Source organism: Salibacterium aidingense DSM 18341 (assembly GCF_000429685.1).
GTDB classification, from domain to species: Bacteria; Bacillota; Bacilli; order Bacillales; family Marinococcaceae; genus Salibacterium; species Salibacterium aidingense.
Window position 1 is genome coordinate 230,685 of record NZ_AUCI01000001.1, and the last position, 57,671, is coordinate 288,355.

Here is a 57,671-nt window from a genome sequence, read left to right on the forward strand (position 1 = left end):
CGTAAAATAACTTTCTTCTGTGAGATCATCAAAAGGAGCTTCCGCCGAAGGATCCACCTCAAGATCAAAAGCATTAGCAAGCATCGCCGCTGTCTGGCCACGGTTCATATTTTCTCCAGGGCGGTATGTATCATCCTTATACCCGTTTACTATGTTCTGTTCTGAAAGACGCTGGATAGAATCCGAAGCCCAGTACTCTTCGGAAACATCACGAAAATCTTCTGCCGCTGCTGCCGGCGGGACATTTAATTGGCTGACAACTCCAAAGGATGATAACAATAAAGTTCCTATGAATAGATGCAAAGAAACCTTTGTTTTCGTGCGCACGACAACCCCTCCTTCTTTTTGAAAATATATAAGTCTATCGCCCCCTTTAACAGCTGAACCTTTCCATTTTATCGTATGGCATGACGGTTCCATTATCAACACATAAAGGGAAAAAAGCCCAGGGGCAGGCGCCCTGAGCTTTTCTACGAATTCATGCCACTGCAATGCCTGTTCCAATACTTTATCTCCATTCATCGTACCATAAGCCATCGTATCGATAACATCCACCGCGGTGCCGTAGCGGCGGGGCAGTGATATAGAAACGCTCCGCCTGCTTAACGTTACAATTTCAGTTTTTCTTATGGAATGTAAAGGTAACTGCGGCTCTTACGATTGCTTTTTTCATTCCAGAATAACAAAGTAACGGTAAGCCCTGCTTTAACAATCACTTTCCATCCATATACCGTTCCTTTTCATAGTTCAACCGGGGCTAACCGAGTGCTTTTTGAGGATCAGGGCTGTTCTGCAGCTTGCAGGTCTGCCCTTTTCCGCCGGACAGCCAGGCTTCCAATGATGTAGCCGGCAAACGATAACAGGACCGGGAGCGTAACAGTGTGCATCCCAAACGGTTCCGGCCAAAGGTTATGAATAAGACTGTAGGCCCCCACTCCAATAATAATCGAAGCCATTGCCCCATATTTGTTTCCTTTCGTCCAGTATAACCCGAGCACCACCGGCCAGATAAAGGCGGACTCGAGACCGCCAAAAGCGAACAAATTCAGCCATATCAATAAATCCGGCGGAGTCAGCGACATCGCAAATACTGTAATACCGAGCAGGGCTGTCACGCCAAAGCTGATCCGTTTTACTTGTTTACGCGTGGCTTCGGGATTCATATAATTCAAATACACATCTTTGACGACAGTGGAACTAACGAGCAGCAGCAGGGAATCCACCGTTGACATGATAGCAGCCATTGGGGCCGCAAGCACAAGTCCGGCGAGCCAGGCAGGCAGTACTTCCATGGCAATCTGCGGCATCACAGAATCAGCCGTTTCGATGCCGGGCAGAATAGGGCGGGCCATCACTCCGACAAGGTGCATGCCAAACATCATAAACGCCACGACGATAGTGCCGATGATTAATGCCCGGTGCATCCCTTTTGCACTTTTATAGGACATGGCACGCACCGCAACCTGCGGCAGACCGATCACTCCGACTCCGACAAGAATCCAGAAGGAGGACACATAGCGCGGCGTTAAGCTTCCATCGTGCCCGAACGGAGTCACCAGATTCGGGTTTTCAGAAGCAAGGTCCGTCATTATATTCCCTATGCCGCCTCCAGCGATGATGGTTCCAACCAGAATAATCAGTGTACCGAAAAACATAACAATCCCCTGCAGGGTATCGGTGACGACGACAGCACGGAAACCGCCAATGATAACGTAGAAAATCACGGAAACCGCAAAAATGAATAATGCCGACGTATACGACAGTCCCGTCAGTGATTCAATCAGACGGGCGCCGCCAACCCATTGCGCTGCCATTGCAGAAAATAAAAAGATGATAATACTGATAGCACTAAGTAGTACGACAGCTTTACTCTGGTAGCGGCCCTTCAAATAATCAACCAGGGTCACAGCCTTATATTGACGTGCCTTAATCGCAAATTTTTTCCCTAAAATCATCAGGACAAAATATCCGGTCGCGACCTGGGACATGGCAAGCAGGACCCAGCCGAGACCTTCACTGTAGGCAGCCCCGGGCCCGCCGACAAAGCTGCTCGCGCTTCCATAAGTCGCAATCATCGTCATGGCAAGGATCAGCCCGCCGAGTTCACGGCTGCCGAGGAAGTATTCCTGCAGGAAGTCGCGCTTTGCTGCCATATGGCGGGCCGCCCAGAACCCAACTCCAAAAATAACAACCAGAAACAAAAACAGCGGAATCGTTACCCCCCAATTCATGAGGATCCCTCTTCCTCGTCTTCCAGCGGCACTTCTTTAAAAAAGGCTTTTACAATAAAAGCGACCAGCGCCATCATGACAATGGAACCTAAAGCACAGCTGTAAAAAAACCACGCCGGCATTCCGAGTATATAGTGGTATTCCCCCGGCGGCTTCGACCCCAGACCGTAGGCGAACCCAAACCACCAGAGAAAATTAAAAAGGACAAGTCCCACCCCGATCCAGGCTTCTTTATGAGCGGTTCTAAAACGGGAATCGAAGTTCTGCATATTTATCCTCCTCATCAAATCTCTAATAAAGATTTTACTATGTCTTTTCGCTTTTTCACACAAAAGAGTTCCATGTTTCTACATGTTTGTTCAGGGTATAATAAACAAAAGAAAGATCTACCTTTTATTGATGGAGGACCAGTTCATGCTCGCAGCAATCATTTTCCTACTATGTGTTTCTCTCTTTTTGTCAGGAAGTGAAACCGCCCTTACAGCTGTGAATAAAATGAAAGTACAATCAAGAGCTGAAAATGGAGAAGCATCGTCAAAAAAACTGTTACATATGATTTCACATCCGGATGAATTGATTACGGCCATTCTGATCGGGAATAACATTTCAAACATTATGCTGCCAACCCTTGTTACGATCGCTGCGTTAGATTATGGAGTGAACGTCGGCCTGGCTACAGCCGTGTTGACAGTTGTAATCATTGTATTTTCCGAGGTGCTCCCAAAATCGATAGCTGCAACGTTCGCTGACAAAATTGCCTACTTGGTGGCACCGGTCATACGGTTTATCATGACGATATTCAAGCCGTTAACTGCTCTGCTTTCCCTCTTTACAGGAGCCGTCATCCGAGTCATATCAAAAGGGCAGAAAGAACAGATTTCCTTTTCCAAAGAAGAATTAAAAACAATGGTCGATATCGGATCCTCTGAAGGCACATTTGAAACGGAAGAAACCCAGCGTATTAAAGGGGTCATTGATTTTTATAATAAAGACGTTAAGGATGCATTAAAAACACCACGAATGGATATTGTCGGTATTCCCGCCGAAAGCAGTTACAAAGAAGCAGAAGCCATTATTTTGAAGCACAATCACACACGCTATCCGGTGTATGACGGGAATATGGATCACATTATCGGAGTCTTTCATTCCAAGCTTTTGCTGCAGTGGGCAAACGCTCCGGGAAAAAGCCTGTCTGATTTCACCGATAATTACCCCTTATACATTGTGGAAACAACAAATATAGAAAAAGTGTTTAAAATGATGCTGAAAGAAAAAAAACACCTCGCCATTGTTCTGGATGAATACGGGGGAACGACAGGGATTATCAGCCATGAAGATATCATTGAAGCGATGATCGGCCAGGAGATAGCTGACGAAACGGATGAAGAAGAGGATGTCTTGATTAAGGAACTGTCAGAGGACCACATCGTCTGTCACGGCAAATTAGGCATACGCCGCCTCAATGACTTGTTTCGTTCCCGTATACCAGAAGAAGAGGATATCATCGCCGGATTTCTTTATAAAGAGATGGAGCATATTCCGGGAGAAGGGGAAACATTAGAATATCATTCACTATTCTTTGAGATCATAAAAATGGACAAAAACCGCATTGAACAAGTGAAAATCAAGAAGCTTCCCGAGTAGAACGACTAAGTTCATCGCGAACTGTTCATTGTCTAAAAACGAAGATTCAGATTGGTGTTGTTTCCGTCATACCTTGAGAAGAATTGTTTCTGTGTTTTATAAGCGGGAAAAGGTGCTCCCTATCCAGAATAAATGGCACGAGGTTCTATCCTTGAACCCGTGCCATTTATTCTATGTATGTGTTTTATTTATTCCTATGCTAAACATCCGTAAAAACTCCCGTTTCCGGACCTGTACGACCCAGATCCGAAAGATGATAAAAATCTTCCACCGATGGAAGTTTCCCTTTATCTGCCCATCCATCCCCCATCTACTGCCAGCAGATGGCCGTGTACATAATTGGATTCCGGAGAGGCTAAAAATACAGCCGGGCCTTTGAAGTCGTCTGCTTCGCCCCAGCGTCCGGCCGGAATCCTTTCGAGAATCTGCCGGCTCCGCGTAGAATCATGAATCAGGGCTGTATTCATTTCCGTTGCAATATATCCTGGAACTAAGGCGTTTACATTAACGCCTTTTGGAGCCCACTCATTAGCAAGAGCTTTCGTAAGCTGAGCTACGGCTCCTTTGGCGGAGGCGTAAGCCGGGACATTTATCCCCCCTTGAAAGGATAAAAGAGAAGCAACGTTTACAATCTTTCCGTCTCCTTTCGATACCATGAGCTTTCCTGCCTCCTGACACAGGATCCAGACAGCCTTTAAGTTGATATCCATCACCTGGTCCCAGTCCTCTTCTGGAAATTCTGCAGCGGGATGCCGTTTCTGAATGCCGGCATTGTTGACGAGAATATCAATGGATCCCATGGTGCGATTTATTTCCGGAATAACCGCCTTAATCTCCTCTACATTATTCAAATCACATGGAAAAATAGTGCAATTTACACCTAACGCTTCAATTTCCCGTTTTGTTTCATCGTTAGAAGAGCGCTGAATTAAAGCAAGGTCAGCCCCGGCCTCTGCCATTGCCACAGCAATGGACTTTCCAATCCCTCTTGTCGTTCCGGTTACTACCGCTGTCTTCCCCTGCAGTGTATCATTCGTAAACAAAACCATATCACTCCGTTTCCTTCTTATGGATAAACACACTGTTATTTACCGTGGCTCTGGTATCTTCGAAGTGGGCTTGAAGGCTCGCTTCCATTTCTTCTTCCTTCCCGCTTGCGATGGCGTTCACAATATCCAGATGAGTTTGTATTAATACTTCTTCATATATTCCTTCTGCCTCTGTAGACACCCTTCGTTCTGTCGCCGTCAATAATGCCGTCATAATTAATTTTTCTATGTTTTTCCACACATGATAAATCCGGGTATGTTCACTGCCTTTAATAATAGCTTCGTGAAAGGAAATATCCTGCACAGCTAATTCAACATAATCTTGTTTAGCCATAGCAATTCTCATTTTTTCTACCGTGAAGTGCAAAAACGCTGTAGGTTCTTCATTGTTTTGCCTAGCACATTCTTTCATGGCAAAACTTTCAATGAGGTAACGAATGTCATTTAACTCTTCTACATCTTTTTGAGAGATTCCTATAATTTCAGCCCCCATCCGTTTTAACTGGACCAGTCCCTCATGCTGAAGGATACGCAGGGCTTCTCTGGAGGGAGATCTGCTCGATTTGTATTGATCAGCAATCGAGTTTTCTGAGACCACTTCCCCTGGTTTCAGCTCTCCTGTCATAATTTCATAGCGCATATAACCAGCAATTTCTTCCCCTTTGGAAGAAGGATTCAACTTTTCAACAGGAAACGGCACCACATCCTCCCTTCCTTTCTCTCTTTTTTTGTATACCTTGTATACAACTTAATTTTACAGAAAAAACATTGCTTTGTAAACGGTTTAATAACATTATTTTCCTATTAGCGCTTCCAGCACGCAGCAGCCACGGACATTTATTCCGCTATCCGGCTCTTGGACCGCTTCTTTCACGCAGAAAAGAGGAAATAGCGGCACAAATGTCCGCTTGCTCCTTCAAAATAGGAAAAATGGAAGAAATAACGGAATATATGTCCACCCCTTCAGCACTACTTTATGAAACGGTTACTTTATTCTCTGCGAAAAAGGCTTCCACCGAAAAAGCGGCTGAGCCTAAAGCACAGGATTCAATACCGAATTGAGAGAACGTGATAGAAAGGTCTTGATAATAATAAGGCAGCAGGCGTTGTTCCAGAACATGGTGAATAGGATTAATCAACCAATTTTGAAGTTTGGAAAGGCGGTTCCCAATGATAATCTGTTCCGGATTAAACGTATTGATGACATTGGTCAATCCGATCCCGGCATATTCTCCAATTCGATGAAACAAAGGGATCACCTCTGTATTCCCGTTTTCGGCTTCCTGTATCAGCATATCCAGTGAAATCTCTCTCTCCTGTAAGGAAGGCAGCGATTTAGCTTGTTCTAATAACGCGCTTTCCGAGCTGTATAATTCCCAGCATCCTTTATTTCCGCATCTGCATTTTTTGCCGTTGGCATCGATCGTAAAATGCCCCATTTCTCCGGCAATGCCATTTGCTCCTTTATACAACTGATTGTTGATGATAATACCAGTGCCAATCCCAATCCCCATGCTGATATATACAAAGTTTCTGCTTGATTTTCCTGCGCCGTGAATATTTTCTCCGTGCGCCCCGGCTTTGGCTTCGTTTTCTATAACCACGGGGAGTTGAAAGTTCTCTTCCAGTTCCTGTTTTAAATTAACCTGTTCCCAGTTTAAATTCGGTGCGAACAATATTCTCCCGTTCTTATCGGTAATCCCCGGCACGCCTATTCCTATACCAACAACGCCATAGGCGCTGAAAGGTTTTCTGTCCATCAGGGATTGGACCACATTTTTCAACATTGGCAGTACCACATCAAGAGAGGTATTCTCTAAGGGTTCTTCGATTTTTTCTATTACCTCCCCCTGCAGGTCCGTCAACACGGCTAAGATGTAGTTCACCCCCAAGTCAATCCCAATGGCATACCCGGCTTTTTTGTTAAAGTAGAGCATCACAGGCTTCCGTCCTCCGCTTGAAAGACCTGTTCCAATCTCCTGTACAAATTGTTCCTCCATTAATTCATTGACCAACCCTGATACGGTCGCTTTATTTAATCCAGAGTCCTTCGAAATCTGTGCTCTCGAAATGGGACTGGATGCTTGAATTGTTTGGAGTACAATAGACTTATTTATTTTTTTCACCAGTTCCTGATCGCCCGTTTGCATGTCATTCCTCCACTGTTTGTTTATTTATTAAACATAATAGCATATAAGAAAATATTTCATAAGGGTTATTTTATTTTATTTCATCCTTTAAACCTTTTACATCAGTAAATTATTACTACAAAATTATAATCATGATTGACACCGCTTTCAATTAGGTATTATACTTTGTTTATCGGAAAAACAAATTGAAAATTTTGAGGAGGACTTATTATGAAGGGGACAAAAGTATCACTTTTCGCTGTACTTGTACTTATTTTGATCCTTAGTGCATGCGGTCAGGATGTGGACAATGACGCAGACGGGGAATCCGGGGAAGACGATGGTAATTTAACAATTGGATTGTCCGTTGCTGACTTGACGCTGGAGCGGTGGCAGCATGATCGCGATATCTTCGTAGAAAAGGCGGAAGAACTTGGAGCGGATGAAGTAATTGTACAATCGGCTGATGGGGATGATGCTGAACAAAACAGTCAGGTAGAAACGATGCTCACGCAGGATGTAGATGTCATGGTTATTATACCGGATAACTCCGATAGTATAGGCGCTGCTGCCTCTCAAGCCCAGGAACAGGGTATTCCAGTGATTGCTTACGATCGGATGATTAATGACACCGACATTGAAGCCTATGTATCTTTTGACAATGAACGTGTAGGAGAAATGCAGGCCGAATATTTAGTGGAGGAAGTTCCGGAAGGAAAATACTTTCTATTAGGTGGAGCGCCGACGGACAGCAATGCCCAGGTCTTCAGAGACGGGCAGATGAATGTGCTGCAGCCGGAGATCGACGAAGGAAACATTGAAGTGGTAGGAGATCAATGGGCCGATGAATGGTCTGCAACAGAAGCTCTGGACATTATGGAAAATGCCCTCACTTCCAATAACAACGATATTGATGCTGTTGTAGCCTCCAACGACAATACGGCCGGCGGTGCGATTCAGGCTTTGAATGCCCAGGATTTAGACGGGGAAGTGGCCATCTCCGGACAAGATGCTGACCTGGCTGCCGCCCAGCGTATAGTCGAAGGCACTCAGTCCATGACGGTATATAAACCTATTACGGAAATAGCTTCCCGGGCGGCGGAACTAGCTGTCACCATAGGAAACGGGGAAGAATTTGAAGCCGACACAGAAGTAGAGAACGGGGAATACAACATCCCATCCGTACTACTCGACCCGATCTCCGTAAATGAGGACAATATGGTAGACACAATTATTGAAGACGGCTTTCATGACTTTGAAGACGTATATGAAGGAGTGCCGGAAGAAGAACGACCTGATTACGAAGAGTAATTTGTCTGGGAGCAGGGTGATAAAAGTTGACTATTCTTAATATGAAAAATATTTCAAAATCATTTCCTGGAGTAAAGGCACTTGATCAAGTGAATCTTCAGGTACAACAAGGCGAGATACATGCTCTCTGCGGGGAAAATGGAGCCGGAAAATCAACGCTTATGAAAATTCTCAGCGGCGTGCACCCCGCTGTATCCTATGAGGGAGACATTTACATTCATGGAAAACGTCAAAACTTTGATTCTATCAAAGATTCAGAAGAGGCGGGCATCACCATCATATACCAGGAACTGGCCCTGGTTCAGGAATTATCTGTCGCTGAAAATATCTTCTTGGGAAATGAGCCTAAGACGAATGGACTTATCGATTGGAGCATGCTTCACTCCAAAACCCAACAGTTACTCGACTACATTGGTTTAACGATCCCGACCAATGAAAAAATTAAAAACCTGGGGGTTGGCCTGCAGCAATTAGTGGAAATTGCTAAAGCCCTGGAGAAAGAAAGCGACATCATTATTCTGGATGAACCTACAGCTGCGCTGGCTGAAGAAGAAGTAGATATTCTTATTTCCATTTTAAAAGATCTTAAAGCCAAAGGAATCACTTGTATTTATATTTCCCACAAATTAAAAGAAGTATTGAGAATTGCTGATTCTATTACCATTCTTAGAGATGGGCAGACCATAGAAACCATCGATCAATCGGAGGCCACAGAAAATCGAATTATTTCATCAATGGTAGGGAGAGAGCTCACGGAGCTTTTTCCCTATCAAAACAATAAAACAGAAGTGCCTGTTTTTTCCGCCGAGAACTTTTCTTTTACAAAAAAAGGCGGGCACACTCCCCTGGTTTACGATATCAATATCGAAGTAAACAAGGGAGAGGTCCTCGGCATCGGCGGTTTAATGGGCGCAGGACGTACAGAACTTGCCATGAGTCTGTTCGGAGCATATGAAGGGACTCCCTCTGGTTCTATTTACTTGAATGAAAGGCCGGTCCTGTTTCGATCCCCAAAAGATGCCATACAGCAGGGTGTAGGCTATGTATCTGAAGACAGAAAACGTTTCGGTTTGGTGACCGGAATGGATGTGGCAAAAAACACGACCTTATCATCCCTTCCTCAGATTACTTCTTTTGGGGTCATGGACAAAGAACAAGAAATCTATCAAACGCAGCAGGTCGTAAATAAAATGAGGGTGAAATCCCCTTCTCTGCAGACGATTGTCAATACATTGAGCGGCGGGAACCAGCAGAAAGTTGTACTAAGCAAATGGCTGTTAACAGCTCCGAAAGTATTAATACTGGATGAACCGACCAGAGGTATTGATGTTGGAGCCAAACAAGAAATATATCATTTAATGAATGAGCTTACTGCAGAAGGAGTAGCCATTATCATGATTTCGTCCGAGCTTTCCGAGCTGATAGGGATGTCAGACCGGATAGCGGTAATGGCAGAAGGCACCATCACCGGAGAAATCCCAAGAAATGAAGCCGATCAGGAAAGTATTATGAAAATGGCCACAGGAGGACCCAGTCATGTTAAATAAGTTATCCTTTAAAATGAACATACGAGCTTATGCCCTAATTATCGCCTTTCTTCTTATTGTAGTGATCTTTACCATTTTGACAAACGGTGACTTTTTAACCTCAAGAAACATTACGAACTTAGTTCGGCAAATGACCGTTATAGGTGTATTAGCAGTGGGAATGACCCTCGTGATTATTTCGGGTAATATTGATCTTTCCGTCGGTTCTCTCCTGGGTCTGACAGGAGGAATTGCTGCCATTCTCCAGGTATGGTTTGGCTGGAATACATTTTGGGTGATTTTGGCTACGATTGCCGCGGGAATCCTTATTGGGCTTTGGCAGGGCTGGTGGGTGGCCTACAGGGGGATCCCTGCTTTTATTGTCACCTTAGCCGGAATGATGATTTTTCGAGGGATTCTGCTTGGGATTAGCGGCGGCCAGACAATAGCACCGTTAGAGCCAAGTTTTATGGCTGTTGGGCAAAGCTATCTCCCCTATTCGATCGGATATGTACTAACCATTATTTTCATAGCAGGTATCGTCGTATTGAAATTTCGTTCCCGTCAAAAGAGCAAAGCCCTAGATCTGCGTATGAATACGCCATTTGTTGATTACGGGAAAGTGTTGGCTTCTTCTGCTTTTGCATTGATTCTTGTTTACTATCTAAGCCGGTATCAAGGAATCCCCATGCCTCTGTTAATTTTAACTTTCGTTGCCATGCTGTTTGTTTTTTTCTTGAATAACACAGCATTCGGGCGGCACCTTTATTCCATTGGCGGCAATCACGAAGCCGCTCTGCTTTCCGGTATTAACATCAAGCGGAACATTCTAATTGTCTTTATGTTAATGGGAGCCTTATCTGCAATTGCCGGCATAATATTGACAAGCCGGTTGAACGCAGCAACAATCGGAGCCGGAGAAATGTACGAATTGGATGCTATTGCAGCTGTCGTCATAGGCGGCACCAGCCTTATGGGAGGAACCGGTACTGTCATAGGATCTTTGCTTGGAGCTTTAATTATGACCAGCATTGATAATGGAATGAGCATGTTGAATGTGCAGACGTTCTGGCAGAATATTGTTAAAGGATTGATCCTGATCCTCGCTGTCTGGCTGGATATTTCATCGAAAAAACAATAGGAAAAACTAAGCCTGGGCAAACTCACCCAAGCTCCCGAGCTTATTCGTCCTCTGCTTCCTTCCATAAAAGCCTGTATTTCTCACAGCAGATCCGTGCAGGCGAGACGCTTTCACGGGGTATGGCCTTCCGCCTCCTTGAACGAGTCTCAGGGGCTTATCCTGCCGGGGCTTCGCCTTATTCTTTCCCGCAGGTGCCCGCCCGCCTTTCACTGCTTCTTCGAAATAGCATATTGATTATATATGTCCTAAAATAATTATACTTTCTTAGCTTCTCAAAAACAGCGGTTGAGCACCTTCAACCGCTGTTCTTTTGATCCCGCCTTTTTATAAGTACATAGGGGACAGGATTAATTAGCCATTTTGGCAGCATCACGCAAAAAAATTCCCGAACGGATTCACAGCAGAAGGGGCTGCCCCCAAAGGTTTGCGGAAAAATAACCTTTGCGGGGCACTACCAGAACGTTCGGAAATATATTGTTTTGGGATGGTTTTTCTTTCATTATCCACGAAATGGTACGAGCTGTTCATTGATGGCGGCCGTACGGCTGTAGACCTGCTGATATATCTGGAACAGTTCTTTATAGGCTGCCACTTCCTGCGGGCGGGGCTGGAATACTCTATCCTCTTCTATAAAAACATCAGCACATTCCTGAAGACTTGAAAATCCTCCGCTTCCGAAGGCCGCTAGCATGGCTGCTCCTACACCGGGTCCTTGTTCGCTCTTCAATTTTACAATGGTGGCATCAAAAATATCTGCCTGCATCTGCAGCCATGTATCATTTTTCGCCCCGCCGCCGATAGAAATGATAGTATCAATTGTTTTTCCGCTTTCTCTAAATATTTCTACCGATTCTTTTAAAGAGAACGTAATGCCTTCCATGACAGCCCGGACAAAATCTTTTTTGGTATGGGAACTGTCTACCCCAATAAAGCTGGCACGGATAGCAGCATCGGCGTGGGGAGTTCGTTCTCCATCAAGATACGGGGTAAACAGCAGTCCGTTCGCTCCAGCAGGGAGGTGCTCTACACCCTTCACCATATCTTCAAACGTCTCCTCTTCGGCAAATACATCTTTAAACCAGCGGAGACTGTTACCGGCGGACAGCGTCACGCCCATGGTGTAATAGGCTCCCGGGGCTCCATGATTAAAATAATGAACTTTTCCTTCAAAGTCTTTGGAACCGTCTGCTTCATACGAAAGAACAACGCCAGATGTACCGATACTGCAGAATGTCTTCCCTTCTGATAATATTCCTGAGCCCACCGCACCACAGGCGTTATCCGCTCCGCCTGCAATAACCGGCATATCGGAAGACAGTCCTGTTTTTTCCGCAACAGCAGAGGAGACGGTGCCCACCCTCGCTGTAGATTCCACGAGAGGGGGACATAAAGACAAATCTACCCCAAACGTTTCACAAATGTCCCTGCTCCACTCCCGATGCAATATATCCAGCATCAGGGTCCCGGCCGCATCGGAATAGTCCATATGAATCCGGCCGGTAAGTGTATACCGCAGGTAGTCTTTAGGAAGCAGGAAAGTACGGGCGTTTTGGAATAGCTCCGGCTCCTTTTCTTTTACCCAGAGCAGCTTAGGAAGAGTAAACCCTTCCAATGCCGGATTTTTAGTAATCTCTAATACACGCTCTTCTCCCAGCGTTTCGTTAATTTCCCGGCATTGCTTCGTCGTTCTCGTATCATTCCAGAGAATCGCGTTCCGGAGCACATCATTCTTTTCATCCAATAATACTAATCCATGCATCTGCCCGGAAAAACTTAACCCCTTAATCTCCTCCTGTTTTCCTTCAAACCTCTTCATCAATGCTGCCAAAGCATTTATCGTCTGTTCCACCCATTCGGCCGGGTTCTGTTCGCTGTAGCCCGATTGGGGCTGCAGAAGGGAAAGAGGCTTGGATACTTCATCGACGGCTTCTCCTTTTTCATTCACCAACAGAACCTTCACCGCACTGGTACCAAGATCGACTCCAATAAAAAATTGCATAACTCCTGCTCCTTTACTGGGAAAATTCGGTAAGCAAATATTGATTAAGGACTGACTTTATTTTTTCAAGATGTCCGGATTGATGCTCAATCTTTGTTAAATCCAGCGCATGATTTTCCAGTTGGGGAAGGTCCGTCTTATTTTGAACAATAGCGGAGCCAATACCTTCTGAATAACTGCTGTACCGTTCTTCCAGAATGTTTTCCAGTGCTTTGTCTTTCAGCAGACGCTGGGCAACTCTTAACCCTACCGCATAACTGTCCATGCCGGCGATATGGGCGTGGAACAGATCTTCCGGTTTGAACGAACCTCTGCGGACTTTTGCATCAAAGTTCAGACCGCCTTTTCCTAATCCTTCGTTTTTCAGAATTTCATACATGGCAAGAGTCGTAGAATATAGATCTGTTGGAAACTCATCTGTATCCCACCCCAATAATAGGTCACCCTGATTCGCATCGACCGAACCAAGCATGTTATGAATCCGGGCATAATGAAGTTCATGTTCAAACGTATGACCGGCCAGCGTGGCGTGATTAGCTTCAATATTGAACTTAAAGTGGTCCGTCAGATCGTAGTTCTGTAAAAAAGCATACCCGGTGGCCACATCAAAATCATAAAGGTGCTTCATCGGCTCTTTTGGTTTAGGTTCAATTAAAAACTGACCGTCGTATCCAATTTCTTTGGCATAATTTACGACCATATGGAAAAATCGGCCTAAATTATCAAGTTCAAGTTTCATATCTGTGTTCAACAGCGTTTCATAACCTTCGCGGCCGCCCCAGAAGACATAGTTTTGCCCTCCGAGTTCTTTGCCGATTTCCAGACCTTTTTTCACTTTAGCCGCGGTATAGGCGAAAACATCTGCATTGTTGGATGTCGCGGCGCCATGAATAAAGCGGGGATGTGTAAAATTATTCGCTGTATTCCACAACAGCTTTGTTTTGCTGTCTTTCATATAGTCTTTAATCATACTTACAATAATGTCCAGATTTTTATTCGTTTCTCTTAATGTATTTCCTTCCGGTGCAATATCCACATCATGGAAACAGAAATAAGGAACCCCCAGCTTTTCAAACATTTCAAATGCTGCTTCCACCCGGGCCTTTGCTAAATCCATTCCCGTATATACATCCCACGGCCTCTCCATCGTTCCGACGCCAAAAGGATCTGATCCATCTTCCACAAACGTGTGCCAGTAGGCCACCGCAAAACGCAGATGTTCTTCCATCGTTTTCCCATTTACCTGCTCGTTTGGATTGTAGTATTTAAATGCAAAAGCGTTCGTTGAATGTGGTCCTTCGTACTGTACGTTATCCATTTGATTAAAATAGGCCATTGATGGTTCCCCCTAAAATCGATTTCATTTTATTATAACTTTCTAAAGTTACTTTGTCTATCAGATAAACAAAGTTCGAAACGCCATTTCCCTTAGTCTTCTTCCAACCATAAGATACTGGTTACACCTCTCGGGTAGTATTTGCTTCCTACAATTTCTCCTGATATGATTTGGTCACTCCAGCTCCAGACGGATAACGTGGGATGAGTCAGCCACGTTACGTGGGCAGCATCGGCTTTTCCATCGTCTTCCTCCTTCAAACCAAGTATCTTCCTTGCTATAAACTGGGAAAGATAGATTTTACTCAGCCAAGAATTATTACTGGTCGATGAAATTTTCCATCCACCGTCTTCAAATTTGCAGCTTCCTTCTTTCAGTACGGTTTGCAGATGCGTACTTAACACATGGAGGTATTCACGAAATCTTCCTTCTGGATCCAATGCTTCCTGATTGTTTGTGTAATAAGGAAAAATCAGGCCCTCGATGGCCGGTATGATTTTAGAATCATTGTTTTCTCCAATTACAGCGGGAATATATCCTTCAGAGGTGACGTTCGAGACGATCGTGTTTGCCGTTTTTTCCGCCTGTTCTCCCGCTTCTCTGCTTAATTCCGGTTCCCCATTTTCTTTAAATATTTTTTCAAGTGCCACATAGGAAGCCCAGATTTTCCCTCCCAGATAGACATTATTTCTCGCCTGGCCTAACGAAACATCCAGGCTGTCATATGTGGTGATTTCAGCACCACCCCTAACTCTGCTGGAATCCAGCCCCATAAGGCCATTACGTTTTGCGGGATCAGGATGGTCACGGTGAAGCAGGCTTTCAAAGGTTTGCTTAAAAATCGCAACATTCGTTGTCATCCATTTCTCATCCTGGGTCTGCTCTACATAAACGGACGCTGTTAAAATCCAGTTCACCAGCTGTTCATGTGTCATATGGGAAAAACAGCCTTCAATCCCGGCCAACTCATAGGCAGAATAATGCGGGCGGCTGATCGTATTGGCGATCCCCATATCATGGGTGAAACTGATTCCGCCGGGATGCAGCTGCTCTTCCCCGGGAAAACGCACCTGATCGATATAACTGTACCGTTGAATAAACATGTCCAGTTCGTTTCTTACCGTCCAGGGATTCATTTTCAGCTCGTAATACAATTGGTCCACTGTCAGATCAAATGTGTTCATCATGCGGTACTCCCCTTCATTCACCACCCAGAAGGGTTTACCATCATAGAAGAGAAGCTGCGTGCTGCCGTAATAACTGCGAATGGAATGTGCCATCATAAATTTTTGATCGGCAGACAGGTGAGATGCCTCCACCAAGCTATTGGAAGATAGAGCTCTTTCTTTTAAATCCTGAAAATGAGCGGTGGCAAATTCCGCCACCTCCTCGATACTGGAAAAATAGTTGGTATAGTAATACGAGGTATCCAACCCAGCTGTTGCCGTTCCGCCCCGGTAAAAACATACCGCAAACGAATAGGATGCTCGTTGTCCCGCAGGCACTTCCATTACCATAGCACCCACTGTTCCCAGCCCAAAAGTCCAATTCTCTTTATATTCTGTTGTTAGTATATCTTCGAGGCTGAAATGCAGGGCGGAGGAAGCATCTCCTGAAGACGCAACAGCTGTCACCCGTCCTTCCCCAACTCCACTGACTTGATCTGAGGTATCATCAAGCCTTCTCATAGAGCTGTAAGGGTCACTTCCCTCATACCCGAAAAAGGCCTTTCTTGGATAAGTCCCTTTCGTATTATCGATCGTTACTTCCGCCAAAACGGCAGGCACTAGGGAGAGTTTCATTTCGCCGTCAGAGGCTGTTTCCGGATCGGGGACAGGCTGTGCCTGTGAATAAATAGTGAAAGCAAGGTCCCCGGCTTCCCATGTATCTGTCCCCACGTTGAAATCCCGCTTCACCTCATTTCTTGGAAACGAGTGAATAATGTCCGGCTTATCAGGATCCGGGTCTGGATTTTCCATATCATACCGCTGACTTTCATCTTCATTTTCACCAAAAAAAGGGAGAGCATAATAGATGCCGCGGTCTTCCCGGGATTCCAGACCTATGTAGACATTTTTTCGAGGAGACCGGCCGAGCTCCAGGTCCAGACCGCCTCCATTACCAGGAAACCCTAACGTGAAGCTTGAAAAAGCTCCAATTGGAGAGTGATGGGCATTAAAAAAATGATTGTTTTTCATCCTATACCTACTTTCCTGTTGTATAGTGAAAATATTTGAAATCTGCCGGAGTTCCGGCTCCACTCAAGTCCTGGCTGCACATTCCAGTGAAGGTGCCTGTAAAGCGTATGTAATCTGCATTATCATCGGATAAGTGAGAAATATCCGCTTCCCCGCCGATTTTTTCCCATTCCTCTCCATCCGTAGAATAATAGAACTGCAGCCGCTCCCGGTTGACGATTCCTTTAAGATAAATGGGTCCTTCTTCCGGCAAGGAAATTTTCCGGACGATCTCCTCATATTTGCCGGCTGTCGTTTCAATGATTCCTAAACATCTTCCCATTTCCTCATCATGACTGACGTTAAGATACACGTGGTCTTCTGTATCGTAATAAAAAATAAGACCGGCCATCTGCTGAAAATACTCCGGAGAAAACTCCAGACATGTTTCGACTTCCGCCTCAAAGCTGTCCAGTCTCCTGGCGAGTAAACTTTGACGATGAAGAGAGTTCAGCGATTCTCCGCCTTTTAATCGGAGATAGCCTTCTCTTTCCTTTATAGAAACCCAATCATTGGTGAATGGGCGCCGCAAAGATTTCCAATGGTGCTTCAGGTTTTCACCGGTAAAATCATCAACATTTTCTTCCTGCTGCGGTAAAAATTCTTCGAGATCCGGTATTTCCACCTCTGTTTGCGGGGAGCTTCCCCCTTCAACACGGATCCAGTCATCTGACGTCCAGTAACATTTCTGTAGTGCTGTTTCTCTTCCGAGGATGCACCGGCCGTCTTTTACGGGGCGCCCGCATAGATGAGCAAGATACCATTCGCCCTGCTGTGTTTCGACCAAGCTTCCGTGCCCGCCCTTCTGCAAATAGGCATCGGTTCTATGAGATGTCAATACAGGGTTGGTTGGATCTACTTCATAAGGGCCGAAAAGAGAAGGACTGCGTGCGATGGTTACGGCATGTTCGTAACCAGTTCCGCCTTCTGCTGTCACTAAATAATAGTAGCCATTCCGCTTATACACGTGGGGAGCTTCCGTCACGCCAAGTTCTGTCCCCTTGAAAACATTAGTGACCGGTCCGACAAGCCTTCTTTTTTCCGGAGAATACTGCTGAATAACAATCCCGGCAAAAGAGTGGTTTCCGGATCGATAATCCCACAGCATATTTAACAGCCATTTGCTGCCGTCTTCGTCGTGAAACAGAGAAGGATCAAACCCGCTGCTGTTCAAATAGATGGGTTCAGACCATGGCCCTTCTATATTTTCAGCTGTTACTAAGTAATTATGGGAGTCTTTATAAGCTCCTGTTCTGCTTTTCATATCTGTATAGATGAGATAAAAAAGACCGTCCGAATAGCTGAGACATGGGGCCCACACCCCGCCGGAATCAATATTTCCTATCATATCAAGCTGAGACCTTCTCTGTAATGGCGAGGGCAGAAGCTCCCAATGTTCCAGATCCTTCGAATGGTAAAGTTCCACCCCTGGAAACCACTCAAAGGTAGACGTCGCGATAAAATAATCATCTCCCACCCTGAGAATAGAAGGATCAGGATGAAAGCCCGGAAGTACTGGATTTACTATTTTCTTTGTCATGTTACAGCCGCCTTTCTGTAAGGGTATTCAACAATTGCTATCCTTTTACCGATCCTGCAGCCAATCCCTTGATAATTTTTTCCTGAGCAACAAAATATACCAGTAACAATGGAATGCTGGCTAAGGAAAGGGCCGCCATCAACCCCGGAATATTAACAGAAAACTCTCCATAAAATTCCCTTAACCCAATCGGGAGCGTGGCCGCTTCATCTGAGTTCGTCAGAACCAAAGCAAAGATAAATTCATTCCATATATGAATGAAATTGTAAATGGCGACTGTGGAAGTGGCTGGTATCAATAAAGGAAAAAGAATCTTCCAGAACAGTTGAAAATGTCCACAGCCATCAATTTTTGCAGACTCTTCCAGTTCTTTCGGCAGTTCTGACATAAACTGCGTATAAATAACCACCGATATCGGAAGAGCAAACGCAACATAAGGACCTATCAATCCCCATATTGTGTTATAAAGCCCCAGATTCTGTGTCAGCAAAAAAATTGGGATTAACGTGGTATGAATGGGAATCATCATTCCGACCATAAATAACAGCAGCAGCGGCCGGTTTAACTTGAATTTCATTCTGGAGATGGGATAACTGGCCATAGCACCGAAAATAATAACCAGCACGACCGATATCACGGAAACTACTAAACTATTCCAGAAGAAATGAAAGAAGTTGGTTTCGAACAAGGCGGTATAATTTTCAAAGGAGAAGTTCTCTGGTAATGCCCAGGGGGCAGAACTGAATTCTCCCTGATCTTTAAACGATGTATTCAGCATGATGAAAAACGGGAGCCCTGTGAATAAAAGAATAAGAATCGCAACGATGTACAGCGGGGTCTGCTTGATTTTTTTCAGCATATCAATAATCCGCCTTTCGTTTGTTGTCTAACGTGATAATAATTACCGTAACGATGAATGCGATGATAAACATCATGGAAGACACCGTGCTCCCATATCCCATGTTAAAATTGGTAAAGGTTTGATCATACATATACGTAGCCATTAAATCCGTGGCATTATTAGGGCCTCCGCCTGTCATGATGTATATTAAGTCAAAATACTTCAAAGCCCCGATAATGGACAAAATAGCAGATGTCACGATAATTGGTTTCAACAGCGGAAATGTGATGTTTGAAAACCGCTTCCATCCCGTCGCACCATCGATGTCCGCCGCCTCATACAATTCTTCCGGAATTCCTACAATCGCAGCTCGGAATAGAATCATATAAAACGGGGCGAACTGCCAGCAAATCGTCACGATGACCGCCCAGATTGCTGTATCCTCATTACCAAGCCACCCGCGCTGCAGGGAATCCAGCCCTACGGCTCCAAGCAGCTGGTTAACCAGCCCAAAGTTGGCATCGTAGATATAGATGAAAAGAATACCAATGGCAACGGTAGACATCAGAAACGGCATAAAGTACACCGTGCGGAATAACCTCATTCCTTTCACCGGACTGAAGAGTAATAAAGCCATGATCAGCCCGAGAGGTATCTGAGTAAATAAGGACGCAGCAATGAGCAGGGTATTATTCTTTAATGACTGCCAGAAGGTTAGGTCCTGAAATAATGTAATGTAATTCTGAATCCCGATGAAATCAAAGTTCGCATCAATTCCTGACCAGTCAAACATACTGTAATAAAAGGTCATTCCGATGGCATAGACGACGTATAACCCGTATATAATTAGAGCCGGAGCCATAAAGCCCAGAATCACCAGGAATTTTTTTCTTTTTTCTTTTTTTCTATATGTGCCTGCACTTGTATTTAATTGCTGACTCGGTTCGTTTATCGCCAAAAGAAGTTCACCTCTATTTTAAGGAGTGCATCAGGCTGTAGGAAAACAGCCTGATGCAGCCAAGTTATTCGTCCAACGTTTCCTTCGCTGTTTCTTCCACTTCCTGCGCTGCTTCCTCTGGAGTAATTGATTGGCCGAATAGTCCCTGCGTGGTATCTAAGTGGACCTGCGCTACCTCCGGAGGCAGCGTCTGATCATAAAACGTCTGCAGGTAATCTGCTTCATTCAGCGTATTGCTTAACCGCTCCACATAGTCATCTTCATAATCTACACCCTTGATGGCTGAGATATTTCCGCTTCGGTTAGATAATCCCTGCGCCGTTTCCTGACTGCTCAATTCCTTTAGAAGCTCGACAGCGAGCTCCGGATTTTCGGTTTTTTCAGAAACTGAAAATGCGGGACTTACACCGCCGACAGCATGATTCTGACTACCTTCTCCGCCTTCAATCTCAGGAAACAAGAAGTAATCTAAATTTTCCTCGAATTCAGGCATTTCATCTCTTACGTTATTCAGCATGGCACCGCTGTTCATGATTTCCATTGCCGCATCTCCGGAATACATCAGCTGCCTGGACTGCCCATTGTCGTAATTCATTCCATTTACACCATCAGGAAAAGCACCCATTTCAACCAATTCCTGAATTTTTTCTCCCGCTTCGACATAGGCTTCATCATCAAATGTTCTGCCGGAACGATTAAACGCTTCATCGAATAAGTCCGGGCCTCCCGTGCGCTCCGCTAAGTACATAAGATAGAACGCCCCGGGCCACTGGGGTTGATTTGCCAGGGCAAACGGAATAATATCATTGGCCGTTAACGTTTCCACAACCTCTAACAGCTCATCATAAGTTTCAGGTACTTCCAGGCCATGCTCTTCAAATATTTCTGTGTTATACCATACAGGAGTAAGTTCCATCCCTACAGGCACCCCGTAGATTTCATCATCAAAGGTGACTGTATCAAGGCCTGTCTGTAAAAATCTATCCGTTTCCACATCATCCGTTACGTTCATGACCTGATCGGAATTGACAAAGTTTTCAAGCCAGCCGCCTCCCCAGGAATGGAAAATATCGGGCGGAGAATTTCCTCCCATCGCTGTGATTATCTGTTCTTTATAGGCATCATTCTGATACTGGTTCAATTCCACCGTCACACCGTCATGCTCTTCTTCAAATCGATCCGCCGCTTCCTGCAGCACTTCCTGGGCATTACCAGTTTCAATATGCCACACCGATAATACGTCGTCGCCTTCGGAAGCAGCATCCTCAGAACTATCTTCTTCCCCGGACTCTCCCCCGGACTCCGATTCTCCGTCCGGTGTTTCCATGTTCTCCGAGGAAGGCTGGCATCCGGCAGCCATCAACAATACAGCTCCCATTAAAAGAAATAATAGATTTTTCAAAATAAACAAAACCCCCATCCTTTTTGATATCGCTTACAAAATACAAAAAATAAAAAATGCTCCATCTGGCCTTTCGTCTGTTATCGCCCTCCTTCACATAATGATAGCTGTTTAGTTAGTTTGTTCATCCGATAAACTTAGTTGTTTTATTACATAGTAACTGATGTTTTTTTATTTTACAAGTCATTTTTAGATAATTTATTAAATCATTTTGGTTCCACTTTAAACGTTTATCTAGGAACCATAGTAAATGGAATGAGGAATATTGTCAATTTAATAAAACAATGTTCTATATTATAAAATATATTAGTATAAAACAGACCTAAGGGCATGGCCGTTTCAGCCATGCCCCTGTCCCCCGCTGTTTTAAAAAAATATTCAATTAATAGTTAGGTCAAAAAGTTAATAACTTTGGCTGCAGCTTCTTCAGCATCAGACCCAACGGCGCGGACAGTTACCTGATCTCCATTTTGAATATGCATACTAACCAGGCCAAGCAGGCTTTTCACATTTGCCTCGACCACATGCCCTTCCGAACGATTCATCAAATAGACTTCCGATTTGAATGGCTGAAGCAGCTGCCCCAGTTCTATCACCGTCTGATTTTCCTCAATCTGAATGATAATATTTTTCTGAAACTCTTCCATCCTTACCTCCTGCCGCTTTCATTTGTATTCATCCTATCCTCGGAACGACGGTAAAAACATCGAGAGTTCCGGAATAAATATAATAATAAACAAGGTGATCAGCATCGCTATGAAAAACGGAATAATTGCTTTTGACAGTTCTTCCAGCGACAACCCGGAAATCCCGGAGCCGACAAACAAATTAACGCCTAACGGCGGGGTGATAAACCCTATTGCCAAATTGACAATCATAATGATCCCAAAGTGGACAGGGTGATATCCGATATCTGCCGCAATCGGGAGAAGAAGCGGCGTTAATATAATAATAGCTGCAAGTGTATCCATAAAGCAGCCTACTATTAATAACAGTAAAGTGATTAATAAAATTAGTACAATTGGATTTTCAGAAACGGACAGCATACCATCGGCCACCTGACTTGGAATCTGTTCGCGCGTTAACAACTTTCCAAAGGCGGTGGCGGTCCCCACGATAATAAGAACCGTCGCTGTAGTTAAAGCACCTGCGGAAATAACCCCGGGTAATTGGGTAATGCTTAATTCCCGATGTAATACCATACTGACAAATAGTCCGTAAACAACAGCAATCACTGCCGCCTCTGTTGGGGTAAAAACGCCTCCGTAAATCCCGCCCAGGATGATCACAGGGATAAGCAGCGCCCATTTGGCGTGCCAGATTGTTTTCCCAAATACTCTCCAGGAAAAAGCTTCATCGGAAGATTTATAGCCCATTTTTTTCGAATAATAATAGGCATAGATAATTAAGCCTATGGCTACAATGATTCCTGGCAGGATACCTGCGATAAATAAGTCCCCGATCGAGGTGGAACCGACTACACCATAAATAACCATCGGAATACTTGGTGGAATAATAACCCCTAACGATCCGGCAGCGGCCACCGTTGCCGTCGCAAATCGTTTATCATACCCCATGCGCACCATGGCCGGAATCATAATTCCCCCGATAGCCGCAACCGTAGCAGGAGCCGAACCGGAAATCGCAGCAAAAAACATACATGTAATAATCGTTGCAATCGCAAAACCGCCCGTTTTATTTCCTACAAGAGCATTGGCAACGCCGAACAATCTGTCCGTGATGCCGCCTCTTCCCATTATCTCTCCCGCAAGAATAAAGAACGGCACCGCCATTAATGGAAAGGAATCCACAGACGTTACCAGTTCCTGCGCTAGAAACTCTACCGGCATTGCCCCGGAATAGGTAATCGAAATGAGCGTCGCCAGACCCAGCGCAATCCCTACCGGCACACTTAATAATAAAAGGATCGCAAAACTAACAAATAAGATCGCTGCTGTCATTGAAGTTCCTCCTAACCTTTCGGATCCGGACGCTCATTTTGGTTCACATCTTCTACCAGATCTTCCTGATCCTCTAACGCTTTTTGATGCTCCATTTCCACTTCAAAGGAGTCTTTTCCAAAGAGGGCTTTCCCCTGTTTCAAAAGCTGCTGTATTAATCTTATGACCGTCAGTCCCATACCAGCAGGAGTCGCCAGATAAACCACCCCCATAGGGAGATGAAGGGCCGGGGACTGCTGTCCCAGTTCCCATATACGTAACGCTATATCCTGACCATAATAAATAATAACGATAGCAAAAATCATAAATATAAGATTGGCCAGCATATTCATCGCAATTTTTCCTCGTTGTTTAAAAAAAATCAGCATGGCATCTACTTTAATATGTCTCTGTTTTTTCACCCCGTAGCTGATGCCAATATAAACGAGCCAAATGAAACAATATCGTGCCAGTTCCTCCGACCAGGACAAGGAGTCCCCCATGACATAACGCATAAATACCTGCATCGCGATAACAACAACCATGATCGAGGAAAACACAACGAGCAGAAATTCTTCAAAATGTTCATCCAGCCAGCGTACAACGCGCATTCATTCCACCTGCCTTCTTCTTCTTAACAAGAAAAGATAAACAAAACAATGAGCTTCTAAAACCATTAAAATAATAATTCTTTTCCGATCTTTTCTATTCTTATGAAGGGAAGGAACTGTGACGGACAGTCCCTTCCAATTTCTATTTATTCTACACTTTCCTCCGCTTCTTCTACAGCTTCATATACTTCATCCACGAAATCCGTACCGATATCTTCGGCATATTGATCAATAACAGGCTGGACAATATCTGCCATTTCAGAACGGGCCTCATCCGACACTTCTGTTATCTCCATGCCTTCTTCCTCAAGACTGCCAAGAAGCTCTTCGTTGGCTTTACGATTCTGCTCCCGCTGGAATTCGCCGGCTTCCACTGCGGCGTCTTTCACAATAGTCTGATATTCATCCGGAAGGCTGTCATAAAACTGTTTACTCATGAGAAAAACAAATGGACTATATACATGATGGGTATCGGAATAGTAATCCTGTACTTCATAAAACCCTTCCAGATAGATGGTTGCCAGCGGGTTTTCCTGTCCATCCACCGTTCCTTGCTGCATGGCCGTGAACAGCTCGCCAAAGGCCATTGGGGTAGGATTGGCTCCCAGTTCTTCAAAGGCATCCAGGTGCAGGTCATTTTCCATCGTACGGAGGGTAAGACCGTTAAAGTCTTCTGCTGTTTCTACCGGGTGCTGACTGTTTGTAAGATCACGGAATCCGTTTTCCCAATAGGCTAACCCAACCATTTCTTCTTCTTCTAATTTATCCAGCAGACGGTCCCCGATTTCTCCATCCAGTACTTTATCCGCTACTTGTTCATTTGGAAATAAGAATGGAAAATCAAATACAGTAAATTCTTCCACAAAATTGGCCATGGGAGCTGTAGAAGGAATGGTCACCTCCTGGGTATTCAGCTGCAATGCTTCCATCATCTCCCGGTCATCACCCAGCTGACCGCTGTGGTATGTTTCTACATGAATATCTCCATCTGTTTCTTCTTCTACAATATCTTTAAACTCAAGCAGCCCTTCATATTGGGGATGTTCGTTATTAAGTCCAATCCCCGCTTCAATAGTGTAGGATGCTTCACCATTTGAATCGTTACCGTTTTCCGATGCTGTATCTTCTCCTTCGGAAGCGCTTCCATTTTCGGAATCCGCTTCTTCTCCTCCTCCGCAAGCTGTAAGACCAATCAGTGTAAGCGAGAATATACTTGCCAGAAATACTTTTTTCATTTTCCTCCCCCTCAAGATTATAAATAATAATTTATATGGAAGAACCAGCAGCAGTGTATACAGCTCCCGCTGATTCACACCAACATTGTTCGGTAAGTATGTACTTTCCATTCGAATGGCACTTTCCGGAGAATAGACTCCCGGAGCAGGTTATCTGCTGGGCAGCGGACCTTCTCCTCTGCCGACGCATCCATTGGATGGAGCCACTTAGTTAAAACGCTTTCATAAGTCCTGTTAATCAACACAACAAATTCATCATCCAAGACTAATTCTATGAGGACAGAAGATATTTCTCCAGTCGTCCAGTAAATGGAAACCATGTCAAAATTATTTTCGATTAATCTTATTATACAATAAAATATTTTTCAATCAACCCGTTAATAGAAAAAAATTTTTTTGATATGGAACCGCTTTATCTGTAAGATAAAGATAAAAGATATTTCCATAGACTTCAGTCCATTCTGGAATCGCGGAGGAACACGAAATGAATTTGGGAAGGAGCTTTCAAAGTGAGTAAATGGAAAGTACTGGTTACAGATTATACCTATGATACACTGGCGCCAGAAAGGGACGTTCTCAAAACAGTGGATGCGGAGCTTATACCAGCGCAATGCCGCACGGAGGAAGATGTAATCGATGCGGCCCGGAAAGTTGATGGTATTATCAACCAATACGCCCCCCTATCAAAAGAGGTGATACAGAGCCTGAGTCGTTGTAAAATCATTTCCAGATACGGCGTGGGATTTGATACGATCGACGTGAACACGGCGACAAAACATGGAATTATGGTGAGCAACGTCACCGATTACTGCGCAGAGGAAGTCTCCAATCATGCCTTTGCCCTGCTGCTGGCATGTGCAAGAAAAATCGTCCAGCTCCATGAGTCTGTCAGAAACGGAAATTGGGATCCTAAGATTATGAAACCCGCCTACCGGATGAGCGGACAAAAGCTGGGACTCATTGGTTTTGGGAACATACCACAAATGTTAAGCAAAAAGGCACAGGCCTTTGGATTAGAAGTTATGGCTTACGACCCCTTTGCTTCTTTAAAAACTGCGGCATCCATGGGTGTTCATATGGTAGATCTGGACATCCTCTGCCGGGAATCAGACTTCATTTCTGTTCATCCTCCATTAAATGAAAAAACAAGGGGGATGTTAAGTGATGATCAATTTTCGTTAATGAAAACAAGCGCTTTTGTTATTAATACATCCCGGGGGCCGGTGATAGATGAAGCAGCATTGATCAGAGCCCTTCAGACCGAGGAAATCGCAGGTGCCGGGCTGGATGTGCTGGAAACAGAACCAATGATGCCTGATCATCCGCTGCGGGACATGGACAACGTTATTTTAACCCCGCACGCTGCGTATTACTCCACAGCGTCGGAATTAGAGTTAAAACAAAAAACCGCGCAAAATGTTGCAGACGTATTGTCCGGCAGGACCCCCTCCTACCTGGTCAACCAGGAGCTTAAACAATCCAATTGATAGGAGAAGTGAAATGGGCAAGCAGAACCACTATACCAAATTAACAACACAGCGGGACGTTGATAAAAAAAGGGCAGCTGAAAAATCCGTAGACTTTATGGAAGATGGCATGACCATCGGACTAGGATCTGGATCCACCGTATATTGGATGATGAAAAAATTAAAAGAGAAAATGAAACAAGGTCTTCATATAACCGGTGTGCCTTCTTCCACTCGCACCGAGAAATGGGCAGTAGAATGGCAGATTCCTCTTACAAATTTTCATGAAGTTCAAACGATTGATGTAGCGATTGATGGAGCTGATGAAATAGACGCCCATCTAAACCTGCTAAAGGGCGGCGGCGGTTCTCTCGTAAGAGAAAAAATTGTCATTCAGGCTTCCAAACAGGTTGTGATCATTGGAGAACAATCCAAGCTCGTCTCCCGTTTAGGCGCCGCCCCCCTTCCCGTCGAAGTACTTCCATTCGGCTGGGAGGCCGTGGCAGCCCATATTTCGGAACTGGGATGTATCCCTGATTTAAGAAAAAAGAATGGAGAAGTGTTCGTTTCCGACAACGGGAACTATATATTGGATTGTCCGTTTCACACCATTCATGACCCAAAAGCTCTCGATGACAAAATTAAAAATATCGCCGGCGTAGTCGATACCGGATTGTTTGTCCAGGCAGCAGATACTGCCATTATCGGAGAAAATAATGACGTTCAAATACTCCCATAACTACGGAGAAGAGGATCTTGGCAGGGTCCTCTTCTCTTTTTTGTCATGTAAACTCTATCTGAGGACACCCAGTACGTCATACGGGCGTTTGGATTATACATAAGCTCCGCCCCTCCCTTTTGTCTTTAATATTTCTCTATATTTCATTAGAAGTGACACATCCAACATTGATGTTCTTATATATGGAACCTTCGTAGAATTTTGTGGTATTTTACTTCATTTTAACCTTTGTTTTGCATAATAAGGGTAAATAGCAATTTTCGCATATATTTGGCAAAAGGGGAGGTCTCCAGGATGAGCGGACTCGAAAAATATCGAAGCAGAGTGGAAAAAGTAGTGCGACGTTTCTACCATACCACCGGTATTCCAATTGGTTTCTTTACGCAAGATGAATGGGTGTATCCCAAACAGGAATATCATCACCTGTTCCATTATCACAAAAAAAACATTCAGGCCTTGCTCCCTTCCGGCTTAAAGCCGGACGCAGAAGAAACCGTTGTGAAAGACCAAGAAGCCTGTTATTTATTTACGAGCGCTGAAGATGTCATCGAGGAAGGCTGTTTTGTGGCAGGTCCCTTTTTTTACGAGAAAACTCATGAAATCCAGGCTCCGGCAAAGCTTGCAGATTTATTTTCCCGGGAACCGTTCCGGTGCCTTCGATCCCTTCATGAAATTAAGATCCTGCTCCAGCAGTTAAAACAGGAACATTTTCATTTATCGGAAAAAGAACGGATGGAAGCCCTTCAGATCGAATACCAAAAGGAAGGAATGGCACATCATCCGTATGAACAGGAAAAGGCATTTCTGGAGGCAATGAAAGAGGGAAATCCTGCTGCGTTTGAATGGCTGGAGACGATTGAACAGAACTCAAATATTACCCTTGGCTCTTCCCACCCGCTCCGCCACTTGAAAAATAAATTAATTATGGCCTGTGCCATACTCTGCAGAGCTGCAATGGAAAATGGGACGGATCCGAATGAAGCAATGACCATGAGTGATTACTTTCTGCGTGAGATTGAGCGGAAACAGAGCGTCGAAGCGCTCGCCGGAATGGAAAAACAAATATACACCACTTTTTTTAATATGATGCAGCAGAAAGAAGCTTCCCACTACAGTGTGTTTGTATGGAAAATACGGGAACTGGTTAAAAGTAATGTAACGGAAGGGATCAACCTTGAATTCATTTCTGAATATGTGAACCGGACCCCCGGTTATATCTCTACCGTTTTCAAAAAAGAATGCGGTATCACCTTAAAGCAATTTATCGTTCAGGAGAAGATAAAAGAAGCGAAAAAATACTTACTGCACACAGATGACAATATATTAGATATTGCTGTCCAGTTTCACTTTAAGGACCAGACCTATTTCACGAAGGTATTCAAAAAATACACCGGACAAACTCCGCATCACTTCCGCCAGTACGGTCCCGTTTCCTAATACACACCCTGTGCCTGCCTCCTCCATAAAAGCCAGCCGGCTGCAGCGCACCCGGCAGGCCTGGGAGCTAAGAAAGCAGAGTCCCGAAAAAACCTTCCCGGAGCTCTATTTTTCTTAGGTCTTTCTTATCGATTTTTTATTTCGACAGTTTACGGGTGGTTTTTACAAATGCTGATATGGTATAAATACTTCATGACTTTATACTTATTTATCAGCAGAAAGGGACGTTAGGCTCATGATAAAGAGAACATGGAACAACCTTAATATTGGAAAAAAATTCGGGGCAGCTGTCACACTTACCATTGTACTATTTATTATTTCCACAGCCATTGTATCCATTCAGCTGAACAACGTAGAAGACCGGATTGATGCGATGGAACGCCGGGCCGAGCGGTCTGTTAATATCACAGATATGATCTCTCTGTTCCGCGCAAAAGACGCCCGCATCGCGGATTATATTGTTTCAGAAGACGATGCCCTCTTAGATGAATATGAAAACAGCCGTGAGGCATTTAACGAACTTCAGGAGACCATTGCTCCTAAAATGGAAACCGAGAAGCAGCAGGAATTGTTTGAACAAATCAAGAAAAAGAACCAGGAAGCCAACAACTATTTTCTTAATCAAATCGTCCCCGCTATAAAAGGCGGAAATGACCACGGGGTTCAGACTTTTAGAGATCGGACCATCGCGCTTCGCTCCGAAAGCAATGAGATGTTGAATCAACTCCGCGGCATTGTGGACGAAGACCGGGAGGCTGCCGTACAGGAGGCCAAAACACAGGCCGATTTTGCCTTCTGGATTTTAATAGGTTCCATTGTCGCTTCTGTCCTGTTAGGCGGACTTGTCGTTCTGTTGGTCAGCCGGCTCGTCAGCCGGAACTTGAAAAAAGTGGTCGATATCAGTAACAACGTGGCTGAAGGAAATCTGGCTGTCGAGACCTTGTCCTATCAAAGTAAGGATGAAATAGGGCAGATCGCAGCGGGAGTGGATACAATGGTAGAAGGGCTGCGGGAGACCGTTTATCAAATCCAGGACATCTCGGAACTGGTGAGCAGTCAAAGTGAAGAATTGACCCAGTCTTCCCAGGAAGTCAGTTCGGGAGCAGAACAAATTTCCTCCACCATGGAAGAGCTATCTTCCGGGGCCGAGGAACAAGCTGGGTCTTCCAATGAAATTTCTTCCATTATGACAGAGCTGAATGAACACATTAATGAATCCAATGAAGAAAGCCGGGAACTCGAGGAAGCTTCTAAAGAAGTCGGAGCAAAGTCGCAGGAAGGGAAAAATCAGATGGAGCAGTCCGTAAGCCAAATGAATCACATTACGACTCTCGTCCATGACACCTCTAAAAAAGTGAAGGGGCTGGAACACCGCTCCCAGGAGATATCCAAACTTATTGAAGTCATTGAGGATATCGCAGAACAAACGAATCTGCTGGCCTTAAACGCAGCCATCGAGGCAGCCAGAGCCGGCGAATCTGGAAAAGGGTTTGCCGTCGTGGCAGAGGAAGTCCGCAAGCTGGCCGAACAGGTCTCCAATTCCGTTTCTGATATTACCGGTATTATTCACGGTATCCAGACAGAAACCAATGCCGTCGTGCAGTCCCTTGAAACCGGGGCCGGTACCGTAGACGAAGGAAGCCGCCAGATTCAAGCAAGCCGTGAACACTTTGAAACAATTAATGAAGCCATCTCGGCCATGCAGGACCGCATTCAAACCGTTGCTTCCAATCTATCAAACGTTGCCTCTTACAGCGTCAAAGTAAGGGAATCCGGCAGTGAAATTGCTTCCACCTCCGAAGAAACATCCGCAGGTATCGAGCAAGTCTCCGCCACTGCCCAGCAGCAGACGTCGTCCATGCAGGAAGTCGCCGGCAGTGCAGAATCTCTTTCGAAGATGGCAGAAGAGCTAAATACCCTGACAAAAAAATTCCGGCTCTAGCAGAATATTAAAGTGCTTGCGGACACATAAGTCTGCAAGCACTTTTTGTTATTTCGATTTTTCTTCTGCCATATCCCCGAGCACCGGAAGTTTAAACCAATTTCCTTTGTAGGCCTGCCACATCAGCACCAGCCAAAGAATAAAACTCAACGGCGCAAGAAGCAGACTGAACACCCAGCCTATGACCGGTACGGCCGTAAGAATGACGTTTAAAACAAATAATACTACGAAGATAAATGTCGACTGCATCGCATGAAAACGCACAAAACGATTTTCTTTTTCCAGCACTAAAAAAATAACACCTGTAATGATTCCAAGCAAATAACATAACAAGCCTGCGACATTTTCATCGAGATCCATGGAGGTTTTGTTCTTGGTTTTCTGCGCGCCGTCTTCTGTTCTTTCCTCTTCCGTCATTATTTCATCCTCCTTCTCTAATATTATAAGGAATAAAAACACTACTTCTATTTTATAGAACGAAGGTTAAAATGAGGTTAAAAATCAAAAATAGTAAGAATTATAGCAATTTTTAAGGATTATTTTTGGATTTTCTGAAAAAAAGGCACTGCTTTTCACTGAGCTTCACTGAATGTCACTGACGATTCTAACCTCAGGTAATAGCCGGTCATCAACTTTGGAGCTGTAAAACGGCTGTGATAACATATCTCTCAGTTGAGCTAATACAGGCTGCGCCTATTCACAAAGGGCGCCAAAGGAGGATACAAGATGATTATTGATACAGATGTGCACGAACGAGTCTTATACGAAGAACTGCTTCCTTACCTGGAGCAGCCATGGAGAAGGTATATCGAAGACTGCCACTGGATTCAGGAAAAGCATATGCCTTATACCCAGCCTGCCGTAGCCGGTGTCGATCGGGCCGATGCTCGAATACCGGATGGACGCCCGGCAGGAACAGACCTTGCGTTTATGCAGGAACAGCTTCTCAACGCTAACAGTCATGAAAAAGCAATTTTAACAGGGGCCCTGGACCCCTCCCCATCTTCAATGCACGGCTGGTATGAAATGGCCACGGCGCTTGCCTCTGCCTATAACAACTGGCAGATCGATAAATGGCTTGATCAGGATGAACGTCTGTATGGCTCGATTCACATTGCCGCGCAGGAACCGCAGAACGCCGTGAAAGAAATTGAACGGGTCGGTTCCCACCCAAAAATGGTGCAGGTCCTTCTTCCGATTGATGACAAGTTATGGGGCGATCCCTATTATCACCCAATCTTTGAAGCAGCCCAAAAGCATAATCTCGCGATCGGTATGCACCATAACGAGCCCCCGCTCTACTATGGAAAATGGCCGAAATACTTTATCGAGTGGCACACGCTGATTCCGACATCGCATATGAATATGATAACGAACATGGTATTTAACGGTGTATTCGATAAATTCCCGAATCTAAAACTTATCATGATTGAAGGCGGCTTTACTTACGTCCCATTCTTAATGGGAAAAATGGATCAGCAATACACCGATCTCCGTCATGAAGTGCCCTGGGTCAAACGAATGCCAAGTGACATTGTACGGGAACAGATGCTGTTCACGACCCAGCCGCTGGAAAGCATGAAGAAAAAAGATTTCATGCAGATTGTCGATCAAATGGGATCGGAGGAGATTATTTCGTTTTCCACCGATTACCCGCACTGGGACTACGATTCCCCGGTCGAAGCCCTGCCGCCAAACCTGGACGGTGACTTTAAGAAAAAATTATTTACTGAAAATGCAAGAAAGTTTTATCCAAAATTTTAATAACAACAGGAGGTGCCTGACATGGAACAAGTTGTATGCCATACAGACGAACTCCAGCCCGGAGAAATGATGGAAAGTACGCTTGGAAAACATTCCATTGTTGTCTGCCGGGCCTCGGACGGCCATTATTATGCTTTTTTAAACCGCTGCATTCACCAGGGTGCCCCACTTTCAAAAGGGAAACTGTGCGGGGCCCCTGCCCCTACCGATAATATTGGGGAATATAACTTTGAAAAAGACGGCGACATCCTCCGCTGTCCCTGGCACGGCCGCGAATTTGATGTCAAAAACGAAGGCCGGATGCTCGTTAATGAAAAGTACAAGGTGAAAAATTTTCACGTAACAGTCGAAAATAATCAAGTAATTGTTTACAATTGAGGGTGGGTGATGTTATATGATTAATGAAGAAGAGCTTTACGATATAGCCATAATCGGCGCCGGGCCGACCGGCCTTTTCGCCGCATTCTACGCAGGTATGCGCGGAATGAGTGTTAAATTGATCGACAGCCTCCCTCAGGTAGGCGGGCAATTGTCCACTCTCTATCCGGAAAAATATATATATGATGTTGCCGGATTCCCGGCAGTCCGGGCTCAGAAACTCGTGGATGACCTAGCGGAACAGGCCTATGCGTTTGATCCGACGGTGGTGCTGGAAGAAACCGTCCAGGAAATTGATAAAGATCCGGATGGACGCTTCGAACTTTCCACCAACGAAAAAACTCATTATGCCAAAACAGTTGTGGTGACAGGCGGCATTGGCGCCTTTGAACCGCGCCGCCTGAAAATGGAGGAGGCTCGGGAATTTGAGGGTAAAAACCTTCATTATTTCGTTGACGATCTGCAGGCGTTCTCCGGGCATAACGTCCTCATCTCCGGGGGCGGAGATTCCGCCCTCGACTGGGCATTGATGCTAGAGCCGATCGCGAAAAACGTCACGATCGTCCACCGGCGGGAAAAGTTCCGTGCCCATGAACACAGCGTGGAGCAGCTTTTCCAGTCCGGCATGACGGTGAAAACCCCGACCGAAATTTCCAGGTTTGAAAGCGAGGACGGAAAAATCAAGCGGGCCGTGCTGAAAAACGTCAGCAGCGAAGAAGAAGAAGGATTGGACGTTGATTCCGTTATCGTCAATCACGGATTTATTTCTTCAATCGGTCCAATTAAAGAATGGGGCCTTGACATTCAAAAGAATTCGATTGTCGTGAACTCCCGGATGGAAACGAACATCGAAGGACTGTATGCGGCCGGCGACATCTGCACGTATGATGGAAAAGTGAAATTAATTGCAACTGGATTTGGTGAGGCTCCGATTGCAGTGAACAATGCGAAACATCTTATCGATCCAAAAGCAAAAGTACAACCGCAGCACAGCACAAGCTTATTTTCTTGATGGGGACAGGCGGACACAGGATCCGCTGCCTCCGTTTTCATTTCGGCAACAGGCGTACTTACCCAGGGCCTCAGGGGACTGTCTCCATAGACAGTCCCCTTTTCTACGTTTAGTAGATAAAATAAATTGGAACAAAAGCCTCGACAGGACGCATTTTAAATGTGATATTTTAGCTGCACTTGCTTTATTCCATAGCACTTTTGTGTCTCGTAAAAGGTATTTTCATTTGCAATCGGGAACGCTTATCTAAAGCAGCATTGGAGGCCGCTGCCTACCAGGTCTACGTTCTTATTATCCTCCAAACCAGTTATTGAACCCATTAGCAGGAAGAAAAGGAAAAGCAGCCTCCTCCGCCAAGTTTTTGAGAACACGATCGCAAAGCATGAGTTACCTGCTTTTCTCCAACCCTCCCCTGACTCCCATTAGCACAAAATATCTCCGTTTTACTGTCCTCCAGCAGCCCTCTGAAGAATCTATCGCGACAGACTGTTCAAATAGGTGCTTCCCAGTATGCCCCAGACATTTTAGCCGTTGGGCATTTTTGGGGGCCGGCTTCTCAGCGCCCGGGCGCTTGGGTCCGGAAACGTCGCGGCTTCACAGGGCGTTTGTGGTCTTCTAAAAATCCTTACCCGCGTGCCTTGTCGAACTCTCTCAGCACTGCTTCTTCAGGTTCTGCCGTTCCCAGACTGACAAGAATAACAGCAAAGCCGCCCAAAAGAAATCCAGGAACGAGTTCATACAAGTCAAAAATCCCCCCGCTCGGAAGTGCCCATAATATCACAGTCAAGCCCCCTGTAACCATTCCAGCCAGGGCTCCCCATTTGCTGGTGCGCCGCCAAAACAAGGAAAGGAGAAGCACCGGTCCGAAAACAGCCCCAAATCCGGCCCAGGCATATTCCACCAGCTCCAGCACCGTACTTTCCGGATTATATGCCAATAACGTCGCGATAAGTGCAATAAGAAGAACACCAAAGCGTCCGACCCAGACGAGTTCTTTATCACTTGCATTCGGCTTCAGCATTCCTTTGTAAAAATCTTCGGCCAATGCACTGGAGGAGACCAGCAGCTGGGAATCGATCGTACTCATGATCGCAGCCAGAATCGCCGCCAGCAAAAACCCTGCCACCCAGGGGTTAAATAACACTTGAGTAAATACGATAAATACCGTTTCCTGCGCTCCATCAGCCAGAGGGGCACCCCCTGCTTCCCCTGCAAAATACGCAATCCCGACAAACCCAGTGAAGATCGCGCCAAATAAAGAAAGCACCATCCAGGTCATACCTACAAAACGGGCTTTAGGTATTTCTTCTTCCGATCGGATCGCCATAAAACGGGATATAATATGGGGCTGGCCAAAATAACCAAGACCCCAGGCCAATAGCGAAATAATGCTTATGGCAGAAGTTCCGGCAAAGACGTTCAGATAAGAAGCATCCACTTCCGCCGTGGTTTGGATCATTTCCGTCCAGCCGCCCATTTCCTGAACCGCTGCGATGGGGACAATAATAAGCGCGAGAAACATTAGAATGCCCTGAAAAAAATCGGTCCAGCTGACAGCCAGAAATCCTCCCAGAAAGGTATAAATAATAATAACCGATACTCCAATCCAAAGCGCGGTCGTATATTCCCAGCCAAAAGATTGCTGAAACAACGTAGCTCCCCCTACCAGCCCGGAAGAAGTATAAAAGGCAAAAAAGAGCAATATAAAGACAGCGGAGACCATACGAAGTATTTTCGACTGATCGCGAAATCGATTTTCGAGAAAATCAGGAATAGTAATGGAGTCCTTTGCCACTTTCGTATAGCGGCGCAGCCGGAGTGCTAAAAACTGCCAATTCAAATAGGCGCCGGCTGCCAGTCCGATCGGGAGCCAAATCTCACTCATTCCCCCGATGTACATGGCACCAGGCAGCCCAAGTATCAGCCAGCTGCTCATATCCGAGGCGCCGGCACTTAATGCCGCAATACTTCCTCCTAATTTCCGTCCGCCTAGAACATAATCCGAAAGATCGCTCGTTAACCTGTAAAAAATAATACCGATCCCAAACATACCTGCCAAATAAACGATAAAAGTTAAAATCGTTGCGCCATCCATGCGTTACGCCCCTTTCTTTTTTTTGAACTGGCTTACATAGGAAATAAAAGACGAGATAATTAAAAGCGGCATCGGTACAAGGAGCCAAAACCATGTGGCTCCGGTCAGAGCTGTTTCCATCCGTTCTCCTCCTTTCCTCTCTGCCTATTTAATTGCAAGAAAAGTGCCAACATTCAAGATTCTATTCAAGCCGTATTATCTAAGATTTGACGAAAATACCATCAGGAAGGTGCAAAATTTTGCACCGCTTTTACTACTTTTCCGGCTTCTTTAAGATTATGATAGGATATATAAAACAAGACTAAGATGGAGAAAGGAGCATCGTTATGACACCGGAGGCTTCTTTAACTGCACAGGAAAAACAGGATATCTTCCGAACCATTATGAATCGGCTCGATGAAGGAGTGCGGATCATTGATGTGGAGGAAAGGCTGCTTTTATACAATGAAAAAATGCGGAAGATTGAATCCATGAGCTATGAGGATTTTGATAACAAAGGAATGATGGAAGCCTTCCAGTTTCAGGATGAACGGGACAGCCGGCTTCTTCAGGCTATTAAACACGGAAAATCAACCAGGCATCAAAAACAGCATTATTACAACTACCGCGGCAAAGAAATCATGACCATGAATGAGACCTTTCCGATTTACTCCAACAACCATATTGTGGCAGCGGCTGAAATTGCAAAAGATATCACCCGGGAAGTGAAACTCGTCCGGGAGAACCAAAAAAAGGCTGATTCGTCCCTTTTCACCTTCCAGCAGATTATCGGACGTTCTCATAAAATCAAAACCGTTATCGAAGAAGCCCGGCGCGCAACCCGTACGGCATCTTCTGTATTAATCACCGGAGAAACAGGAACGGGTAAAGAATTATTCGCCCAAAGTATCCACAGTGAAAGCGAACGGGCCAATGCCCCGTTTATCTCTCAAAATTGTGCTGCTCTGCCGGAGACACTGATCGAAGGCATTTTATTCGGAACGGTAAAGGGAGCGTTTACCGGCGCCACAGACCGGGCCGGTTTATTTGAAGAAGCCGGCGGCGGCACGCTGCTGCTGGATGAAATCAACTCCCTTGCGCCCTCTCTTCAAGCGAAACTGCTGCGAGTCCTGCAGGAGAAAAAAGTCACCCGGATTGGTGATCATAAAGCCCGTCCAGTGAATGTTCGTGTCATCACAACCATGAATGAGGATCCCTATAAAGCGATGGAAGAAGGACGTCTCCGCGAAGATTTGTATTACCGGTTGAGCGTCGTTTCCTTGCTCATTCCCCCGCTGCGTGAACGAATGACAGACGTAGAGCCATTAACCGAAACCTTCATTTCTAAATACAATCATAGGTTTCAAATGCAGGTGGACGCTGTGGCCGACGATGTACTGGAAGGTTTTAATTCTTACAGCTGGCCCGGGAATATCCGCGAACTCGAGCACGTCATTGAAGGAGCGATGAACCTTATTATTGGAGAGAACATTTTACAAACAGCTCATCTTCCTTCCCATTTCAGAAATAAAATCGATTCGAAAGCCAACACCCCCGTTTCCCGAACAGAAAAGCAGCCCCCAAAAAAGCTCCGGGAACAGCTGCTTGCTACAGAATATGAACTGATCACGCAGGCTCTCACCCATACACAGGGTAACCTCGTGCAGGCGGCCAGGGAACTTGGCATCAGCCGGCAGAGTTTGCAGTACCGTATGAAAAAATTAGAACTAGGCCGTTTTCCTTTTCTGGATACACCATGAATTTTTCTGCAAATTATAAATTGGCATAACTTTTGCATAAATAGAGGGTATATTCAGAATAAAGGAGAGGATCGATATGGTCACAGCTTATAGACATGAACCCTTTACGGATTTCACCCTCGAAGAAAACCAGCGCGCCTATGACGAAGCACTGGCTTATGTAAAAAAACAGCTCGGAAAAGAATATCCCTTGATTATAAATGGGCGGCCGGTGACAACAGAGAGGAAAATCACATCTATCAACCCAGCCAATACAACAGAAGTCATCGGTACAGTATCCAAAGCGGAGGAATCACAGGCTGAAGCTGCGATGCAGGCCGCCCGCGAAGCGTTTAAAACCTGGAGCAAATGGGATCCTGCTGCCCGGGCCAATGTTCTTCTCCGCGCCGCCGCCCTCATCCGGCGCCGTAAGCATGAATTTTCCGCATGGATGACGTATGAAATCGGCAAAACGAGAAAAGAAGCAGACGCCGACACTGCCGAGGGAATTGATTTTCTCGAATATTATGCACGTCAGATGATCGAGCTGAAACCCGGCATCCCGGTAAACAGCCGTGATATGGAAAACAATGAATTTCACTATTTTCCTCTTGGACCGGGTCTGACGGTATCGCCATGGAACCTGCCATTTGCTATTATGACGGGAACGACCGTCGGCCCGATGGTGGCCGGCAATACAGTGATGCTGAAACCTGCCAGCAATACCCCGGTCATTGCCTATAAGCTGATGGAGGTCTTAATGGAAGCCGGTATGCCCGACGGGGTGGTGAATTATATTCCTGGGAGCGGCTCGGCAATCGGGGATTATCTCGTCGATCATCCCCATACCCACTGGATTAATTTCACCGGCTCCAAAGAGGTGGGCACCCGTATTTATGAACGGGCGGCCAAAATCCAGCCCGGCCAGCAGCACTTGAAACGCACCGCGATAGAAATGGGCGGCAAGGATACCATTATTGTGGATAATGATGCGGATTTAGATCTTGCCGCGGCATCCATTTTGTATTCGGCCTACGGCTTTTCCGGGCAAAAATGCTCTGCCTGCTCGCGCGCCATCGTGCACGAGGATGTATATGAGGATGTGTTGGAAAAGACACGGAAACTCGCGTCCGAAGCGGTCACCGGTGATCCGGTTCAGCGGGAAACGTACATGGGACCGGTCAAAGACCAGGAAGCTTACGATAAAATTATGGAATATATAGAAATCGGGAAAAAAGAAGCCCGCCTCGTCATCGGGGGCGATGGAGATAACAGCACCGGTTTCTTCATAAAGCCGACCATTTTTGCCGAAGCATCCCCCGACGCCCGCATCATGCAGGAAGAAATATTTGGCCCAGTGGTGGCCTTCTGCCAAGCCCGAGATTTTGATGAGCTGATTGAGATTGCCAATAACACGGAATACGGATTAACCGGAGCCGTCATTTCCAATAACCGGGCTCACCTCGAGCAGGCACGCACAGACTTTCATGTGGGCAATTTATATTTCAACCGCGGCTGCACGGCAGCTATTGTCGGATACCAGCCGTTTGGCGGGTTTAAGATGTCCGGTACCGATGCCAAAGCCGGCGGCCCAGATTACCTCCTCCACTTTATGCAGCCTAAAACAGTGACAGATCAGTTCTAAGGTTGAATCGGTAAAACGCTTCAATAGAAGAGGAGGGAGATTCTGTGAATATGTCACGCAGCTTTTTTCTATTTCTTTCGAAAAACAAAGCATTGAACAAAAGCGCCAAGAAATGGGGACTGCGTCTTGGTGCCTCCAAAGTGGTAGCCGGCGTGACGATCGATGAAGCGATTACTTCGATTCAACGGCTGAACGAACTAGGATTAAAAGCAACCATCGACCATCTCGGCGAATTTGTGACTGAACGGGAAGAAGCGGAAAACGCAGCCAGTGCGTGCCTGGACATTTTAGAAGCGATCGAGCGCAATCACGTCGATGCCCATATTTCCGTCAAATTAACGAAGCTGGGGCTGGATATCAGCCGGGAAATGTGCCTGGAGCATCTATATCGTATTCTGGACACCGCCCGTCAGCACGGAAATTTCATCAATATTGATATGGAAGATTACGCCCATTACCACGAAACGATCGACCTCGTCCTCGAGCTTCGGAAAACTTACGATAATGTAGGAACCGTGATGCAGTCGTATGTACGGAGCGGCCTCGAAGATATCGAAAGATTGAAAGGAATCCCGCTTCGAATCGTAAAGGGAGCTTACCAGGAAGACAGCGCGGCGGTGTATCAGGACAAAGAAACGATTGATGAGGTATTTTTGGAAATGGTGAAAAACCATTTGAAAAGCGGAAGCTATACCGCTGTGGCTACGCATGACGACAGCCTTATTAGAGCTATTCAAACGTTTGTTCAAGACCACAACGTCCCCCGGGACCAATTTGAATTCCAAATGCTGTATGGCTTCCGGCACGAACTGCAGCTGTCTCTCGCCGAACAGGGGTGGCCCTTCCGCACCTACGTCCCCTTTGGCCAGGACTGGTATGGCTATTTTATGCGCCGCCTTGCCGAACGGCCGCAAAACGTTACCTTCGCCCTCCGCGGCATGCTGTCCAAGTGACAATAATAAATGAACCCGGGACAAGGCAGAAATGGCTTCAGACAATGAAAAAATTCTCCGGCATAAGGAGTAAATGCTCCAGGACAAGAAGAAAACGGCCGGCGTAATTAGAAAATTCTTTTTAGCAGCAAATTAAATACTCTGAGACAAGATATAATAAAAAAGGTGCCAATCATCGAAAAACGATGATTAGCACCTTTTTAATAGTTGAGGCTAGTTATGCCATTCCCTATCATCAAAACAGCAATAGCCCACCGCTAATTCGGTGATGTAGACCACCATAAAAGGTAATCGCCAACAATAAAGTGCTGATGGACATTCCGATAAGCCCAATCAGAATAACAAATTGCACCCTATGGTTTGAAAATTTATCCTATAATTTAGGATAAATCTATTTGATGGTTTCTGAACTGTTAGTAGGAACTGAACAGTGGCAAAAAAGTAAAAGTACCGTCTTTGACGTATGGTTAAATTACAAATGTAAGTCACCAAGAAGAGCGCGGTAGGAGAACGAGTGGAAATCTGTATTGAATAAACTATTGTATGATTAGGAGTGTGACTGATGAAAAAACATATTCTCTTTCTTCTTTTGTTTATTCTAAGTGCTTGTCAAAACTCAGATAAAGCAGAAGTTGATCAAATCGTTACTGAAATAAAGATGGAAGACTTACCAATTGAAACAGTTGAAATAAATGAAGAAACAGAAACGGTTTTTAATTCATCACTACATGGGGTTGAACCATATCGCTTTAAAATTAGAAACAACTCTTTGTATGTTTTTCTTTTTTCATCTAAAAGGGAACGTGAAGAAGGTTACAGAGAATTCTTGGATATTATAGCGAATATGAATTTGGTATCTTATGAAACTTTTCAACAAGATGGCATATTATTGTTTTTAGTATTCGATAAATCAAAAAATGAAGAATTAATACGAAAAATTAATTCTGCAATTGATCGGTTATAAATATATATAAAATTCAAAAATAAAAATGGAAATTGTTTTATTTTTCCTTTATTATTGAATGATAAAATAGAAAAGGCATAGATGATAAATTAGTAATGTATCTAAAGAAACGGGTTTTCTTTTGTATTTCACATTGAATTCCTCATGTAACGCTCTGTATCCATAAAAAATCACATGTGAATTATATAAAGCATCACATGTGATTCAAAAATGGCTTTTCTCATTATTGCAGCTGTTTTATAAATTCGCGCATGATCGCGGGGAGATCAGGCCAGGCATGGCCGGAGACAAGGTTGCCGTCGACGTAATCCATTTCATTGATGTATTCGGCGCCGATGCTTTCGACTTCAGGCTTGCAGGCGGTATAAGCTGTCAGCTTCCGTCCTTTCACCTTCTCCGCAATCGGAGTCAGCACCAGACTGCCATGGCACATGATCGCGATTGGCTTGTTTTCATCAAAAAAGTGGACGACGATATCAAGCAGGTTCTGATCCATCCGGATATGTTCCGGCGCTCGTCCGCCTGGGATAATCAACCCATCATAGTCCGCTGCGTTCACGTCCGCAAATGTCGTATTCGCATCAATGCCATATCCACGCTTTTCCGTGTACGTTTCCCAGTCTTCGAAATCATGAATGACCGTATTCAGCTTTTTTTGATGAGGGGCAGCAATGTCTGTTTCAAAGCCTTCTTCCAGGCAGCGGAAGTACGGATAATACACTTCCAGCGCCTCCACTGCATCTCCTGTGACAATAAGAATTTTTTTCGATTCTGCCATACCAATCCCTCCTTTTTGAATAGTATACCATTTATTGGAGCAAACGTTGGACCGTTAATCTATTTTTCATCTCAATTTTACATAAGAAAGGCGCAAGCGCCCTGGGCAGCCGCGACAGGTTCTGGACCGGGCGACTCCGGGCAGCAGGCTGCCCGGAGTCGCCCGGGAAGAAACCCCGAGTAGCTGGACGCTGAAGCTGGATCTCGAAAACGCCCAAAATTTATATTTTCCTATATAATAAAGTAAAATTTTTTAGCACGGCGAAGAACCGCACGACCATCCACCCATGTGGCTTACTCCGCCAATCACCTTACGCCCACCACATCTCTGCCGGAGGCTCTTCGATCTGCACCGCTTTCAGGTTTGCGACTGCCTTCCGAAAACCCTCATCTATCGACATAATCGGATCCTCATGTTCGATACTGATAACATGGTCGTAGCCGTGTGTTCTCAGCGCACTCACCATATTCGCCCATTCCTGTATGCTGTGGCCGTAGCCGACTGAACGAAACGTCCACGCTCTTGATGACACCTCCGCATAGGGCTGCATATCTGTGAGACCGTACATGTTTACATTGTCTTGATCAATATACGTGTCTTTGGCATGAAAATGATAGATCGCCTCTTCCCTGCCAAGTATTTTAATAGCGGCAACCGGGTCAATACCCTGCCACCATAAATGACTCGGGTCCAGATTCGCCCCGATTGCCCCGCTTGTTTCTTTGCGTAGCTTGAGCATTGTATATGGCGTATGAACAAGAAAACCGGCATGCAGCTCCAGTCCAATTTTCACCCCGTACTCCTCGGCCATCTCCCCCATTTCTCTCCAGTAAGGGATCAGCTTGTGCCTCCACTGCCACTTGAGTATTTCGGTAAATTCCGAAGGCCACGGCGTCACTGGCCAGTTTGGTGTTTTGTCGGATTCGGACCCTCCCGGAGTCCCGGAGAAAGTATTCACTACAGGAACGCCGAGCATGGAAGCCAGCTTGATTGTTTTTTTTAGTGTCTCATCAGAGGAAGCAGCCACTTTTGGGTCAGGAGAAATGGGATTGCCGTGGCAGCTGAACGCACTGATCGTCAGCTCCCGGCTCGTCACTTTTTCTAAAAAATCCGAGCGTTTTTCTTCGCTGGCAATTAATTCATTTACCGGACAGTGATCGGCGCCGGGATATCCTCCCGTCCCGATCTCCACTGCTTTTAACCCGGACTGTTTCACATGATCAAGCATCTCTTCCAAAGGTTTGTCTCCAAATAACACGGTGAATACGCCTAGTTTCATCTCCAACTCTCCATTCTATATTTATGATAATCTCACAGCTGAACGTTTCGAACTGCTTTGATAAATCGCTTCAATCATCCGATTTACACGAAGGGCCTGTTCCGGCTGGACGATGGGCTCTTCTTCTCCCAGACAGCAGTTTACAAAATGACGCGCCTGCAGAACCCCCGCATCCTCTACCGCTTCCGGAAGCTTCACCACGCTATCCCAAAGACTGCCATACTTGGCTTGATAGAGTTCAAAAGGATAGACCTGCATCCCTCCGTCGACACCGGATAGGCTGAGAGACGTATGATCTTCTTTAATATTGGCCGCCCAGGAGCATTCGAATTGCATCGATAAACCATTCGTAAAAGTGATATAACTTGTAACATGGTCATCGACATCAAACGTTTCATGATCAAAGGAGCCCCAGTCGTTCACAAGGCCCGGCGTCTTACTGAGACGGTTATATGTGGTCCCTGTTACTTCTACCGGCTCTGGATCATCCAGCAGCCACAGGGCTAAATCAAGAAGGTGGCAGCCAAAATCTATTAAACTGCCTCCGCCCTGCAGCTCCTTATTTGTAAAGACTCCCCATCCCGGGACCTTCCGCCGGCGCATCGCCTGTACTCTGGCTACAAGGGGCTCCCCGATCTCACCCTGGCTTACTACTTTTTTGGCAATGTCTGCTTCCGGAGTATACCGGTAATGGTAGCCGATTAAAAGCACTCGTTGATGCTGTTTTGCCGCGCGAACCATCGCTTCCCCTTCTGCAGCTGTCACCGCCATCGGTTTCTCACATAACACGTGGACGCCCGCTTGTAACGCGGCAATCGCCATGTCCGCATGAAACTTGTTCGGAGTACAGATAACCACCGCATCGACTTCTTCCAGCAGACCGGCCGCTTCATCAAACACAAGGGGGATCGAAAACCTCTCCGCCACTTCGGAGGCCCGTTCCTTGTTTACATCATGGACTGCTGTGAATTCCACTTTTCCTTTCAGTTCTGAAAACGCAGGAAGATGCCGCCCCTGGGCAATACCTCCAACGCCGATAAAACCAATTTTTAACGCTGTCATTGTTATCCCCTACTCTGTTTTTAATAATGTGGACCGGTTTTCTGCATCGATTGCTGCCAGAATGACTTCTAAAGACCTTTTTCCTTCTTCCCCATCTATAAGCGGCTCTCTATCATACAGGACACAGTCTACAAAATGATCAATGACATAAGACCCCGTCTGGCCGCCTTCTTCGTTGGATGCGATCCGGCCGAGCTCATATTTGACTTTATTACCGTTTGCATACTGTATCACCAAAGAATGCTCCGGATCCTCTTCCAGATGCATCGTCCCTCGTTCTCCATAAATGACAGTCGAATTATCCTCTTCTGATTGATAAGCCCAGCTTGCCGCCATCGTTCCAATCACACCGGATTCCGAACGAAGAATACAAACGGCATTATCATCGACCGTAATCTCTTTTTTAGCATTGTTTTCTATAAAACCGGCAATCTCTGAAAATTCTTCCCCGAGAAGCCAGCGAAGCAAATCGGCTTTGTGCACCCCGAGATCACCCATCGCTCCGATAATCGCCTTTTCTTTTTCAAAAAACCAGCTGTTAACTCCATCGGCACTCCAGCCTTCCGGACCGCCGTGGCCAAAGGTGGTTCGGAAGCTGTATACTTTCCCTAGTTCACCGGCACGAAGAAGCTGATACGCTTTTTGATGGGAAGGGACAAACCTTTGATTGTGACCGATCATTAATTTTTTTCCATTCCGTTTGCAGGCCGTAATCATATCTTCTGCTTCCCGGCTGGAGGCGGCCATTGGTTTTTCGCATAATACATGTACGCCGGCGTCCAGTGCTTGGATGGATACCGGAGCATGGAGATAATTCGGGAGACAGATGCTGACTAGATCGAGGTTTTCCTGCTTGAGCAGCTCTTCATAATCCGTATACCACCGGGCTCCGTATGGTTCTGCTGTCCTTTCTGCTCTCTTTTTAACAAGATCACAGACAGCCGTGATTTCCACGGATGGATTTGCCTCATATTCCGGCAGATGGCGGTTCCGGGCAATACTGCCGCATCCTATTACCGCTGTTTTTAATATTGTCATCTCTATCTCCTCCTATTTTTTTGAAATATGTTCAATCGGAGCTGCGTTTCCATACACAGGACGGGAGGTATCTGTATTTTTCACCCATTTCACCGCATTCTTGATGACCTTTTGTACGTCTTTATGATAATACGTCGGATAGGTTTCATGACCCGGGCGGAAATAGAAAATCCTGCCGCGGCCACGCTTAAACGCTGCGCCGCTTCGGAACACCTCTCCGCCTTCAAACCAGCTGATAAATATCAATTCGTCCGGCGCGGGAATATCGAAATGTTCGCCGTACATTTCCTCCTTTTCGATTTCTATATAAGGTCCCAACCCCTCTGTAATGGGGTGGGAAGGATCGACCACCCACATCCGTTCGCGATCATCTGCTTCCCGCCACTTTAAATCACAGGTCGTTCCCATCAGTTTCTGAAATACTTTGGAAAAATGGCCGGAATGCAGCACAATCAGTCCCATGCCATCGAGCACCCGCTGTTTCACTGCTTCAGCAGTCTCTTCTTTCACTTCGTCATGCGCCTTATGCCCCCACCAGAGTAAAACGTCTGTGCGTTCCAGCACCTCCTGGGAAAGTCCGTGTTCTTCTTCATCCAGTGTAGCCGTAGTGACCGTATGTCCGGCTTCTTGTAGAAACCCTGCAATAGCATGGTGAATCCCATCCGGGTATATGCCGGCGACTGCCGGATTTTCTTTTTCATGCCGATACTCATTCCAAACGGTAATATTCATCCTTTTTCCTCCTCTTTTTTATTTGACCGCGCCTTCTGAAACTCCATCAATGATTTGTTTCTGGGCAAAAAAGTACCCGATGATGACCGGAATAACCGCAATGGTCAAACCAGCCAGCGCCAATTCCCACTGTCTGGTATACTGCCCGAAGAAATAGAACATTTTTAGTGGAATGGTCGCTGAACTTTCACTCAGGACAAGAGACGGCAGCAGATAATCATTCCATATCCAAATGGTGTTTAATATTCCTACCGTTACGCTGATTGGTTTTAATAAGGGAAAAATAATATACCAAAAAAGCTGAAAACGGCTGGCTCCATCTATAATGGCAGCTTCATCTAACGTTCTTGGAATCCCTGTCATCGCTCCATGATATAGAAAAATGGAAAGACTGCAGCCGAAACCAAGGTACATAAAAATTAAACCGCCTCCATGCAGCATATCCACCATGCCGAACAAAGAAATGAGCGGAATCATCACGGACTGGAACGGGATCAGCATCGCCCCGACAAAAACAAAGAAAATAACACTGCTGATTTTACTTTTATTCCGGGCTAGAGCATACCCTGCCATGGATGAGAACAGAATAAGAATGAGAATGCTGAGACCCGTAATCATGACAGAATTAAACAGGGATTTTAGAAAGTCAAGATCCACAAACGCTTCTACGAAATTTTCCAGACGCAAAGACTGAGGCAGGCCCAGCACCCCTTCAAAAATGTCACGCTTGGATTTAAAAGCATTGACAATCATGAGGTAGAAAGGAGAGATCCAAAGCAGGCCGAGTACTATGCCAACTATTTCTATAACACGTAAATTCCGTTTTTCCCTGCTTCTTTTCATTACATCTCCACCTCTCGTTTCTTATTGTAGTAGACCTGGGTCAGTGCAATGACAGCCACGATCAAAAAGAAAATGACTGCCTTCGCCTGCGCGTAAGCCATTTCATTATCAGAAAAAGCCGTCCGTACGATATCCATCGCAAGCATTTGCGTGGAATTAGCCGGGCCGCCGTCCGTCAAGGAGAGGTTTTGATCGTATATCTTAAACGTCATCGAAAGCGTGAGAAACATACTGACCGTAAAAGCCGGGGCGACGAGTGGAAACGTCACATTCTTAAAACGCTGCAGACTGGTGGCTCCGTCTATTTTTGCAGCTTCGATTAAATCTTTCGGTATGTTTTCCAGATAGGCGATATAAATAATCATAATGTAACCGGCCATCTGCCAGGCTGTTAAAATAACGAGACCCCAAAAGCCGGTTCTTGTTGTAGAAAGCCAACCCTTCATCCCTTCAATATGGAACATTTCTCCAAGATCTCCAAACACACTCACGAAAATAAACTGCCAGATAAAACCTAATATCAGGCCGCCAATCAAATTAGGCATAAAAAAGATCGTCCGCAGAAGATGGTTGGACTTGATCTTGCGGGTAACAATAAGGGCCAGACCGAGACCAATGGCATTCAGCAGAAGAACAGTAACCACGGCAAACTGAATCGTAAAAATAAGCGCGTTTATAAATTCGCTTTCCTGAAATAAAGCCCTGTAGTTCTCGAATCCAGTGAACTCCGTTACCCTTAAACCATTCCAGTCGGTAAAAGAAAAAATAAAACCGTACAAGAATGGAAAAGCAACGACGATTCCTAAAGCTAAAAGAACGGGTGTGATAAAGAGCCAAAACCAGAGGCTGCGATTGTACATGCTGTCTCCCCCAATGCTTTTTTGATGAAAGTCGAGTAAGAGAACGAGGCAGAAAGGCGGTGCCTTTCCGCCGATTCCTCCTTTGCTATTGCCGGGATTTTTCCCATCCCTCTATCGACTGCTCTTCCACTTCCTCCCACGTTATATCACCAGAAATATACTCCTGCATCGCTGCACCTAACACATCTTCTGTCCACGAGGTCGGAGCCCCTAAAAAGACCCATCCCATCGTATTTCCTTCCGTAGAATAACGATATACTTCTTCCGATAAAGGATCAGCTATATCTAAATCTTCATATCCTTCATAAGCAGGAACAAAACGGAATTCATCTACCACAAACTGCTTTCCTTCCTCAGACGTATACATCCAGTCGAGAAATTCTTTACTTGCTTCCACTACTTCATCGGCGGATTCCTTATTGACGGCCCAATAATTCGGTACGCCCACCGGAATACGGCCTTCATACCCTTCCACCGGAATCGGGAGCAGGCCGACATTCTCCTCTGCAAACTCGGGATCCATCGATTCTATCGTGTTATAGACCCAGTTCCCCTGTTGAATCATGGCTACATTGCCAAGGGAAAAATGTTCCTCCACCTGCTGCGAATAGTCGAGATTCAGCGTAGGCTGTATCGAGTAATCATTCTGCAGGTCAAAAAAGCGCTGCATCTGATCCCCCATTTCAAACGCCACAGAGTCAGAATCATAGGCTTCCATCACATCATGGTCAAACTCATCAGCAAGAAAGGCGTTAGCCAGATGATTTCCCATGACCCACTGCTCTTTTGCCGGAAAGGCAAAGGGCGCTTCAATACCCAGTTCCTCTTTTTGACTATCCAACGTTTCCACTGCTTCTTCCAGTTCCTCCTGCGTTTGAATCTCCCCGGCCTTGATTCCCGCTTTATCAAATATTTCTTTATTATAAAGAAGACCGTATCCTTCCTGATTAAACGGAAGGCCAAGGATCTCCCCGTTCCGTTCTACACTGTTCAATGTGCCTTCCAATGCTGCTTCCGCTGCTTTTGTGCCGGACACATCGGCCATATAGTCTTCGTACTGGTCGACATCAGGCGGTCCCCCCACGTTAAAAATATCCGGTTCTTCCCCTGAATTAAAGGCAGATGTTAAAGCCTGACCGTAGTCATTACCGCCGCCTACCGTCTTCACATTAATCGTTACTCCCGGATTACTTTCTTCATAGATTTCAACCAATTCTTCAAATTGATCCTTGAATTCCACTTTAAACTGGAAAATATCAACCGTGACCTGGCCTCCGCCGTCATGACCGTCTTCTCCCCCGGATTCCGTGTCGCCGCCGGAAGAAAACGAACACCCTCCCAGAACAATTGCCAAACAGAACGCACCGATTAAAAAATATAGTTTCTTTCCCTTCATCTACTTGTCTCCTTCTTTTAAAAAATTTAATGTATGCGCTTCCATATACAGAAAAAATATAAGGGCCCGGACCCAGCCTTTTTCTCCGTCTTCTCTTTTGTAATCGATTACTTATAAGTCCATAAAACTAGTACTTAATATTGCATCAACCCTCCTTTTTCCCAATAATCAGGCCTTAATACCCCATATTACATCATCATAATAAGAAAACGATTACAACTATAATTCAAATCCTATATACTTTCCCTGAAAATGTCAACCCAATGATTGGCTCGTTTTTTCTTAAAATTTAATCTGGAAATCAACAAAAACAACGCAGCTTCCGAGGTAGTAAATTGACAATGCTGTTAAATTAGAATAACATAGAAACCAACAATGTAGTAATCGTTTACATCAACAAGGAAATGCGAGGATTGTTATTATGCCGACGATCAAGGATGTGGCGAAACACGCCAATGTGTCTGTTGCCACCGTTTCCCGGGTTTTAAGTAAAACAGGAACCGTATCGGAAAAGAATACACAAAATGTTCTCGAAGCGATAAACGCTTTAAATTATAAACCAAATGCGCTGGGACGTTACCTTCGGACGGCCCATACTCAGACTATTCTCGTCGTGGTCCCTGACATTACCAACCCTTTTTTCTCCAATGTGATGAAAGGTATTCAAACCATGGCCAATGAACAAGGATACGACGTCTTGGTGATGGATGCGGAACATGCCCACTTTGACAGTCGGAAGTGTTTTGATATGCTCGAGCAAAAGCAGGTTGACGGGCTAATCATGTTAACTTCACGTGTCGACCGGAACGTGCTTCTCGATTTGGGAAAAGAACATGCTATTGTGCTTGCCTGCGAGTATCTGGAAGGAACGACCCTGCCCACGGTTTCCATTGACAATATCAGTGCTGCTCGTAAAATGACCGAATACCTCCTGGGACTTAATTATACAAACATCGCCCATATTACAGGCCCGATGGAAACCGTCCTGGGGGTCGATCGACTGAGGGGTTTTAAACAGGCCCTTCAAGCTAAAAGCGTGGATGTTAAATCCTTGAATATTCAGGAAGGGGATTTCAGTATCGAATCAGGATATAACATCATGGGTAAGCTGCTTTCTCTGGAAGACCGTCCAGAGGCGGTATTCGCTGCGAACGATGAAATGGCGATGGGAGCTGTTAACGCCGCAAAAGCTTATGGATTAAACGTTCCCGGGGATATTGCGGTAACCGGTTTTGATGATATTAAAATGGCTTCCATGTTCACTCCGCAGTTGACTACTATTTCCCAGCCTACCTTTGAAATCGGACGAAAATCCATGGATCTGCTTTTTCATCTTTTGAACAAAGAAGTTTTGGTCCAGTCTCAATTTGTGTTAGAAGATACGCTGGTGATCCGGGAATCCTGCGGCCATCTAAAAGAGCAGCCGTTACAATGAACGACTGCTCTTTTGCATTATCTTCCGTACTTATCTTTCATGTCGTCTCCTTTTTCTTTAATCACATCTTTCAACCTATCTCCTTCCGCATCCACCGTCTCCAGCAATGCGTCGAATTCGTCCCCGAATTCCCAGGGCCGCAATCTACTAATTTCCTATAACTATTTCCCCTGTTGCTCAATGATATGTGTTGGATAGCCGCCACGTTTATAAGGAAAATTTCCCACTGACCCATCCGGAAATTAACGAGCTGCGTTCAGGGAGGACAGAATCAGTTTGAAAGTGTTCAATAACCGAGAATAAGAGCCATTTTGCCAGCTTTCCCATTTCCTTTTGTCCATTAAAACTCATTATTGGTCATTTAATCTTCTTTTTCCCTTTCCCGTGTCTACCATTTTTCTGAACAGCCTGCGCTGCAAACGGACGCTTTTACTCCAGAGCATATAAGCGGCATCAGCTCCTTTTCTAAATCGGCACAATTGGAACTTCTACTAAAAGCGGGTAGTCCGCCGGCATAGACCTCTGTATAACCAATTTTCTGCCGGCCCACAGCCTCCTCGTGAAGCACAAAGGCTGCCCTATCATTTGAGACAGCCTTTGTTTCCTTAAAATTTAAATTTGTTTACTGCTGTCTGAAGATCTTCTGCCAGGGAGCTCAGGGATTGAGCAGACGAATCTATTTCTTCACTGGAAGCGAGTTGTTCTTCGGAGGCGGCGGCTACATTCTGGGTCCGGCCTGAATTGTCTTTGGAAATCTGCGCGATTTCGCTGAAGGAATCCGATACCTGCTGGGAGCTTGCCGCAATCTGCTCCGATGTCGCAGCCATATTTTCAATCTGTTCCGCTACCATCCCGGTATACTTCTGGATTTCTTCGAAGCTTTTCTGGGAACCATCAGCGAGAGTCAGACCTTCCTGCACCTCTTCCGTTACTTCCCCGATCGAATGGAGCGATTCATGGATATCATGCTGGATATCGTGAATAATATTTGTAATCTGCTGGGAGGACGATTGCGATTCTTCCGCAAGCTTTCTCACTTCTTCGGCGACCACAGCGAATCCGCGCCCGCTTTCACCGGCTCTGGCCGCTTCGATGGCAGCGTTTAACGCCAGCAGATTGGTTTGTTCTGCAATACTGGTAATGACCTGCAGTATTTTCTCGATTTCCTGGGAACGTTGGTTCAACGACTCATTCACACTGTTGGATGCTTCCACAGACCGGTGGATGGAATGCATTTTTTCCAAGGTACGGTCGACCTTTCCGCCGCCTTCTTTGCTTTTTTCCATCGTGGCCGCGGCATTTTCCGAAACGGAAGAGGCACTTTCAGCAACATCCTGCACCCCTCTTGTCACTTCTTCCATCACGCCGGCACTTTCATTAATGCTTTCCGACTGGGATTCTGAACCAGCGGCGACTTCCTGAATCGATTCAGAAATTTCTTCGGAGGAGCGGCTCGATTCTTCGGCACTGGCCTGCAGTTCTTCCGATGAAGCACTGACCATCTCCGCGCTTTCCCGTACCTGATTCAGGAGAGCCTTAAGGTGCTTTGTCATTTGATTGAAATGGTCGGCCAGCTGTCCGACCTCATCATTGGACTTCACGTAAATTTCTTCTCCCGTCAAATCTCCGTCTGCCACCAGCTGTACTTTTTCCGTTACCCGCTGAATCGGGCGGCTGATCGTATTGGCAATGACCCGTGCCAATACAATAATAATGACAGCTGCGACTGCCACCATAAGAGCGGCATGCAGCTGCAGGGAATCCGTGACATGCAGCACCGTGTCCATCGGCACCGCAAAGTATACCCCGTACCCGGCCATTTCCAACGGCGCGTGAGCCAGCACCTTATCCTCTTCCTGCAGGACTTCTGAACCTACATTTGTTTTTCCTTCGTCCAGCCGCTGCTTATAAGTCTCACTAATATCCGCCTCGGCGATAGGCTGCCCCATCAGTTCTTCCTGAGCGTGAAGCTGAATATTATTACTGTTATCCACCATAATCGGCTGGAGCCCTTCTTTATTCAAATTCTTCTCCGATAAGAATTGTTGTAACAACGCATCAAAATCAGCAACCGCACTCAATACCCCGATGATATTATCGGCCTCGTCATAGACCGGAACCGCCAGTACAATCACACGATTTCCGCTGTCTTTGGACACCAGCGCCTCGGAGATGACTTTTTCTCCGTTCATGCCCTGCTGGAAATAATCCCGGTCATTTAAATCCAGGGTGTCGATATTTTCCTCCGATGTATCAGCCCGCACGATGCCTTCTGTGTCTGTAAATACGACGTTTTCATAGGTTTCATCGCTGTCTTTCATAATATTGGCCATCCGCAGCTGCCGGTCCTTCTCTTCTGACATGATTTCCTCGGACGAGGCCAACAATGTCAATTGCGACATTCGTTTATCCAGCCACTGCTCCATTCCATCCGATGTGCTTTCTGCGAGTGACTCCAGACTTTCTCTTTCTTTTGCAATAATTTCATCCGTGCTGGTTTGATAAATAAAAAATCCAATGAGAACGGTGGGGACTAAACCGATGAAGAGTAAAAAAACCGTCAGTTTATTTTTCAATGAGCCTCTGAAAGAAAAAGTTCTGCCTTGTGATACTTTGCTGCCTCGTCTTACCATTCTTTTCCCCCTGTTTATAATGAGTAATTTAACTATACATTTTATCGGCAGATCAAATACATAATTAAAGAGTTATACACTTTTACTATAAAATTATTTTTCGCCTAAAAAACGAATCCATGTTCAGAAGGGTTCTTTCTACCTTTGTCGAATTTTTAGATTAGAGAAAACATACAAAGGAGAGACAAAAATGAATAACCATGAAATTGATTATGAGCTCCATGGAGACGATATGCAGTTTGTGGAAGTCGAATTAGACCCCGAAGAGACTGTGATTGCTGAAGCCGGCGGGCTGATGATGATGGATGAGGACATTCAAATGGAGACCATATTTGGCGATGGATCCGACAACAGCGGCGACGGGCTGATGGGGAAATTATTCGGTGCCGGCAAGCGTGTACTGAGCGGAGAAAGCTTATTTATGACGACCTTTACGAACACCGGCCGGGGAAAAAAGCATGTTTCCTTTGCTTCTCCTTATCCCGGGAAAATTATGGCGATGGATCTAAGTGAAATGAATGGAAAAATAATCTGCCAGAAAGAAGCCTTTTTAGCCGCAGCCAAAGGCGTATCGGTTGGTGTAGAATTTCAGAAGAAGCTTGGCACCGGATTCTTTGGCGGGGAAGGGTTTATTATGCAGAAGGTGGAAGGCGACGGCATCGCTTTTGTCCATGCCGGCGGAACCATCCATAAAAAAGAACTGGAACCCGGACAAACACTCCGCGTCGACACAGGCTGCCTTGTCGCAATGACCGGTGATGTCCATTATGACGTCGAGTTTGTAGGCGGGATACGGACGGCACTGTTCGGGGGAGAAGGTGTATTTTTCGCCACCCTGCGCGGCCCGGGTTCGGTCTGGGTGCAGTCCCTGCCTTTCAGCCGTCTTGCCAGCCGTGTCTTTGCTGCTGCTCCTCAGGGCGAAGGAGAACAAAAGGGCGAAGGGAGTATTGCCAACAACCTGTTTCATAACTTTTTCGGCGGAGACCGGCGGTAGCCGGTGATTCTAAATAAGGCAGATCTCGGGATATAGGCTGCACCCCGGGGCACCGCTTGCGCTACACATGACATTTTCCTTTCACCCTTGTCATTGTAACGATTAGATCGGGTTTAACCCTTACTTTTTTGGAATTCAGGGGAAAATGTCACTCCAAGCCAGGTTCCAAGCGTTTCTTTTCTTATCTTTTTCCGAAAAGGTGATGGTATGCGCCGTATTATGGGAGATTTTCCCGCTGGAACCTCTGTTTGAAAAAGAATCATTTCTTAAAGAAACGCAAATCCTATAATTTTTCAAACAAAACCGCCTGTTTCCCGGTGGTTTTGTTTTTTAAAAAAATACCAAAAATTTCCTTTTATGAAGGCAAGAGAATAAACTCTTATACCAAACGTAAGTTCCTGTCTACCCTATCAATTCTTCGGTCATGTGCGCGATTCCAGTTTTACGATTATGCTCAAAGCACCATGGAAATTCTGGACGGCGCGCGTCAGTCGACTGGAGAAAAAATGAAGAAGCAGGCAGCTCTTTCCTTTGAAGAAATTGTCCATGATTTTACCCCCTTACTTCTCAGCACCATCAAAAAACTGCGCATTTATAAGAACAAAGAGGAATATCTACAGATTGGGTTCATTGCACTGTGGCAGGCTTATGAACGCTATGAGGAGGAAAAAGGGCCGTTCGCCTCCTTTGCCGCCAAGTATGTAAAAGGGGAAATGTTAAATCAGCTCCGCAAAGAGGCGAAATATGAAGACATGAATGAATTAAACGACTTCGAGCGGATGACAAAAACCGCGCCCGAGAGCCTGACCCTCCGGCAGGAAGTAGACAGCCTTACGCCCTACCTGCGTATTCTCTCCCCCCGGGAACAGGACTGGGTGATCGAACACATCGTTTACGGCAGAAAAATTTCAGAAATTGCATCCTTGTACAGCGTCTCTCCCAACACCGTGAAATTCTGGCGCAGATCTGCTCTAACAAAACTCCGTCAGCTGCCATCTCCTATATAAACGAAAACTTTCATCAGCAGAGTGAAAGCAGTTCCTTATCATAGCGGAGGCCGGCCACGGAGACTCCTATAGGGATCGGCCGCAGCGATTGTACAGCGGCAGACTCCGTTCCTATTGGTTGTTTTAAGAGGGCAGATGCCGCATGAAAAAATCCGAACGACGCCAAATTTCTAATGGAAAAGATAATCGTTCGGATTTTTATCTGGCCTATATGATTTTGTCCCAGCCCCTGTGATAAAGAAAATGTAGCTGAGGCGTGCCCGCGGCAAGCGTTAGCCTGCAGCGGATGCCTCAGCATGTAACGTTGGTCCAGCTCCTTCTTTAACAAAAACCAGAGGGAGAGAAGCGGATGGCTCCGTTTCAGCTGATTACTGTTACCTTTTTACCATTTCATTTACACAAATATGGTAAGGATCTTTTCCTTCGACAAATTTTTATGGAAGAAAATATTACAAAAGATACAGAAAGGAAAAATGGACAAAAAGACAAAAAAATTGATTTCTATATGTTCAAAACACCGACATATCAGTTATAATAATTACGGTAAATGAGGACAATACATAACAAACTAATGGTGACTTCGATAACTTTTGTCTTTTTAGACAAAAAAACAACCGTAAAATTATTAATTAAGACAAAGAAAATAAGATGTCTAAATTGTACGATAAGTTTAACGGAGATCACAATTGTCTTCTTTTTAACATGATAAGGGGGAAAAAAGTATGAAATTACCAGCAAAATTTGTTGGAACCGCTGCTTTTGCATTTATGCTGACGCTTACGGCATGCGGCGGAAACGGGGAAGATTCAGAAGATACAGGAGGGGACAGCGGAGAATCCGCGGATGCCGGCAGCGGTGAAGAACTTACGATCACTTTCAGTCATAACCAGCCGGAAGACAGCCCGGAACATACAGGTGCAGTGGCCTTCAAAGACCACATTGAAGAGGCAACAGACGGAAACGTTACGGTGGATCTCTATCCAGCCTCTCAAATGGGAAGCCTCCGTGAACAGGTGGAAGGAACACAGCTCGGAGAAATTGATATTACAATGCAGCCTTCCGCTGTGGTTACCCCATTTGTTGATTCTGTAAAACTGGTGGACCTGCCTTATCTCTGGCCGGCTAGCAATGAGCAGAAATACGAAGTTCTTGATTCTGAAGTCGGGGAAGAACTTCTCGGCACGCTTAACGAAGGCGGATTTGAAGGACTCGGCTACTGGCCGGGAGGATTTAAACTCTTTACGACAAGCGGTACAGAGATTCATCAGCCTTCCGACTTTGAAGGACTAACAATGAGAACGATGGAATCTCCTGCCCTGATCAGCCAGTATGAAGGTTGGGGAGGCAACGCTGAACCGGTACCTTACGCTGAAGTTTACAATGCGCTGCAGCAGGGTGTGGTAGACGGTCAGGAAAACCCGCTGCAAACCATTTATCTGAACGACTTCCATGAAGTACAGGATTATGTAATTGAAAGTTATCACGGCACCATGACTTATCTCTTGATGGCAAACCAGGATTGGTTCAATGGATTGGATGAAGGAACCCAGGAAGCGATCAAAGAAGCAGAAGTCGCCGGCGTAGAAGCAGCACGTGAGGATCTCGCTGCGACAGAAGACGAATACCGTCAAAACATTCAGGATTCCGAGACAGAATACTATGAACTGACAGAGGATGAAATTGCAGACTTCCGCGAAGCGTCTCAGTCCATCCACGACGAGATCGTTCAAGATGCGGATCAGCAGGAACTTCTGGACAAGTTCAAAGATAAAATCAGTGAAGTAAAAGGCGAATAAGAAAGCCCTGCAGGGAACCAGCACCGTTATTTGTCCGCTGGTTCCCTGTTCCATCTCATATTCTTTTACCGAAGGAAGGAGTTGTGCCATGAACGCGCTGCGCAAAGGAATGCAGATTCTCTATAAAACGGAAGAGACATTGATCGGCCTTCTCATTATCATCGCTACCGCTGTTTTATTTTCCAACGTTGTGCTCCGGTATGGTTTTGATGCCAACACAAGCTGGGCGGCCGAGCTTATCCGTTATCTCATGATATGGATTACATTTATAGGAATGGCGTTATGTTTCCGGAGAGGGATTCATGTCGGAATCGATTTTCTTTTAAATTATTTATCAAAACGGATGACGAAACTGATCCAGCTGGTCGTTAATGTATTATCGATTGTATTTTTAATTTTTCTTGGGTCGTACGGTCTCGAATTAGTTTTATTCTCGGTAGGCACCGGACAGATCACACCTTCCCTGGAAATCGGAATGTACTGGGTGTATTTGATTATCCCCATTGGATGTGCGCTATCCATCCTTCACATCTGCGTCCTGACATTCCAGCTTCTTACCGGGAAGGAAGAGACAT

General features: G+C 45.4%; 51 protein-coding genes (2 of these 51 cut by a window edge). 21 read left to right on the forward strand and 30 right to left on the reverse strand.

Annotated features, from left to right (window positions below; all coding sequences use genetic code 11):
• The 3 genes from G475_RS0101110 to G475_RS0101120 form a co-directional block, all read right to left on the reverse strand.
• Nucleotides 1-327 carry the beginning of an S-layer homology domain-containing protein gene (locus tag G475_RS0101110; protein ID WP_169728498.1) on the reverse strand. 876 nt of this gene lie to the left of the window's left edge, so only the first 327 of its 1,203 coding nucleotides appear in the window; its start codon is at nucleotides 325-327; the stop codon falls past the left edge of the window.
• A gap of 452 nt (nucleotides 328-779) precedes the next feature.
• Nucleotides 780-2,231 (reverse strand): sodium/pantothenate symporter, encoded by a 1,452-nt coding sequence (panF, locus tag G475_RS0101115; protein WP_026699681.1) that lies wholly within the window; start codon nucleotides 2,229-2,231, stop codon nucleotides 780-782.
• The gene (locus G475_RS0101120; RefSeq protein ID WP_026699682.1) at nucleotides 2,228-2,500 is read right to left on the reverse strand and encodes a YhdT family protein; all 273 of its coding nucleotides are present in this window, start codon (nucleotides 2,498-2,500) and stop codon (nucleotides 2,228-2,230) included. Before G475_RS0101120 ends, panF begins: the two co-directional genes overlap by 4 nt.
• Nucleotides 2,501-2,645: 145 nt before the next feature.
• Here G475_RS0101120 and G475_RS0101125 point away from each other — a divergent pair, with 145 nt between their 5' ends.
• Complete coding sequence (locus G475_RS0101125; protein WP_026699683.1) at nucleotides 2,646-3,875, forward strand: hemolysin family protein; 1,230 nt, start codon at nucleotides 2,646-2,648, stop codon at nucleotides 3,873-3,875.
• A gap of 287 nt (nucleotides 3,876-4,162) precedes the next feature.
• Here the strand turns inward: G475_RS0101125 and G475_RS0101135 are convergent, their stop codons facing one another.
• The 3 genes from G475_RS0101135 to G475_RS0101145 form a co-directional block, all read right to left on the reverse strand.
• The gene (locus G475_RS0101135) at nucleotides 4,163-4,924 is read right to left on the reverse strand and encodes an SDR family oxidoreductase (RefSeq protein ID WP_026699684.1); all 762 of its coding nucleotides are present in this window, start codon (nucleotides 4,922-4,924) and stop codon (nucleotides 4,163-4,165) included.
• Between the two features lies 1 nt (nucleotide 4,925).
• On the reverse strand, nucleotides 4,926-5,624 hold the full coding sequence (locus G475_RS0101140; RefSeq protein ID WP_026699685.1) for a GntR family transcriptional regulator: 699 nt from the start codon (nucleotides 5,622-5,624) through the stop codon (nucleotides 4,926-4,928).
• 274 nt (nucleotides 5,625-5,898) lie between these two features.
• Entirely contained in the window at nucleotides 5,899-7,074 is a 1,176-nt protein-coding gene (locus G475_RS0101145) for an ROK family protein (protein ID WP_026699686.1), read from the reverse strand.
• 210 nt (nucleotides 7,075-7,284) lie between these two features.
• On the opposite strand from G475_RS0101145, the gene xylF reads away from it, so the two are divergent.
• Genes xylF through G475_RS0101160 form a run of 3 tightly spaced genes read left to right on the forward strand, consistent with a single transcriptional unit; the run spans nucleotide 7,285 to nucleotide 11,031 of the window.
• Nucleotides 7,285-8,364, forward strand: a complete 1,080-nt coding sequence (gene xylF, locus G475_RS0101150; protein WP_026699687.1) for a D-xylose ABC transporter substrate-binding protein — start codon at nucleotides 7,285-7,287, stop codon at nucleotides 8,362-8,364.
• A 41-nt stretch (nucleotides 8,365-8,405) separates the two neighbouring features.
• The gene (locus G475_RS0101155; protein WP_051302084.1) at nucleotides 8,406-9,911 is read left to right on the forward strand and encodes a sugar ABC transporter ATP-binding protein; all 1,506 of its coding nucleotides are present in this window, start codon (nucleotides 8,406-8,408) and stop codon (nucleotides 9,909-9,911) included.
• Nucleotides 9,901-11,031 (forward strand): sugar ABC transporter permease, encoded by a 1,131-nt coding sequence (locus G475_RS0101160; RefSeq protein ID WP_026699689.1) that lies wholly within the window; start codon nucleotides 9,901-9,903, stop codon nucleotides 11,029-11,031. Before G475_RS0101155 ends, G475_RS0101160 begins: the two co-directional genes overlap by 11 nt.
• Before the next feature lie 499 nt (nucleotides 11,032-11,530).
• Here G475_RS0101160 and xylB read toward each other — a convergent pair whose 3' ends face one another.
• From xylB to G475_RS0101215, 11 genes are all read right to left on the reverse strand, one after another.
• A complete protein-coding gene (xylB, locus tag G475_RS0101165) occupies nucleotides 11,531-13,030 on the reverse strand; it encodes a xylulokinase (protein WP_026699690.1) in 1,500 nt (499 codons plus the stop codon).
• A gap of 13 nt (nucleotides 13,031-13,043) precedes the next feature.
• Nucleotides 13,044-14,366, reverse strand: a complete 1,323-nt coding sequence (gene xylA, locus G475_RS0101170) for a xylose isomerase (RefSeq protein WP_026699691.1) — start codon at nucleotides 14,364-14,366, stop codon at nucleotides 13,044-13,046.
• Nucleotides 14,367-14,458: 92 nt separating this feature from the next.
• Complete coding sequence (locus tag G475_RS0101175) at nucleotides 14,459-16,564, reverse strand: glycoside hydrolase family 52 protein (RefSeq protein ID WP_026699692.1); 2,106 nt, start codon at nucleotides 16,562-16,564, stop codon at nucleotides 14,459-14,461.
• Nucleotides 16,565-16,571: 7 nt separating this feature from the next.
• Nucleotides 16,572-18,143: a glycoside hydrolase family 43 protein gene (locus tag G475_RS0101180; protein WP_026699693.1), complete on the reverse strand. Its 1,572-nt coding sequence runs from the start codon at nucleotides 18,141-18,143 to the stop codon at nucleotides 16,572-16,574.
• 37 nt (nucleotides 18,144-18,180) lie between these two features.
• Complete coding sequence (locus G475_RS0101185; RefSeq protein WP_026699694.1) at nucleotides 18,181-19,002, reverse strand: carbohydrate ABC transporter permease; 822 nt, start codon at nucleotides 19,000-19,002, stop codon at nucleotides 18,181-18,183.
• Between the two features lies 1 nt (nucleotide 19,003).
• Nucleotides 19,004-19,942, reverse strand: coding sequence for a carbohydrate ABC transporter permease (locus G475_RS0101190; protein WP_026699695.1), 939 nt, complete (start codon nucleotides 19,940-19,942; stop codon nucleotides 19,004-19,006).
• A 64-nt stretch (nucleotides 19,943-20,006) separates the two neighbouring features.
• Nucleotides 20,007-21,344, reverse strand: a complete 1,338-nt coding sequence (locus G475_RS0101195) for an extracellular solute-binding protein (RefSeq protein ID WP_026699696.1) — start codon at nucleotides 21,342-21,344, stop codon at nucleotides 20,007-20,009.
• A 389-nt stretch (nucleotides 21,345-21,733) separates the two neighbouring features.
• Nucleotides 21,734-21,991, reverse strand: coding sequence for an HPr family phosphocarrier protein (locus tag G475_RS0101200; protein WP_026699697.1), 258 nt, complete (start codon nucleotides 21,989-21,991; stop codon nucleotides 21,734-21,736).
• A 33-nt stretch (nucleotides 21,992-22,024) separates the two neighbouring features.
• The gene (locus G475_RS0101205; RefSeq protein ID WP_026699698.1) at nucleotides 22,025-23,305 is read right to left on the reverse strand and encodes a TRAP transporter large permease; all 1,281 of its coding nucleotides are present in this window, start codon (nucleotides 23,303-23,305) and stop codon (nucleotides 22,025-22,027) included.
• A gap of 11 nt (nucleotides 23,306-23,316) precedes the next feature.
• Nucleotides 23,317-23,895, reverse strand: a complete 579-nt coding sequence (locus G475_RS0101210) for a TRAP transporter small permease (RefSeq protein WP_026699699.1) — start codon at nucleotides 23,893-23,895, stop codon at nucleotides 23,317-23,319.
• A 146-nt stretch (nucleotides 23,896-24,041) separates the two neighbouring features.
• Nucleotides 24,042-25,130 (reverse strand): TRAP transporter substrate-binding protein, encoded by a 1,089-nt coding sequence (locus tag G475_RS0101215; RefSeq protein ID WP_026699700.1) that lies wholly within the window; start codon nucleotides 25,128-25,130, stop codon nucleotides 24,042-24,044.
• A gap of 509 nt (nucleotides 25,131-25,639) precedes the next feature.
• Here G475_RS0101215 and G475_RS0101220 point away from each other — a divergent pair.
• The 4 genes from G475_RS0101220 to G475_RS0101235 all read left to right on the forward strand — a co-directional run bounded on the left by G475_RS0101220 (nucleotide 25,640) and on the right by G475_RS0101235 (nucleotide 30,714).
• Nucleotides 25,640-26,617 (forward strand): C-terminal binding protein, encoded by a 978-nt coding sequence (locus G475_RS0101220; protein ID WP_026699701.1) that lies wholly within the window; start codon nucleotides 25,640-25,642, stop codon nucleotides 26,615-26,617.
• A 13-nt stretch (nucleotides 26,618-26,630) separates the two neighbouring features.
• Nucleotides 26,631-27,335: a ribose-5-phosphate isomerase RpiA gene (gene rpiA / locus G475_RS0101225; RefSeq protein ID WP_026699702.1), complete on the forward strand. Its 705-nt coding sequence runs from the start codon at nucleotides 26,631-26,633 to the stop codon at nucleotides 27,333-27,335.
• A 294-nt stretch (nucleotides 27,336-27,629) separates the two neighbouring features.
• Nucleotides 27,630-28,772 (forward strand): helix-turn-helix domain-containing protein, encoded by a 1,143-nt coding sequence (locus tag G475_RS0101230; RefSeq protein WP_026699703.1) that lies wholly within the window; start codon nucleotides 27,630-27,632, stop codon nucleotides 28,770-28,772.
• Nucleotides 28,773-29,007: 235 nt separating this feature from the next.
• Complete coding sequence (locus G475_RS0101235) at nucleotides 29,008-30,714, forward strand: methyl-accepting chemotaxis protein (protein WP_026699704.1); 1,707 nt, start codon at nucleotides 29,008-29,010, stop codon at nucleotides 30,712-30,714.
• 48 nt (nucleotides 30,715-30,762) lie between these two features.
• Here the strand turns inward: G475_RS0101235 and G475_RS0101240 are convergent, their stop codons facing one another.
• On the reverse strand, nucleotides 30,763-31,131 hold the full coding sequence (locus G475_RS0101240; protein ID WP_026699705.1) for a DUF4870 domain-containing protein: 369 nt from the start codon (nucleotides 31,129-31,131) through the stop codon (nucleotides 30,763-30,765).
• Nucleotides 31,132-31,440: 309 nt separating this feature from the next.
• Here G475_RS0101240 and G475_RS0101245 point away from each other — a divergent pair, with 309 nt between their 5' ends.
• Genes G475_RS0101245 through G475_RS0101255 form a run of 3 tightly spaced genes read left to right on the forward strand, consistent with a single transcriptional unit; the run spans nucleotide 31,441 to nucleotide 33,868 of the window.
• Entirely contained in the window at nucleotides 31,441-32,478 is a 1,038-nt protein-coding gene (locus tag G475_RS0101245; RefSeq protein WP_026699706.1) for an amidohydrolase family protein, read from the forward strand.
• A 21-nt stretch (nucleotides 32,479-32,499) separates the two neighbouring features.
• Entirely contained in the window at nucleotides 32,500-32,856 is a 357-nt protein-coding gene (locus tag G475_RS0101250; RefSeq protein ID WP_026699707.1) for a Rieske (2Fe-2S) protein, read from the forward strand.
• Nucleotides 32,857-32,872: 16 nt separating this feature from the next.
• Nucleotides 32,873-33,868, forward strand: coding sequence for an NAD(P)/FAD-dependent oxidoreductase (locus G475_RS0101255; RefSeq protein WP_026699708.1), 996 nt, complete (start codon nucleotides 32,873-32,875; stop codon nucleotides 33,866-33,868).
• A gap of 625 nt (nucleotides 33,869-34,493) precedes the next feature.
• Here G475_RS0101255 and putP read toward each other — a convergent pair.
• The gene (gene putP / locus G475_RS0101260) at nucleotides 34,494-35,963 is read right to left on the reverse strand and encodes a sodium/proline symporter PutP (RefSeq protein ID WP_026699709.1); all 1,470 of its coding nucleotides are present in this window, start codon (nucleotides 35,961-35,963) and stop codon (nucleotides 34,494-34,496) included.
• A gap of 326 nt (nucleotides 35,964-36,289) precedes the next feature.
• Between putP and G475_RS0101270 the strand changes: the two genes are divergently transcribed.
• From G475_RS0101270 to G475_RS0101285, 4 genes are all read left to right on the forward strand, one after another.
• Nucleotides 36,290-37,702 (forward strand): sigma-54 interaction domain-containing protein, encoded by a 1,413-nt coding sequence (locus G475_RS0101270; protein ID WP_026699710.1) that lies wholly within the window; start codon nucleotides 36,290-36,292, stop codon nucleotides 37,700-37,702.
• 76 nt (nucleotides 37,703-37,778) lie between these two features.
• Entirely contained in the window at nucleotides 37,779-39,326 is a 1,548-nt protein-coding gene (gene pruA / locus G475_RS0101275; RefSeq protein WP_026699711.1) for an L-glutamate gamma-semialdehyde dehydrogenase, read from the forward strand.
• A 50-nt stretch (nucleotides 39,327-39,376) separates the two neighbouring features.
• The gene (locus tag G475_RS0101280; protein WP_035709899.1) at nucleotides 39,377-40,279 is read left to right on the forward strand and encodes a proline dehydrogenase family protein; all 903 of its coding nucleotides are present in this window, start codon (nucleotides 39,377-39,379) and stop codon (nucleotides 40,277-40,279) included.
• A 562-nt stretch (nucleotides 40,280-40,841) separates the two neighbouring features.
• On the forward strand, nucleotides 40,842-41,243 hold the full coding sequence (locus tag G475_RS0101285) for a hypothetical protein (protein ID WP_026699713.1): 402 nt from the start codon (nucleotides 40,842-40,844) through the stop codon (nucleotides 41,241-41,243).
• Between the two features lie 223 nt (nucleotides 41,244-41,466).
• On the opposite strand, the gene G475_RS0101290 is transcribed toward G475_RS0101285, so the two are convergent.
• The 8 genes from G475_RS0101290 to G475_RS0101325 form a co-directional block, all read right to left on the reverse strand.
• Complete coding sequence (locus tag G475_RS0101290; RefSeq protein WP_035709752.1) at nucleotides 41,467-42,021, reverse strand: DJ-1/PfpI family protein; 555 nt, start codon at nucleotides 42,019-42,021, stop codon at nucleotides 41,467-41,469.
• A gap of 310 nt (nucleotides 42,022-42,331) precedes the next feature.
• Nucleotides 42,332-43,300: a sugar phosphate isomerase/epimerase family protein gene (locus G475_RS0101295; protein WP_026699715.1), complete on the reverse strand. Its 969-nt coding sequence runs from the start codon at nucleotides 43,298-43,300 to the stop codon at nucleotides 42,332-42,334.
• A gap of 21 nt (nucleotides 43,301-43,321) precedes the next feature.
• Entirely contained in the window at nucleotides 43,322-44,362 is a 1,041-nt protein-coding gene (locus G475_RS0101300) for a Gfo/Idh/MocA family protein (RefSeq protein ID WP_026699716.1), read from the reverse strand.
• A gap of 9 nt (nucleotides 44,363-44,371) precedes the next feature.
• Nucleotides 44,372-45,400 (reverse strand): Gfo/Idh/MocA family protein, encoded by a 1,029-nt coding sequence (locus G475_RS0101305; protein WP_026699717.1) that lies wholly within the window; start codon nucleotides 45,398-45,400, stop codon nucleotides 44,372-44,374.
• 12 nt (nucleotides 45,401-45,412) lie between these two features.
• Nucleotides 45,413-46,132: a ThuA domain-containing protein gene (locus G475_RS0101310; RefSeq protein WP_026699718.1), complete on the reverse strand. Its 720-nt coding sequence runs from the start codon at nucleotides 46,130-46,132 to the stop codon at nucleotides 45,413-45,415.
• A gap of 18 nt (nucleotides 46,133-46,150) precedes the next feature.
• On the reverse strand, nucleotides 46,151-46,975 hold the full coding sequence (locus tag G475_RS0101315) for a carbohydrate ABC transporter permease (RefSeq protein ID WP_026699719.1): 825 nt from the start codon (nucleotides 46,973-46,975) through the stop codon (nucleotides 46,151-46,153).
• Complete coding sequence (locus tag G475_RS0101320) at nucleotides 46,975-47,835, reverse strand: carbohydrate ABC transporter permease (RefSeq protein ID WP_026699720.1); 861 nt, start codon at nucleotides 47,833-47,835, stop codon at nucleotides 46,975-46,977. Before G475_RS0101320 ends, G475_RS0101315 begins: the two co-directional genes overlap by 1 nt.
• An 85-nt stretch (nucleotides 47,836-47,920) precedes the next feature.
• A complete protein-coding gene (locus tag G475_RS0101325) occupies nucleotides 47,921-49,231 on the reverse strand; it encodes an ABC transporter substrate-binding protein (protein ID WP_026699721.1) in 1,311 nt (436 codons plus the stop codon).
• Between the two features lie 421 nt (nucleotides 49,232-49,652).
• Between G475_RS0101325 and G475_RS0101330 the strand changes: the two genes are divergently transcribed.
• Nucleotides 49,653-50,666 carry a LacI family DNA-binding transcriptional regulator gene (locus G475_RS0101330; protein ID WP_026699722.1) on the forward strand — a complete coding sequence of 338 codons (1,014 nt, stop codon included), beginning with the start codon at nucleotides 49,653-49,655 and terminating at the stop codon, nucleotides 50,664-50,666.
• A 17-nt stretch (nucleotides 50,667-50,683) separates the two neighbouring features.
• On the opposite strand, the gene G475_RS27860 is transcribed toward G475_RS0101330, so the two are convergent.
• Together G475_RS27860 and G475_RS0101350 are read right to left on the reverse strand one after the other, a co-directional pair.
• Nucleotides 50,684-50,809: a hypothetical protein gene (locus tag G475_RS27860; RefSeq protein ID WP_267880092.1), complete on the reverse strand. Its 126-nt coding sequence runs from the start codon at nucleotides 50,807-50,809 to the stop codon at nucleotides 50,684-50,686.
• A gap of 462 nt (nucleotides 50,810-51,271) precedes the next feature.
• Complete coding sequence (locus tag G475_RS0101350; RefSeq protein ID WP_051302032.1) at nucleotides 51,272-53,299, reverse strand: methyl-accepting chemotaxis protein; 2,028 nt, start codon at nucleotides 53,297-53,299, stop codon at nucleotides 51,272-51,274.
• A gap of 190 nt (nucleotides 53,300-53,489) precedes the next feature.
• Between G475_RS0101350 and G475_RS0101355 the strand changes: the two genes are divergently transcribed.
• Both G475_RS0101355 and G475_RS23945 read left to right on the forward strand, forming a co-directional pair.
• Nucleotides 53,490-54,293 (forward strand): TIGR00266 family protein, encoded by an 804-nt coding sequence (locus G475_RS0101355; RefSeq protein ID WP_026699724.1) that lies wholly within the window; start codon nucleotides 53,490-53,492, stop codon nucleotides 54,291-54,293.
• A 506-nt stretch (nucleotides 54,294-54,799) separates the two neighbouring features.
• The gene (locus G475_RS23945; protein ID WP_035709755.1) at nucleotides 54,800-55,300 is read left to right on the forward strand and encodes a sigma-70 family RNA polymerase sigma factor; all 501 of its coding nucleotides are present in this window, start codon (nucleotides 54,800-54,802) and stop codon (nucleotides 55,298-55,300) included.
• A 13-nt stretch (nucleotides 55,301-55,313) separates the two neighbouring features.
• Here G475_RS23945 and G475_RS27500 read toward each other — a convergent pair whose 3' ends face one another.
• Nucleotides 55,314-55,598, reverse strand: a complete 285-nt coding sequence (locus tag G475_RS27500) for a hypothetical protein (RefSeq protein ID WP_026699725.1) — start codon at nucleotides 55,596-55,598, stop codon at nucleotides 55,314-55,316.
• Nucleotides 55,599-55,649: 51 nt separating this feature from the next.
• On the opposite strand from G475_RS27500, the gene G475_RS0101375 reads away from it, so the two are divergent.
• The 3 genes from G475_RS0101375 to G475_RS23955 all read left to right on the forward strand — a co-directional run.
• Nucleotides 55,650-55,835, forward strand: coding sequence for a hypothetical protein (locus G475_RS0101375; protein WP_026699726.1), 186 nt, complete (start codon nucleotides 55,650-55,652; stop codon nucleotides 55,833-55,835).
• 187 nt (nucleotides 55,836-56,022) lie between these two features.
• A complete protein-coding gene (locus tag G475_RS23950; protein ID WP_233275710.1) occupies nucleotides 56,023-57,096 on the forward strand; it encodes a TRAP transporter substrate-binding protein in 1,074 nt (357 codons plus the stop codon).
• Between the two features lie 88 nt (nucleotides 57,097-57,184).
• Nucleotides 57,185-57,671, forward strand: partial view of a TRAP transporter small permease gene (locus tag G475_RS23955; protein WP_233275711.1) — the 5' portion only. It continues 35 nt past the right edge of the window; only the first 487 of its 522 coding nucleotides appear in the window; the start codon lies at nucleotides 57,185-57,187; the stop codon falls past the right edge of the window.

Coding starts and splice junctions, on each gene's coding strand:
- G475_RS23950 (WP_233275710.1), top strand. CDS start 56,023: ATGAAATTACCAGCAAAATTTGTTGGAACCGCTGCTTTTGCATTTATG.
- G475_RS0101160 (WP_026699689.1), top strand. CDS start 9,901: ATGTTAAATAAGTTATCCTTTAAAATGAACATACGAGCTTATGCCCTA.
- G475_RS0101240 (WP_026699705.1), bottom strand. CDS start 31,131: ATGACGGAAGAGGAAAGAACAGAAGACGGCGCGCAGAAAACCAAGAAC.
- G475_RS0101235 (WP_026699704.1), top strand. CDS start 29,008: ATGATAAAGAGAACATGGAACAACCTTAATATTGGAAAAAAATTCGGG.
- G475_RS0101255 (WP_026699708.1), top strand. CDS start 32,873: ATGATTAATGAAGAAGAGCTTTACGATATAGCCATAATCGGCGCCGGG.
- G475_RS0101300 (WP_026699716.1), bottom strand. CDS start 44,362: ATGACAGCGTTAAAAATTGGTTTTATCGGCGTTGGAGGTATTGCCCAG.
- G475_RS0101295 (WP_026699715.1), bottom strand. CDS start 43,300: ATGAAACTAGGCGTATTCACCGTGTTATTTGGAGACAAACCTTTGGAA.
- G475_RS0101250 (WP_026699707.1), top strand. CDS start 32,500: ATGGAACAAGTTGTATGCCATACAGACGAACTCCAGCCCGGAGAAATG.
- G475_RS0101230 (WP_026699703.1), top strand. CDS start 27,630: ATGAGCGGACTCGAAAAATATCGAAGCAGAGTGGAAAAAGTAGTGCGA.
- G475_RS0101320 (WP_026699720.1), bottom strand. CDS start 47,835: ATGTACAATCGCAGCCTCTGGTTTTGGCTCTTTATCACACCCGTTCTT.
- G475_RS0101350 (WP_051302032.1), bottom strand. CDS start 53,299: ATGGTAAGACGAGGCAGCAAAGTATCACAAGGCAGAACTTTTTCTTTC.
- G475_RS0101355 (WP_026699724.1), top strand. CDS start 53,490: ATGAATAACCATGAAATTGATTATGAGCTCCATGGAGACGATATGCAG.
- G475_RS0101375 (WP_026699726.1), top strand. CDS start 55,650: ATGGCTCCGTTTCAGCTGATTACTGTTACCTTTTTACCATTTCATTTA.
- G475_RS0101210 (WP_026699699.1), bottom strand. CDS start 23,895: ATGCGCGTTGTACGCTGGCTGGATGAACATTTTGAAGAATTTCTGCTC.
- putP (WP_026699709.1), bottom strand. CDS start 35,963: ATGGATGGCGCAACGATTTTAACTTTTATCGTTTATTTGGCAGGTATG.
- G475_RS0101205 (WP_026699698.1), bottom strand. CDS start 23,305: ATGACAGCAGCGATCTTATTTGTTAGTTTTGCGATCCTTTTATTATTA.
- rpiA (WP_026699702.1), top strand. CDS start 26,631: ATGGGCAAGCAGAACCACTATACCAAATTAACAACACAGCGGGACGTT.
- G475_RS0101120 (WP_026699682.1), bottom strand. CDS start 2,500: ATGCAGAACTTCGATTCCCGTTTTAGAACCGCTCATAAAGAAGCCTGG.
- G475_RS0101135 (WP_026699684.1), bottom strand. CDS start 4,924: ATGGTTTTGTTTACGAATGATACACTGCAGGGGAAGACAGCGGTAGTA.
- xylF (WP_026699687.1), top strand. CDS start 7,285: ATGAAGGGGACAAAAGTATCACTTTTCGCTGTACTTGTACTTATTTTG.
- G475_RS0101285 (WP_026699713.1), top strand. CDS start 40,842: ATGAAAAAACATATTCTCTTTCTTCTTTTGTTTATTCTAAGTGCTTGT.
- G475_RS0101280 (WP_035709899.1), top strand. CDS start 39,377: ATGTCACGCAGCTTTTTTCTATTTCTTTCGAAAAACAAAGCATTGAAC.
- G475_RS0101125 (WP_026699683.1), top strand. CDS start 2,646: ATGCTCGCAGCAATCATTTTCCTACTATGTGTTTCTCTCTTTTTGTCA.
- G475_RS0101180 (WP_026699693.1), bottom strand. CDS start 18,143: ATGACAAAGAAAATAGTAAATCCAGTACTTCCGGGCTTTCATCCTGAT.
- xylA (WP_026699691.1), bottom strand. CDS start 14,366: ATGGCCTATTTTAATCAAATGGATAACGTACAGTACGAAGGACCACAT.
- G475_RS0101185 (WP_026699694.1), bottom strand. CDS start 19,002: ATGCTGAAAAAAATCAAGCAGACCCCGCTGTACATCGTTGCGATTCTT.
- G475_RS0101270 (WP_026699710.1), top strand. CDS start 36,290: ATGACACCGGAGGCTTCTTTAACTGCACAGGAAAAACAGGATATCTTC.
- G475_RS0101305 (WP_026699717.1), bottom strand. CDS start 45,400: ATGACAATATTAAAAACAGCGGTAATAGGATGCGGCAGTATTGCCCGG.
- G475_RS0101245 (WP_026699706.1), top strand. CDS start 31,441: ATGATTATTGATACAGATGTGCACGAACGAGTCTTATACGAAGAACTG.
- pruA (WP_026699711.1), top strand. CDS start 37,779: ATGGTCACAGCTTATAGACATGAACCCTTTACGGATTTCACCCTCGAA.
- G475_RS0101175 (WP_026699692.1), bottom strand. CDS start 16,564: ATGAAAAACAATCATTTTTTTAATGCCCATCACTCTCCAATTGGAGCT.
- panF (WP_026699681.1), bottom strand. CDS start 2,231: ATGAATTGGGGGGTAACGATTCCGCTGTTTTTGTTTCTGGTTGTTATT.
- G475_RS0101330 (WP_026699722.1), top strand. CDS start 49,653: ATGCCGACGATCAAGGATGTGGCGAAACACGCCAATGTGTCTGTTGCC.
- G475_RS0101310 (WP_026699718.1), bottom strand. CDS start 46,132: ATGAATATTACCGTTTGGAATGAGTATCGGCATGAAAAAGAAAATCCG.
- G475_RS0101315 (WP_026699719.1), bottom strand. CDS start 46,975: ATGAAAAGAAGCAGGGAAAAACGGAATTTACGTGTTATAGAAATAGTT.
- G475_RS0101145 (WP_026699686.1), bottom strand. CDS start 7,074: ATGCAAACGGGCGATCAGGAACTGGTGAAAAAAATAAATAAGTCTATT.
- G475_RS0101215 (WP_026699700.1), bottom strand. CDS start 25,130: ATGAAAAAAGTATTTCTGGCAAGTATATTCTCGCTTACACTGATTGGT.
- G475_RS27500 (WP_026699725.1), bottom strand. CDS start 55,598: ATGCTGAGGCATCCGCTGCAGGCTAACGCTTGCCGCGGGCACGCCTCA.
- G475_RS0101200 (WP_026699697.1), bottom strand. CDS start 21,991: ATGGAAGAGTTTCAGAAAAATATTATCATTCAGATTGAGGAAAATCAG.
- G475_RS0101290 (WP_035709752.1), bottom strand. CDS start 42,021: ATGGCAGAATCGAAAAAAATTCTTATTGTCACAGGAGATGCAGTGGAG.
- G475_RS23945 (WP_035709755.1), top strand. CDS start 54,800: ATGAAGAAGCAGGCAGCTCTTTCCTTTGAAGAAATTGTCCATGATTTT.
- xylB (WP_026699690.1), bottom strand. CDS start 13,030: ATGCAATTTTTTATTGGAGTCGATCTTGGTACCAGTGCGGTGAAGGTT.
- G475_RS0101155 (WP_051302084.1), top strand. CDS start 8,406: ATGAAAAATATTTCAAAATCATTTCCTGGAGTAAAGGCACTTGATCAA.
- G475_RS0101325 (WP_026699721.1), bottom strand. CDS start 49,231: ATGAAGGGAAAGAAACTATATTTTTTAATCGGTGCGTTCTGTTTGGCA.